Origin of the sequence: Bradyrhizobium barranii subsp. apii (assembly GCF_011516635.5) — a bacterium.
Lineage (GTDB): Bacteria > Pseudomonadota > Alphaproteobacteria > Rhizobiales > Xanthobacteraceae > Bradyrhizobium > Bradyrhizobium barranii.
On the sequence record NZ_CP096255.1, the window covers coordinates 1,312,028 to 1,368,665 of the forward strand.

Consider the following 56,638-nt stretch of genomic DNA (forward strand, 5'->3'; position numbering starts at 1 on the left):
TCGAATTCCGCACCGACCTGCCGAAGACCAATGTCGGCAAGATCCTGCGCCGGCAGCTCCGCGACGAGAAGAAGGCGGAGGCGGCGTAAGCCGCGCCTTGGTTCATGACTCTTGGGTTCATGACTGACGGCGGCGACATCACGCCATCAGGCATTCTCGCCTTCTGGCGCGAGGCCGGCCGCGAGCGCTGGTACAAGCGCAGCAACGCTTTCGACGCGGAGGTCAGGCGTCGCTTTCTTCCGCTATGGAAGCGGGCGACCGCCGGCGAGCTGGCCTCCTGGGAAGAAAGCGACAAGGGCGCGCTTGCGCTCGTCATCGCGCTCGACCAGTTTCCCCGCAACATGTTTCGCGGCACGCCGGAAGCCTTTGCCAGCGACGCGCCGGCGCGCGACGTCGCCCGACGCGCCATCGCGCGGGGCGTCGATCGCAGGATCGATCCCATCCTGCTCGAATTCATCTATTTGCCCTTCATGCATTCCGAGCACCTGCCCGACCAGCTGCATTGCGTCGCGCTGTTTCAGAACACCGACAATGCCGAGAACCTGAAATACGCGCGGGAGCACGCCGACATCATCCAGCGGTTCGGCCGCTTTCCCCACCGCAACCGCCTGCTCGACCGCGCCACCACCGAGGAAGAACAGGCCTTCCTCGACGGCGGCGGTTTTGCCGGCTGATGACATAACGGTGAAGGACCGCGACCCTCGCCGCTAATGTTGTGCAGCGCCGCCGCACGGTCTAAAAAGCGGGACCGATTTTCAGGGAGACTGACGATGGCGATCCAGACTGGCGACAAGCTGCCCGAGGCGAAATTCCGCGTGATGACGGCCGAAGGTCCGCAGGTGAAGACCACCGACGACATCTTCAAGGGCAAGAAGGTGGCGCTGTTCGCAGTGCCCGGCGCCTACACCGGCACCTGCCACAAGATGCATCTGCCGAGCATCTTCCTCAACGCCTATGCCATGAAGGACAAGGGCGTCGACACCATCGCCATCGTCTCCGTCAACGACGCTTTCGTCATGAACGCCTGGAAGCGCGATACCGACCAGCGCGACGAGGCGATCTTCCTCGCCGACGGCAATGCCGACTTCGCCAAGGCGATCGGCATGGAGCTGGACGCCTCCGGCAACGGCCTCGGCATCCGCTCCAAGCGCTATTCGATGCTGGTCGAGGACGGCGTGGTGAAGAAGCTGAACCTCGAAGCGATGCCCGGCAAGGTCGAGGTCTCCGGCGGCGATACGCTGCTGGGGCAGCTGTAGGCTTAGGCCAGAGCTCCTTCCAAGCGGGAAGTGCCGTAGGGTGGGCAAAGGCGCGTCAGTGCCGTGCCCACCATCTTTCCTTGATTGAGAAGAAGCCGTGGGCACGCTTCGCTTTGCCCACCCTACGAAACCGGGCGACGCCGATAGCGCGTCGCCTACTCCGCCACCCGCTGCTGCAACCGCGCCTTCACGATCCCGTCCCGCGCCAGCTGATCCGCGCGCTCGTTCTCCGGGTGCCCGGCGTGGCCCTTGACCCAGTGCCAGCGGACCTCGTGCTGCTTCAGCGCCGCATCGAGGCGCTGCCATAGCTCGACATTCTTCACCGGCTTCTTGTCGGCGGTGCGCCAGCCGTTGCGCTTCCAGCCGTGGATCCAGCCGGTGATGCCCTGCCGGACATACTGGCTGTCGGTGTAGAGATCGACGGTGCACGGCTTCTTCAGCGCTTCGAGCGCGGAGATCGCGGCCATCAATTCCATCTGGTTGTTGGTGGTGTGGCGTTCGCCGCCGTTCAGCTCTTTTTCCTTGTCGCCGAACTTCAGGATCGCGCCCCAGCCGCCCGGCCCGGGATTTCCCGAGCAGGCGCCGTCGGTATAGATCGTGACGAGGGGAAGCTCGCTCACGCGACCAGTCCTGACGGCATCAGCCCGTAGTCGCGCACGCTGGAAACGCTCTGGTGGAAGCGCAGCTTGCGAAAATATTCCAGCGGATCCTTGGGCTTGACCAGCGCTCCTGGAGGCACGTTGAGCCAGTCGACCAGCCGCGTCAGCAGGAAGCGGATCGCGGCGCCGCGCGCGAGCAGCGGCAGCGCGGCTTCTTCCGCCTCGGAGAGTTTTCGCACCCGGCCATAGGCATTGAGGAAGGCGCGCGCCTTGGTGACGTTGAACGAATGGTCCGGCTCGAAACACCAGGCATTCAGGCAGATCGCGACGTCATAGGCCAGCATGTCGTTGCAGGCGAAGGTGAAGTCGATGATGCCGGAGAGCTTGTCGCCGAGGAAGAAGACGTTGTCGTTGAAGAGATCGGCGTGGATCACGCCCTCCGGCAGATTGCTCGGCCAGACCCCGCTCGAGAGATAGTCGAGCTCGGCGGCGAGAAACGCATGCAGGCCCGGCTGGACCTCATCGGCGCGGCTTGCCGCCGCGTCGAACAGCGGCCGCCAGCCGGAGACCGACAGCGCATTGCCACGCTTGATCGCAAAATTGGCGCCGGCCAGATGCATCCTGGCCAGTCCCTCGCCGACGCCGGCGCAATGGGCCACGTTCGGCTTGCGCGGCCAGACGCCTTCGAGAAAGGTGATGATCGCGGCCGGCCGGCCCGACAGCTCGCGCAGCGCCTCGCCGTCCCTGGCCTTCACCGGCAGCGGGCAGGTGACGCCGTGCTCGGCGAGATGGGTCATCAGCGCGAGGAAGAACGGCAGGTCGTTCTTCGCCACGCGCTTCTCATAGAGCGTGAGGATGAACGAGCCCTTGCTGGTGTGCAGCAGGAAGTTGGTGTTTTCGACGCCCTCGGCGATGCCCTTGTAGGAGAGCAACTCGCCGAGATCGTATGGCTTCAGGAAATCCGCAAGCTCGTCGGCGGCAACGTCGGTGTAGACCGCCATAAAAGTCTACTCGGCGGCGGCTTCGGGACGCACCTGGCGCGGCAGCGGGAAGAACTCGTTCTCTTCCGCGGCCGAGACCGTCTCCACATGCAGCGTGTAGCGCTCGGCGAACGCATCCATGATCTCCTCGACGATCACTTCCGGCGCGGACGCGCCCGCGGTGATGCCGAGGCTCTTGATGTTGCCAAACCTGGTCCAGTCGATGTCGGTGGCGCGCTGCGCCAGTACCGCGATCCCGCAGCCTTCGCGCTCAGCGACCTCACGCAGGCGCTGCGAATTCGACGAGTTCGGCGCACCGACCACGATCAGGGCGTCAACCACCGGCGCCACCTTCTTCACCGCGAGCTGGCGGTTGGTGGTGGCGTAGCAGATGTCTTCCTTGTGCGGGCCGTTGATGTTCGGGAAACGCTCCTTGAGCAGCGCCACGATCTCCGCGGTGTCGTCGATCGACAGCGTGGTCTGCGTCACGAAGGCGATGTTGTCGGGGTTCTTCGGGACGATGGTCTTGGCGTCCTCGGCGGTCTCGATCAGGGTCACGGCGCCGACCGGAAGCTGGCCGAGCGTGCCGACCACTTCGGGGTGGTGGGAATGGCCGATCAGGAAGATCTCGCGGCCACGCTTGAAGTGGATCGCGGCCTCGCGGTGCACCTTGGTCACCAGCGGGCAGGTCGCATCCAGCGAGAACAAATTGCGGGAGGTGGCGTCGGCCGGGACCGATTTCGGCACGCCATGGGCCGAGAACACCACCGGCGCGGTGGTGTTTTCCGGGATTTCGGCGAGCTCTTCGACGAAGATCGCGCCCTTCTTCTTCAACCCGTCGACGACGTATTTGTTGTGCACAATCTCGTGGCGAACATAGACGGGGGCGCCGTATTTATCGAGCGCCCGTTCCACGGTGTCGATCGCCCGGACCACCCCGGCGCAGAAGCCGCGGGGAGAACAAAGCACGATCTTGAGGTCTGGTTTGGCTGGCATTGAGCGATCTCGGGACCGAATCACCCGTTTCGCCTTCTGGCGGGGGCGGTCAATGGATGGAATTGGGCTTTAATGGGTCTGCTAGGACTTTACAGGCGCTTCCAAGGGAATTGGGCCCCCTTTCGGGCTCTGTCAAGGCACTATCTATAGCAGAACCATTGCGTGGCTAGCCCCTCCGGGCTTATATAGCGCGAATTCCCTGTCATCGCTGATGACCACCGGTTTCGCCTCCAGAGGGGTGGGCGAAGCACAAAGGAGATTTGCCATGAGCAACGCACCTCTGATGCCCAAGGCGACCGCCGTCTGGCTGCTCGACAACACCGCGCTGACCTTCGATCAGGTCGCCGATTTCACCAAGATGCATCCCCTTGAGGTGCGTGCGATCGCCGACGGCGACGCTGCCCAGGGCATCAAGGGCATGGATCCCCTCTCCAACGGCCAGTTGACCCGCGAGGAGATCGAGAAGGGCGAGAGGAACCCGGACTACCGGCTCCGCCTCCAGGAGAGCAAGGTGATTCTGCCGCCCCAGCCCAAGCGCAAGGGCCCGCGCTACACCCCGGTCTCCCGCCGTCACGAGCGCCCGAGCGCCATCCTCTGGCTGCTGCGCAGCCATCCGGAGCTCAAGGACGCCCAGGTCATGCGCCTGGTCGGCACCACCAAGAGCACCATCGCCAGCGTTCGCGACCGTACCCACTGGAACACCTCCCAGCTGACCCCGATCGACCCGGTGACGCTTGGCCTTTGCTCGCAGATCGAGCTCGATTTCGAAGTGGCGCGCGCGGCGAAGGAAAAGCCGATCGACGCATCCTATGGCGGCGCCACCCTGCTGCCGGCCTCCGAGACCACCAAGAAGGACGAGTTCGAGCCGGCAGAGCGATCGAACGACGACCTCAACGTCGACGCCGTGTTCGCCAAGCTGAAGACGCTCGGCGGCAAGAAGCAGGACGAGGAGGAGGAGTAAGGCTCCGCTCCCGGTTACGATCGAACGCAATTCGAACGCGGCAGGGAAACCTGCCGCGTTTTTGTTTTGCGGAGACCCTCGCGATCGGCACAGATGCAGCCACACGCAAGCTGCAGTCCCCTCCCCCTTTGCGGGGGAGGGTTAGGGAGAGGGGTGCCCCACGGGGACTCTCTCCATCAACTCAAAGCGTCTCGCGCGACTCTCACGCACCGTTTGCTGGGCTACCCCTCTCCCCTGCCCTCCCCCGCAAGGGGGGAGGGAGCGCAGGGTTCGCCTAGGCGACAGCTCGAAAACGACAGCAACGACGTATCAAAACTTGTACGTCACACCGCCACCGACCAGCCACGGATCGATATGCGCGGTGCCTGTGACCGGCAGGCCGCTGACGGTCGCAGAGTAATCCGGCCGCAGCCAGAGCTTCTTGACGTCGACGTTGAGACCCCAGTGCCGGTCGAGCATGTAGTCAAAGCCGAACTGCACGGCGCCGCCCCAGGCGTTGCTGACGTGCACGCTGGTGGTGGTGGCAACGATCGCGGGCGGACCGACGATGGCGGCTGGCGTATTGGCAGCCGAATTGTTGAAGAACACGGTGTAGTTCACGCCGGCGCCGATATACGGCTTGAACGCGCCGAAATTGTCGAAGTGATATTGCAAGGTCAGCGTCGGCGGCAGCAGCGTGGTCTTGCCGATCGGCAGGTTCGCGAGCGAGCCGTTGCCGCTGATCGAGTGCCTGGTCACGCCGAGGATCAGCTCGGCCGCGATGTTCTTGGTGAAGAAATAGCTGATGTCGAGCTCGGGCACGACCTGGTCGCTGATCGAGAGCCCGGAATTCGGCGACGACAGCGACGGCACGCCTGCGACATTGACGGTTGAGCTACCGGCATCCGGCAACACGCCAAGCACGCGCAGACGCACCATCCACGGATTGAACGCTTCTACCGACGGCGGTGCCTTCTTGTAGACAGGCAGATCGGCCGCCTGCACCGAGCCAAAAGTCCCCACGAGCATCGCGCCAACCGTCGCAAGCCGCGCCAGGTTTTTTGTCGTTCCGTTCATTGCATTCCCCTTCAGCCATCTCTCGCGCGTCGTTGCGCGACGTCAGCGTCAGAGCAGAAAGGGGATGGTGATGGATTTGACGCCGATCAAATCAGGACTGACGCGACACGATTTGGTTGTGGCGTTGCCGATGTGTCACGAGAAACGCGAATGAATGCGCAGGATAATTCCGTAGCCGATGTCACGGCCGGTCGGGATGGTTCAGCATGTACTCGCCGAGATCGCGCTGACGGCGGTCGGACCGGGCGGTGGCAGCGTTGCGCTGGACGTCGCGGTCCTTGCGGCAGGCCACGTATTCGGGCGAGCCCTGCGCATAGCCGCGACTCTGACAGACCGCGTCGTCATCGTCACCGCCCACCGCCACCGGCGTCTGGTAGCGCGCGGAGCAGGCGGAGACAGCGATGGCGAGCAGCACGGCGACAAGCAGGCGCGGCGCGGTGGCGAGTGGCATACGAGGTCCCCTGTTGGCCGGCCCTGTTTAGCCCGGAATGAGGAGATTGTAAGTCCCTGGGCGTCGTTCCCCACGCGCTGTCATTCCCCGCGACCCGGCTACGCCAAGGCTTCGCCGGGGTTGAGGTCCAGGGGCGCCGAAGCTTTAGCGTAGGCGGCAGGCGGGGAATCCAGTACTCCGCGGCGGTCATTGGGTCACACAACTCCGGCCGCGGCGTACTGGATCACCCGCTTTCGCGGGTGATGACAGCGGAGATCGCCTCACACCCTGCCCTTCAGCGCCTCGCCGATCTCGTCCAGCACCTTGGGATCCTCGATCGTGGCCGGCATGGTCCAGGCTTCGCCATCGGCGATCTTCTTGATGGTGCCGCGCAGGATCCTCCCCGAGCGCGTCTTCGGCAGGCGGCCGACGGTGATGGCGAGCTTGAAGGCGGCGACGGGGCCGAGCCTGTCGCGCACCAGCGCGACGATCTCCTTTTCGATCTCCGCAGGCGCGCGCTTCACGCCGGCCTTGAGCACCAGGAAGCCGCAGGGCACCTCGCCCTTGATCGCGTCCTTGACGCCGAGCACGGCGCATTCGGCGACGTCCGGATGCGAGGCCAAAATCTCCTCCATGCCGCCGGTGGAGAGCCTGTGGCCGGCGACGTTGATAATGTCGTCGGTGCGGCCCATCACGAAGACATAGCCGTCCTCATCCTTGTAGCCGGCGTCCGAGGTTTTGTAGTAGCCGGGGAATTCAGTGAGGTAGGCTTCCTTGAAGCGCGCATCCTGATTCCACAGCGTCGGCAGGCAGGCCGGTGGCATCGGCAGCTTGATGACGATCGAGCCCATGGTATTGGGGCCGACGGGCTTTGCGGCTTCGTCGACGACGTCGACCTGGTAGCCCGGCATCGGCACCGTCGGCGAGCCATGCTTCACCGGCAGCATACCGAGACCGACCGGATTGCCGGCGATGCACCAGCCCGTCTCGGTCTGCCACCAATGGTCGATCACCGGCACCTTGAGCTGCTGCTCCGCCCATTCCACCGTCGGCGGATCGGCGCGCTCGCCGGCGAGGAACAGCGTGCGGAATTGCGACAGGTCGTATTGCCGGATGAATTTGCCTTCCGGATCCTCTTTGCGGATCGCGCGGAATGCCGTCGGTGCGGTGAAGAAGGCGACCGCCTTGTGCTCGCTGATGACGCGCCAGAACGCGCCGGCATCGGGCGTGCCGATTGGCTTGCCCTCGTACATGATCGAGGTCGCACCGTGCAGCAGCGGGCCATAGATGATGTAGCTGTGGCCGACCACCCAGCCGATGTCCGAGCCACACCACCAGACCTCGCCCGGCTTGACGCCATAGAGATTGAACATCGACCATTTCACCGCGACGAGATGGCCGCCATTGTCGCGCACGACACCCTTGGGAATCCCGGTCGTGCCTGAAGTGTAAAGGATGTAGAGCGGATCGGTAGCGGCGACAGGCACGCAGGGGGCTCTCTTGCCGTCGTTCATCGCCTTGCGGCGAAGGCTCGCCCAATCGTAGTCGCGGCCCGGCGTGAGGTCGCAGATGTGCTGGGGGCGCTGCAGCACGATGCAGGCCTTCGGCTTCGTGCCCGCAAGCTTGATCGCCTCGTCGAGCAGCGGCTTGTACTGCACGATCCGGCCGGGTTCGATACCGCAGCTTGCGGAGAGGATGAGCTTTGGCTGCGCGTCATCGATGCGGGTAGCGAGTTCCTTGGCGGCAAAGCCGCCGAACACGACCGAGTGCACCGCGCCGATGCGCGCGCAGGCGAGCATCGCGACGACGGCCTCCGGCACCATCGGCATATAGAGGATGACGCGATCGCCCTTGGTGACGCTAAAATCCTGCATGATGGCGGCGAGCGCCTGCACCTCACCCAATAGCTCGGCATAGGTGAACTTGGTGACCGAGCCCGTCAGCGGCGAATCATGGATCAGCGCAACCTGGTCGGCGCGGCCGCGTTCGACATGGCGGTCGAGCGCGTTGTAGCAGGTGTTGACGACGCCCCCCATAAACCAGCGGCCGTAGACGCCCTGCGAGGCATCGAAGATCGTCTTTGGCGGCTCGATCCAGTCGATGTCCGTGGCCGCCTCGGCCCAGAAGCCCTGGGGATCAGCCAGCGAGCGCGCATGGACCTCGTGATAGAGGCTCGTTCCCTTGACGTTCATTCCCGCGCTCCCGTTCCCTTTATTCGCCTTGCCTTGACCTGACCGACAGGACGAGCGTCCCGCCATGACAGGGATCAAGTGCCGGCGTTGTTTGAGAGGTATTTTCCCGGGAACGGGCCGCGGTTCAAGCTGAAAAGGATGGGTCGTTGGGAGGGAGGGAAGAAAGGCCATCGAGGCAAGCTGGAGCCACAGCCAAGGTGGGCCCTCTCCCCCTTGCGGGGGAGAGCGGGAGAGAGGGGTGGCCACGAACTCAGTCGGGAGTTTGTGGCTACCCCTCTCCCTAACCCTCCCCCGCAAGGGGGGAGGGAACGCAGTGTGCGCGTAGAGGCTCCTCAACTCTCCATCGCATTCAGCCGCTGCAACCGATCCTGCATGACCTTCCTCAGATCGTAGCCGGGCCGGCCGAAGCTCGCATTCCGCGTGGCGAGGAAATCGCGCTGGGTCTTGCGGAGGTCGCCGGCCGAGCGGCCTTTCGTAACCTTCAGCACCCGCTCATAAGTCTCGGCGATCTGGCGATCGAGCACGCCGAGTTGCGGATCGGCGCAGATCACCTTCTCGACCTCGCGCTTCGCCGTGGCGCAATCGAACGACGGGCCGTTGCCGGAATTCGCCGCGAGCGGACGCAGCGGCTCGGCGCCGAACTTTGCGATCTCCGCCATCATGGTTCGGCGGCCGTTGGCCGCGTTCTCGTTGCCGGGATCGAGCTTCAGCGCCGTCTCGTAATCGGCCAGCGCCTTCTTGCGCTCGCCCATCTTCTTGTAGAGCACCGCGCGGTTGTTGTAGGTCTGCGCGAAATTCGGATCGATCTTGAGCGCGGATTCGTAGTCGCTGAGCGCCGCGCCAAGCTCGCCCTTGAGCTGGTAGGAATCGCCGCGGTTGGTGAAGAAGTTCGGCCGCGGCGCCAGCCGCAGCGCCTGGTCGTAGTCCGCGATCGCCTTGTCGTACTCACCCATTGCGGCCAGTACCAGGCCACGATTGTCGTAATATTCGGGGACCTTCGGATCGAGCCTTATCGCCTCGCCGTCATCGGCGACCGCCTTGTCGAGCTGGCCGAGCTTCTTGTAGGCCGCGCCGCGATTGGTGTAGGCGCGCGGCCGATTCGGATCGAGCCGCAGCGCCTCGCTGAGATCGCGGATCGCCTTCTCGTTGTCGCCGCCGAGATAATAGTTCACGCCGCGGTCGGACCAGGCCTGCGCATCATCCGGCTTCAGCTTGATCGCCTGATCGTAATCGGCGAGCGCGCGGTCGAGCCGGCGCTGATTGGTGTAGACGACGCCGCGCAGCTCGTAGGCTTCCGCGTCCTGCGGATCGAGTTCGATGGCCTTGCTGAGATCAGCCGCGGCACGGTTGAGATCGCCGCCGGCCTCGCGCAGCAAATCGCCGCGCAGGCGCCAGGCGTTTGCATTCCTGCCGTCCAGCGCGATGGCGCGGTCAATATCCCGCAGCGCCTGCGTGAGGCCGCCTGAGGTTCGCGCATTGGCGTCGGCGCGCACCAGCAGCGCGGCGGCGCGGTCGGAACTCGAATTGGTGGTCTGGTCGATGATGGCGCCGCACGCCGTGATCAGTTCGGCAGGCGCAGTCTTGCTGCCCATCACGCAATCGACGGCAGCAGAGGCCGGAGCGGCGAGGACAAGGCTCATCGCGGCGTTGAGCAGGAAGGCGCGAAGCGGGAATTTGGCAAACGGGAACATTTGCGCGGAAGAACGCGTGCCGCACATCGGGAAGACTCCGTGACATCAGGTGTTCACCATTGTCGCGGCGGGCGAGGAATGGGTTCAATTCGGGCCTGTCAGGGACGCACGGGCGTATCGCTCCCTCTCCCCGCACGCGGGGAGAGGCGAAGGAAGCCCTCAATACCCGTCCACCCCGTTGATCCGCTGCAGCCGCTCCTGCATCGCCTTCTTGAGATCGTACCCGGCCCGCCCATAACCGGCATTGCGGCGGGCAATGAACTCGTCCTGCGCGCGCTGAAGCGCCCTGGCTTCCGCAGGATTGCGTGCCTCCCGGACCGCGCGGGCGTTCGACGCAAAAATCTCCCGATCGAGATCGGCGAGCTCGCGGTTGGCGCAGATGGCCTTCTCGACGGCCCGGGCCGCACTCCTGCAATTGAAGCTGGGCTTGCCGGCCACCGCCATCTGCGCGCCGATCCGCTCGAGCTCGCGCGCCATCGCCTTGTGATTGGCCTTGGCCTTCTCGTGGTTCGGATCGATCTTCAGCGCGGCGCCGAAATCCTGCACCGCCTTCGGCTTATCGCCCTTCTTCAGCCAGAGCTCGCCACGGGCGTTGAAGAGGTCGGCCAGGGTCGGATCGAGCTGAAGAGCGCGGCTGTCGTCGGCGATCGCACGGTCGACCTGGTCATGCCGCGCATAAAGCGCGCCGCGCGCGACCAGCGCCTTGACCAGGTCCGCCTTGGCCGTCTTCTCGTTGTCGATGACGGAGGCGCAGGCGGAGCCGGCCTTGTCCATGTCGTCGGCGGCAGCAGCAGCGAGGCACGGCGCGACATCGACCTGCACGACGGCGGCGGGCTCGCCGCCGGTCGCGGCATGGGCCGCCCCTAGCGAAAGCGCACAGAGCGCCACCGCGCCGGACAATCGAATGAGATTTTGAGAACGCATGCTAGCTGCAGTCGGAAAGTCTTGGCTTGAGTCTTGGCCTGGGTTTTGGCCTGGGTCTGGCTTGAGCCTTGCCTTGAGGGTGCACTATCCATCATACGGCCGGATTGGTGCTAGCTTGTGGCACGGCCAAAATCGGTTTCGGGGATCAACGTGTCGACATTCGAATGGATCATCGTGCTTCTGCTCGGCGCCGTTGCATTATCGGCGCTGGCGCGGCGGATCAAGGTCCCCTACCCGACCTTTCTCGCCATCGGCGGCGCGCTGATCGCCTTCGTGCCGAACAGCCCCTCCTGGACGCTCGAACCCGACCTCGCCTTGGCACTTTTTGTCGCACCGGTGCTGATGGATGCCGCCTTCGACACCTCGCTGCGCGATCTCCGCAACAACTGGGTTCCGGTCTCGACCCTGGTGGTCGCCGCGGTCGGCCTGACCACGGTCGGCGTGGCCTTCGTCGTGCACCGGCTGATGCCTGACATGCCCTGGGCCGCCGCCATTGCGCTCGGCGCCATCGTGGCCCCGCCGGATGCCGCGGCAGCGGTTGCAATCCTGAGCCAGGTCAAGCTGCCCTATCGCATGGTGAAGGTCCTGGAGGGCGAGAGCCTGCTCAACGACGCCAGCGCGCTCCTGATCTATCGCATCGCGGTCGGCGCTGTCGTCATGGAGCATCTGAAATGGAGCGAGGTCGCGCCGACGATCGCACTCGGGCTGGTCGGCAGCGTCCTCGCCGGTCTTTTGGCCGGGCGCATCATCCCGCTGTTCCTGGAACGCGTGAAGGAAGCGCCGAGCGCGATCATCGTGCAGTTCGCCACCACCTTCATGGTCTGGATCGCAGCCGAGCATCTCGGCCTCTCCGGCATCCTCACCATCGTCGTCTACGCCATCACCGTCGCGCGCACGGCGGGGGCGCGCATGCCGGCGCGGTTACGGGTGCCGTCCTATGCGGTCTGGGAAACGATGGTGTTCGTGCTCAACGTGCTCGCCTTCATGCTGATCGGCATGCAGATGCGGCCGATCTGGACGCGGCTCGACGCGGAGGTGCGCTGGGAATATTGCGTGGCCGCAGCCTGGATCCTGCTCACGGTGGTCCTGGTGCGGCTTGCCTGGATCACGTTCTACCGCGCGACGCTGCGCGTCCTGATCGCGCACGGGCTCTATCATCCGAAGGATCCCAAGCAGGTTGCCTCGCCGAAGGGTGGCCTCATCATCTCCTGGTGCGGCATGCGCGGTCTCGTCACGCTCGCCACCGCCTTCGCCTTGCCGGAAAACTTCCCCTACCGCGACTTCATCGTCTTCATCGCCTTTGCGGTGGTGCTGGGCTCGCTGGTCATCCAGGGCCTGACGCTGCGGCCGCTGATTCTCGCCTTCGGCCTCAAGGACGACGATCCCGTCGGTATCGAGGTCGCGCGCGCCCGCGCAGTCGCCTATCGCGCCGCGCTCGATGCGATCGAGGACGATCCGTCGGAGGAGGCGGAAATCCTGCGGCTCGAATACCGCGCCATCCTGATGCAGGCCGACGACGATCCGCACGGCGGCATCGCCAGCGGCGAATTGCCCGCCGATCCGCTGCGCCGCCGCGCCATCGAGGCCGCGCGCAAATCGATCCTCGGCCTTCGCGATACCGAAGTGATCGGCGACGACGCGTTTCACCGGATCGAGGAAGAGCACGCTCGCGCTGCTGGCGGTGAAGGTGCTGAACTGGCCGATCAGCGAGAGTGCGGCGTGGCATTCGTTTGCCGGCGGGATTCTGGCGCTGGCGCAGTAGTCACCGCTGTCGTCCCGGACAAGCGCAGCGCAGATCCGGGACCCATAACCACAGGCGGGCGTGGTTACGAAGACTCGGAGTTACAACTTAGCAAAACAACTCTGTGCTGTGGTTATGGGTCCCGGGTTCGCGCCTTGCGCGCCCCGGGACGACAGCCGAGTATGAGGCGCCTTAAGCCCCCGCCTTGCACGTGATCCCGCCGTCGACCACGAGCTCGATCCCCGTCACATATTTCGACTCGTCCGACGCCAGGAACAGCGCGGCATTGGCGACGTCCCAGGCCTCGCCCATGTGCCCCATCGGCACCTGCGCATCGCGGGCGCGCCACATCGCGTCGACGTCGCCATTGGCGTAGCTGTTCGCGAGACCCGCGGAATGCTCCACCATCGGCGTCTTCATCAGACCGGGCAGGATTGCATTCACCCGCACATGGTTCTTCGCGAACTCGATCGCGGTCGAGCGCGTCAGCTGGTTCATCGCGGCCTTGCTGGCGTTGTAGCTGACATAGGAAATCCCGACATGCCGGATCGAGGCGATCGAGGAGATGTTGATGATCGAGCCGCCGCCCTGCTTCACCATCACGGGGACGACGTGCTTCATGGCGAGATAGGCACTCTTGAGGTTGACAGTGAAGACGCGGTCCCAGCTCTCCTCGGCGACCTCGACCACGCTGCCCATCTCGGCGATGCCGACATTGTTGTCGAGCACGTCGATGCGGCCATAGGCCTTCAGGCACGCCGCCACCATCGCCTCGATCTCGCTCGCGCGCGAGACGTCCGCGGTGAAGGCAGTCGCATTGCCGCCCTCACCCGTGATGATCTTCGCTGTCTCCTCGGCTGCCGCACCGTTGCGGTCGACGCAAAACACCTGCGCGCCCTCGCGCGCAAAGGTCACCGCGGTCGCCTTGCCGTTGCCCCAGCCGGGCCCGATCGAGCCGGCGCCCACCACCATCGCAACCTTGCCCTTGAGCCGATCCATCGCATTTCTCCCTTGCTGTTCTTGTAGCCCGGATGGAGCGCAGCGCAATCCGGGGCGACTGTTCCCGGATTGCGCTTCGCTTCATCCGGGCTACGGATCGTTACAAATCTTCATCGTCGTGACGTTAGCACCGATCGGGTGCCCGACAATCTCCGACAACGTCCGGCACTTCCCGTCATGGCATAACCGCCATTCCCCGGCCGCACCCGAATTGCCGAGCACGACCTCCGGCATCGGTGCACGCTGCGGCTGCCATTGAAACCAGCCGTCGACGAGCCGCGCCTCGGGCGGCGGCTCCATGCCGGGCCCGGTGCCCTTGACGCGCGCCTGCACCAGTTCGAGGCCGGCAGGCGTCACGCGCCAGTCCTCCTGCCAGTCGACCTTCGCGATCGAGTGCGTCCACACCAGCGTGAAGGCGGAAAGCGCCAGCGCTTTCACGCCACCCGCTGTTGCGAAGCAGAGGCTCACGTCGCTTCGACGATGGCCGGCGGACGCTGCCGCCATTGCCACAGCACGAGCGCGGCGGAGAGCAGGAAGCCCACGGTGTCGCTGAAGGCGAAGTCACCGAGCAGGCAGAGCGCGGCTCCGAGCGCGAGCACGCGTTCGAGCAGCGTCATGCGCGTGAACAGAAAACCGATCGCGACCATGCCGAACAGGCCGATCGCCACCAGCGCCTTGAAGGTCGCGAGCGCCACCGCGCCGTAGAAGCCAAGCTTGGCCGCCATGGGATCGCCGGCCTGGAGCATCAGCGCCGGGGAATAGACGAAGATGAAGGGAATGACGTAGCCGGCGAGCGCGATGCGCATCGCCTCCCAGCCGATCTTGTCCGGGTTCTCCTTCGCGATCGGCGCCGCCGCAAGTGCTGCGAGCGCCACCGGCGGCGAGAGGTCGGCCATGATGCCGTAATAGAACGCAAACATATGGCTCGCGATCAAGGGCACGCCGAGCTTCGCCAGCGCGGGCGCAGCGAGCGCGGCGGTGATGATGTAGGTCGGGATGGTCGGAATGCCGGTGCCGAGCAGGATCGACAGTAGCATGGTCATGATCAACGCCAGGAACAGGCTCTTCTCGCCGAGACCGATCACCCAGCTGCCAAAAATGGTGCCGACGCCGGTCTGCGACATCATGCCGATGATGACGCCGACGATGGCGCAGGCCATACCCACCGTGATCGCCGACTTCGCACTCTCGGCCAGCGCATTGCGGCATTCGCGCAAGGCCGCGAACCCGCCGCGCACGAACGCCGTGATCACGATCAGCCCGACGACGACGCTCGCGACCGGCACGATCTGGAGACCGTCGCGCGACAGCGCGCCGACGACGAGCGCAAGTCCGATCCAGAAGATGGAGCGGACGACCATCGAGGAGGCGCCGGCGGTGATGCTGGCGCCCAGGATCAGCGTCACCGTGAGCGCAAGGCCCATGCTGCCGGCATAAAGCGGCGTAAAGCCCTCGAACAGCATGTAGACGAGCGCCGCGAGCGGCAGCACGAGATACCAACGCGTCACCAGCGCCTTCCAGGCGCTCGGGATCTCCGAGCGCTTCATGCCGACGAGACCGTGCTTGCCGGCTTCGAGATGGACCATCCAGAAGGCGGAGGCGAAATAGAGGATGGCGGGGATCGCCGCCGCCTTGACGATCTCCGAATATTGGACGCCGAGCGTCTCCGCCATGATGAAGGCGACCGCACCCATCACCGGCGGCATGATCTGGCCGCCCATCGAGGCCGTCGCCTCGACGCCGGCAGCAAAGGCGCGGCGATAGCCGAACTTGATCATCAGCGGAATCGTGAACTGGCCGACGGTGACGACGTTGGCGACGCCGGAGCCGGAGATGGTGCCCATCATGCCCGAGGCGAACACCGCAACCTTCGCAGGTCCGCCGCGCGTCCTGCCGAACAGGCCGAGCGAGACATCGGTGAACAGCTGGATCATGCCGGCGCGCTCCAGGAACGAGCCGAACAAGATGAACAGGAAGATGTAGGTCGCCGAGACGTAGATCGGCACGCCGTAAAAACCTTCGGTGCCGAACGACAGATGCGTGACGATCTGGTCGAAGTCGTAGCCGCGATGGTTGAGCGGCGACGGCAGATATTGCCCAAAGAACCAGTAGACGAGACACGCGCCGCACATCAGCGGCAGCGCCGCGCCCATCAGCCGCCGCGTGCCCTCGAAGATCAGCACCGCGAGCAGGGTGCCGACCGCGAGATCGAGCCGCGTCGGATCGCCGTCGCGCGCGATCAGGTCGGCATAGAAGATACATTGGTAGAGGCCGCAGAAGAAGCCGGCGCCGCCGATCACCCAGCCGAGCGTACGGCCGACATCGCTCTTCGCGGTAAAGTTGGCGATCAGGCCGAAGGTGAGGAGAACGAGGAAGCCGACATGGACGCCGCGCACCACCTGGCTCGGCAGATAGTTGAAGGCGGCGACATAGAGCTGGAAGGTGGCGAAGGCGATGCCGATCCAGTAGGCGAGAGTGCCCCACCAGCCCGGACCAAAACCTTCCGGAAAACCGTGCTCGAAATTGTCGAATTCAACCTTGATAGGCCCTGCGGAGCCCTCTGCCTGCAACATCGATATGTCCCCAACCGTCCAGCGCTTTTAACATTGCACAGCGTCTCGAGACCGTCATGCCCGGGCTTGTCCCGGGCATCCACGGACTTTCTCGCCTAGCCTTAGAACGTGGATGGCCGGGACATCTGCGCGAAAACGCGCGTCGCGCTTTTGCCCGGCCATGACGTCCGATAACGAAAGCTGACTACTTGATCAGCCCTTTTTCCTTGTAATAGCGGATCGCGCCGGGGTGCAGCGGAACCGGGCTGCCGGTGGCGGCCGTCTCGAGCTTGATCTCCTTGCCCGCGGCATGGGCGTTCTGCAATTCGGGCAGCGACTCGAAGATCAGCTTGGTCATCTGGTAGGCGAGGTCGTCCGACACCGCGGAGCTCGTCACGAGATAGTTGACTACGGCCGCGGTGGGCACGTCCTTGTCCTGGCCGGTATAGGTATTGGCCGGAATGATTGCCGAGATGAAGGGCGGGCCGATCTTGTCGATGGTCTCCTTCGGCACCGACACCACGGTGATCGAGGCCGAACTCGAGAGATCCTTCAGCGAGGCGACGCCAAGGCCGGCCGATTGAAGCGTCGCGCCCAACTGGCGGTTCTTCATGAGGTCGACGGATTCGGCGAACGGCAGATATTCGACCTTGCCGAGGTCCTTATAGGTCATACCTGCGGCCGCGAGGATCGCACGGGAATTGAGCTCGGTGCCCGACTTCGGCGCGCCGACCGAGAGGCTCTTGCCCTTGAGATCTGCGAGCGTCTTGATGCCCGATTCGGCGGTCGCGACAATCTGGATGTAGTTCGGATAGATCGCGCCGATGGTGCGCAGCTTGTCCAGCTTGGTCTTGAAGCCGGCTTCCTCGTCGCCCTCCCAGGCGGCTTTGAGCGAGTCACCCAGCGTGAACGCAATTTCGCCGCGGCCCTGCTGGAGCAGGATCAGGTTCTCGACCGACGCCTTGGTGGCCTGCACCTGCGTCTTCACATTCGGAATCTTGTCGCCGTAGATCTTTCCGATCGCGACCCCGAGCGGATAGTAGACGCCGGAGGTGCCGCCGGTCAGCACGTTGATGAAGGATTGCGCATGCGCGCAAGGTGCCGACGCCGCCAGGGCAAGAGCCGCGGCCGCGCCGAAAATCGTCCGTTTCATGGTTGTTGTACTCCCCAAACCGGCCGGGAAATTGGCCGGATGGGGGAAGCGGGTCAACCCATCCAAAAGTCACAACAGGACTGCGGTAAACGGCTGACCCGGCTCGATTTTTGGGGAACCCGCGGGTGCGGCGAGGTGGCGCAGTCAGGGTCTGGCGCGTGTCTCGCCGCGCTGGCAAGCCTTATTGGCAAGCTCTTGCTGGCAAGCCCTTATTGGAAGGTCATGTCCAGGCACTTGGAGATGTCGGAGCCGAGGCCGGACGAGATGATGATGCAGCCGCGCACCTTCTGCGCGGTGACGTCGGCGGCCCAGACCGAATAGCCGCCGGGACCGAAGAACGAGTTGGTGTTCGGCGGTTCGGTCTCGGTCGCGTCGAAATCGTATTTGCCGTCGGTCTCGAAGATGCGCGGCTTCTTGGTGCAGCCGCCGTCGGTCTGGACGTTGATGACTTCCTTGTTGTCGCGGGTCAGCGCGAGCGAGACCTGGCAGCGGAAATATTCCGAGGTCTTGGTATTGAACAGGTAGGTGTAGGACTTGCAGGTCGCGGTGTTCAGCTTGCCCGGGGCGAGGCCACGGCTGCACGAAATCCGCTGGTTGTGGCTGAGCTGGTAGTCATCCGCCCGGGCGGCGGGCGCCAGCGCCGTCACCAACAGCGCGGCGGCTGAGCAGGCTTTCACGACTTGGTTCATCCGAATCATCCCCCTACCAATATTTTTGTCGAATTGCGTTCTAGACTGAAAGCGGAACATAGTCGCGCGGGGACGAAGGGAAAATCACAAACTGCTGGGCAGGACGTGATGCGCTGCGGCGCTTTCGCAAATTGACCTGTAAACGCCGTTCGTGATTTGTTCAAGATGGCAACCCCAACGATGGGGAGGATGGGATGATGGCATTTTCAACGAAGACATTTGCACTTGCACTCACAGCAACGCTCGGCGCATTCAGCGCACCCGCAATGGCGCAGACCGCGGCAACGCCCTGGGAGCTCAAGCCCGACACCGGCTATGCCTATGACAAGGAAGGCAAGACCTTCTCCTACAAGATGGGCACCAACAATGCCGGTGAACTCCTGAAGGGCGCCAAGAAGGTGCCGAAAGGCACGCTGTTCTTCATCGGCCACAACGGCCAGCTCTACATGCGCAGCGGCCCGTATCTCGAAGGCGACGGCAAGTTCAAATTCGGGTCGGATCAGTAGGGGGCGACGGCCAACCCAAGCATTCGGTATCATCACCCGCCTTGTGCGCGCTTGCGCACTGGGGCGGGTGATCCAGTATTCCAGAGGCCGTTGTGCTTCAATCGAGAGGCTGCGGCGTACTGGATGCCCCGGTCAAGCCGGGGCATGACAGCGGAGGATGTGGCAGCGAGGACTAAAACGCCCCTGCCAGCTCCCGCGCGCCGGCATTGGTGCTGTTACTGTCCATCCGCGTATCCGTCACCGCCAGCAGCTTGGCCACCGTGTTGTGGCGGATCGCGACCGGGTTGCGCTCGTAGCCGCCGCGCTGGAAGAAGTTCGAGGTCGGCACCTGCTCGCGCATCGCCTGCGGCATCGTCACCATGTCGAGGCCGGTGCCGTCGCCGGTGAGGTTCATCATCTCGAGCTCGGCGGCGGTGAGCGGCCGGGTGTAGCCCTTGGCGCGCGCGAACAGCACCGAAGTCAAAAGCTTGTGGGTTTGCAGCATCGGGCCGATATCGATGTCCAGCACCATGGCATGCATGGCCCAGCCCTGCGCGGTGTTGCCGATCTTCTCGTGCTCCGACCAGGTGTCCGGCACCGACTTCGCCTGCGCCACCATCTTCTTCAGCACGGCAAGCTTGTGCTCGAGCGGCTGGCGCGCCGGCCCCGACGTCCGCGCCACCTTGTCGGAGAGCGCACGGATGAGTTCATGCCCCTGCTCGGCCAGCAGCTCGACGCTGTTGGTGGTCAGGAGCTGGTTGTAGCCCATCGCGGTCGAGATCGCGCGCTTGCCGCCGTGTTCGATTCCCGCCTGCACGTCGTAACTGCCGGTGCCGCCGGTCTCGAACGAATAGACCCGCACCGCCTGCTCGCGTGTCAGCCCGGAGGCGAGCGCGTAGCGCGCATAGGCGCGCTTGAACTCGGCCTCGCTGGACGGCCGCTGCGGCGTGAACTGATAGAGCTCGCGTGCCGCCTGCAGGAGATCGGCGACCACCGGTATCGCCTTTCTGGTCGGACGATCCGGCGTTTCCTCCGGCTCCGGATTCACCGGCCGCTTCGGCCCGTTGTAGAGTGGCGGATGCTGCAGCACATAATCGTCGAGCGTGACCTGCTGTCCGCTGCGCCGCTTGGCGTTGCGGCCTTTCCGCTTCTCGGAGATCTGGCTCCAATAGGCACCCGCCTCTTCGTCGAACGCCGCGCGCGCCGCCTGATATTCCTGCAGCTTGCGGCGATATTCGAGCACGGCCGGCGACGCCCCACCCTGCGCAAAGAACTGCGACAGCAACTGGGCGTTGGCATCGCGGACGGCCGGCGGCAGCGCGTCGGCCTCGCCGCCGCGCGCGGCGGGCGCGAGCAGGACGAGCGCGAATGGAACCAGCGCGAGATGTTTTCGAATCGAATGATGCATGCTGCCCTCTTAGCAGGCATCCGGTAACCGTCACGTTAACGCGCCGTTTACCATCGTCACTTCCAGGCGAACACCGGCTGTTCCAGCTCGCTGACGCGGGTGTGACGTCCCGCCAGCACCTCGCGGAACTGGTAGATCAGCGCCGCGGTCGGCGCGTGGATCAGGCTCGTCTCGTAATGGAAGCGGATCACGCGGCGGGAGCTTTCGGGAATCGCGATGAAGTCGAACGCGTCTTCGCGCTCGATCGTGGCGAGCGCGATGCGGTGGACCGAGGCGACCTCATCCGGGTTCGGCCGGAGCGGCACTGTCGGCCGTCCAGACCACCACAGGCGTGATCAGATAGCCGGAGCGGGTCGGATAATCGTCGAGCGTGCCGAGCACCTCCGCGTGCGTGAGGCGGAGGCCAAGCTCCTCATCAAGCTCGCGCAGCGCCGCCTCGACCGGCGTCTCGCCGGCATCGCAGCGACCGCCCGGCAGGGCCCATTGGCCGCGATGGGCGCGCAGGTGTGACGCGCGCAGCGTGAGCAGGAATGCGGTGTCATCGCCGTCACTCGCCGCGGTCAGCGCGACCGCCACCGCGGCGCGTTTCAATGCGGCCGGCGCATCATCCTCCGGCAGCCGCGTGAAGGCCGCGCAGGCAGCCGCGATATTCCGCCGTGTGGCATCGTCGAACGGTCTCATGATGCTTGACTACACCACGTCCGGCCCCGATGAAATGAGCTCGCAAGGCCCGCGCAGCAATGGACGACCACATGACCAACAAGGCCGCCGCAAGGCTCAAATCGGACGGCTGGAGGATCCTGGAGACCACGGGCTTCTTGCACCTGATCGGCCCGTTATGGGAGCGCAAGGTCGACGGCCATTACGAATTCGCGCTCGCCACCGAGGACAAGCACCACAATCGCCGCGGCATGGTCCAGGGCGGCGTGATGATGACGTTCGCGGACCGCACCTGCGGCATGACCGCCCGTTACGTTTCCGGCAAGGAATTCATGGCGACGGTGCAGCTCGATACCCATTTCGTCGAGGCCGGCCAGATCGGCGACATCCTGATCTCCCGCCCCCGCGTGGTGCGCTCGACGCGCAGCCTCATCTTCATGAGCACCGAAGTCAGCGTGGACGATCGTTGCGTCGTGATGGCGAATGGCGTGTTCAAGATCCTGAAGGGGCCGGGGTAGCGTCGCGCGGTCGGGCTGCCGCTCTAACTACACCCACCGCTGTCGTCGCCCGGCTTGACCGGGCGACCCAGTACGCCGCAGCCTCTCGGCTCAATCACAGCCGTCTCTGGAATACTGGATCGCCCGCCTTCGCGGGCGATGACAGCTGAGAGTGCGGCAAGCGCCCTCCCCAATCTCGTCATTGCGAGCGCAGCGAAGCAATCCAGACTCTCACCGCGGACGCATCTCTGGATTGCTTCGCTGCGCTCGCAATGACGGCGGTAGCTAGCTATGCTGCTCTCCATCGAAATATCGAGGACCCGCCCATGCAATACCGCCAGCTCGGCCGCACCGGCCTGAAAGTTTCGCCGATCTGTCTGGGCACCATGATGTTCGGCGGGCCGACCGATGAAGCCGCATCAAATCGGATCATCGCCAAGGCGCATGAGGCCGGGATCAATTTCATCGACACGGCGGATGCCTATTCGAAGGGCGCATCCGAGGAGGTCGTCGGCCGCGCGATCGGCAACAACCGGCACGCCTGGGTGCTCGCGACGAAACTCGCCAACCCCATGAACACTGGTATGGGCGACGATCCCAACCGTGTCGGCCTGTCGCGGCGCTGGGTGTTGCAGGCCGCCGACGAGAGCCTGAAGCGGCTCGGCACCGACCACATCGACATCTACTATCTGCACAAGGAAGACCATGCGACGCCGCCGGAGGAGACGGTGCGCGCGATGGGCGATCTGATCCGGGCCGGCAAGGTGCGCTATTTCGGCGTCTCGAACTACCGCGCCTGGCGCGTCGCCGAGATCTGCAACATCTGCGACCGGCTCGGCATCGACCGGCCCGCGGTGAGCCAGCCCTATTACAACGCCATGAACCGCATGCCCGAGGTCGAGCACTTCCCGGCGTGCTCCTATTATGGCCTCGGCATCGTGCCCTACAGCCCGCTGGCGCGTGGCGTGCTCACCGGCAAGTACAAGCCCGACGCCGCGCCGGACAAGGAGACACGCGCCGGCCGCAACGACACCCGCATGATGCAGACGGAATGGCGGCCGGAATCGCTCCAACTCGCGCAGGAGATCAAGACCCACGCCGAGACGAAAGGCATCACCGCCGGCCAGTTCGCGGTCGCCTGGGTGCTGAACTCCGCCTTTGTCAGCTCGATCGTCGCCGGCCCGCGCACCGAGGAGCAGTGGGACGGCTACATCCGCGCGCTCGACTACCGCTTCACGGCGGATGACGAGGCTCTAATCGACCGGCTGGTCGTGCCGGGCCATCCCTCGACGCCGGGCTACAACGACCCCGCCTATCCGATCGAGGGACGCCGCGCGCGGACGGCTTGAGAGCTGAAGACGATGACGGCGCACGAAGACCGCTACGGCCTTTCGCTCTCCACGTCCTCGCACGAGGCGGCAAGCGCCTATCGCGAAGGCGTCGATCTCATGCTGGCCGGTTGGACCGGCACGGCGGAGGCGCTGGAACGCGCGATTGCGGCCGATCCGGATTTCGCGCTTCCCCATATCGCCCGCGCCCGCGTGCATGCCTTCTATCAGCAGGGCGACCTCGCGCGGCAGAAGGCGGCACGCGCGCGCGAGCTCACAGCGAAACGCGGCACGGAGCGCGAACGCTCGCATGTCGAGACGCTGGCGCTTGCGATCGAGGGCCGGCTGCCCGAGGCCATCGCATCGACGCTGAAGCATGTCGAGAGCTGGCCGCGCGACGCCGTGGTGCTGTCGCTGCCGCTCGGCGCGTTCGGCCTGTTCGCGTTTTCCGGCATGCCCGATCACGACCGCGCCCGGCACGAGCTGTGCGAGCGCGTCGCGCAGCATTATGGCGAGGACTGGTGGTTTCTCACCATGTCCGGCTGGGCGATGACGGAGAATGGCGACGTCGCGCGCGGCCGCGGCGTCACCGAGCGTGGCTTCGACTTGCGCCGTCAGAACGCCCACGCCGCGCACGCCGTGCTGCACGCGATGTTCGAGGACGGCTCCATCGACGCGGCTGATCGTCTCGTCGACGCATGGATCCCCTCTTACGACCGCACCGGCATCCTGCACGGCCATATTCGCTGGCACCAGGCGCTCGGCGCGCTCGAGCATGGTGATGCGGCGCGCGCGCTTGCGATCTATGCCGACGTGCTTCAGCCCTCCGCCACGAAGGCGCCGCCGCTCAACGTCGTCACCGACGGCGCCTCGCTGCTCTGGCGCCTGTCGGCTTACGGCCACACCGTGCCGGAGGCGCTCTGGCTCGAGGCCGATGCCGCCGCGCAAAAACTGTTTCCGAAATCGAGCCTGCCCTTTGCCGACGTCCACATGGCGCTGTTCGCTGCGGCGACGCAGAACCAGGAGGCGCTCGCCGCGCGCCTTGAGGCGATCGAGCAGCGGCTCGGCGACGGCAAGCTGCCGGCCGGTCCCGTGGTGCCGGCGATCTGCCGTGCGCTCGTGGCCTTTGCCCGCGAGGATTACGCGTCATGCGTGCAAACGCTCGCGCCCGTCCTCGGCGAGGTCGTGCGCATCGGCGGCAGCCATGCCCAGCGCGAACTGATCGAGGATACCTACATCGTCGCGCTCATGCGCAGCGGCGAGCTGCCCCGCGCCCGCGCGCTGCTCGACGCCCGCCTGCACCGCCGGCCCTCGCTTCGCGATACGCGCTGGCAGGCGGCGACCGTTTAGCTCTGCCACGAAAAAAACATCGGTCTGGCAGCAAGTGGCCTGCTAGGACGGGATGGGGCGATCGGATGAATCGCCGATGGGTGGTGCGGTGGTATTCCAGTCGGGTTTAGCTGAACAAACGGGATCGCAACCAATTTGTGGTTCGCTCGTTGTTGAGCGGAACTTTTCCGCCGCCGTGGCCCCCTGGCATACGAGCCTGATGATGCGCCTCCGCCGACCGGTCCTCGCCGCGGCCCTCGCGACTCTCGCAAGCCCTTGTTTTGCCGAGTCTTCCGCGCCCATTCCCGTCAACAACCCGCCGGCGCAGAACGCCTTCATCGACCTGCTGGCGCTGATGTCGGGCCACTGCAAGACGCTGAAGGTCGCGGGGCGCACCTTCGCGTGCAAGACGGTGGCTTACGCCCATGGTGACAAGGGCCGGGTCAATTTCGCGGTCGCCGTCGACGATCCCTCCGACGCCAACCATGTCGTGTCGTTCTCCGGCGAGAACGGCCAGCGCGCGGACGACAATTCCTACGAGCTGCGAATCGACCGCATGCTGCTCAATTCCAAGGACCGCCCCAAGGTCGACGGCCTGCCGGTGCCGGCCGAGCAGACCTCGACCGGTGTCTGCCGCCAGACCGGCAATTTCGCCGCAAAGAAGGTCACGGACGTCACCTGCACGGCGACCGACAGCGAGGGCCGCCGATACGAGCTGCTGTTCGTCTCCGACGGCAAGCCGGTGAGCGTGCGCCGCATCCGGCAATCGTCGCCATCGATCCAGGATCCGTTCAAGTAACGGCATCATCAGCAACTGCCGGCATGTATGATCGCGCCATGCTTTGGAGCGATTCATGACGCGCGACCGCCTGTTTCTGCTGCGCCCTGGTTTCGAGGATCCCGCCTTTCCGGGCCAGCGCTTCTATTGCTGGCATTGCGCGCTGATCGAGGGCGTGCTCGCCTCGTTTCCGCAGCTCGCCGAAAAGCTCGACGTTGAGCGCATCGCATGGCCGCGGCCAAGGCTGCCGGTGATCGCTCTGGTCGGCGACGAGAACCAGTCGCTGCCGCTGCTCGTGCTGGCCGACGGGACGACGTCGCCGTACCAGACCGGCAGTCACCACGGCCGCGCCTTCATCGCCGACAAGGACGCGATCCTCGCCGCGCTCACCGAACGCCACGGGTTTCCCGATCCGCATCCGTGAAGGCCGAGCACTCGCGCAGCTCTCCGTGTCCGGGGCACGAGAGCTGTCGCGAAACGAGGGAAAATCGACATTGCCTGCCACGTCGGTCGCCCCGCATACTTCGCGCAGCAAGCAAGTCTGGAAGCCGCTCCTCATGATCAGCCCCCTCCCCGCCCTCGTCGTCGTCGACGTTCAGCGCGCATTCGACGAATGGGAGGCTGCGGGCAAGCGGCGCAACAATCCGGACGCGGTGGCGCGCATCGCCGATCTCCTCAAGGCATTCAGGACGCGCGGCGCGCCGATCTTCCACATCCGCCACGAGGGCACCAAGCCGAATTCGTCGTTCCTGCCGCAAAACTCCGGCTACGCGGTCAAGGACGAGGCGCGCGAAGCGCCGGGCGAGGCGGTGATCGTCAAGCGCGTCAACAGCGCGTTCATCGGCACCGATCTCGAGACGCGCCTGCGCGCAGGCAACATCACGACGCTCGTGATCTGCGGCGCCACCACCAATCATTGCGTCGAGACGACGACGCGGATGGCCGGCAATCTCGGTTTCGACGCGAGCCTCGTGCGCGATGCGACCTGGACCTTCGACCGGATCGGACCAGATGGCGACAAGCATTCGGCTGAAGAGATTCATGCGATGACGTTGTTGAATCTCAACGGCGAATTTGCGCGCATCGTCAGCGCCGCCGACGTGATCGCTTCGCTCGAAGCGATGCGACAATAGATCGCGCCACATCATTCACACGTCGATCGGAACTCCGTCTGCGTCGTTTCGACGCCCGCACTGGCCGGAACGCAGCGGACAGCCATCTGTTATCACGCGACTTCTCAACTGGAGTGATGACATGAAGTATCTCTTTGTCGCGATGGCTGTGGGTGCAGCGGCGCTCGCCGGCGGATCCACGGCCAACGCGGCGGGCAAGGCCGGCGCGAAGCAGAACGCGCCAGCCGGCCAGTCCACCGACATCAGCGCGCAGCACAGGCACCACCACGGCCATCGCCATCACCAATGGCGCCATCACCACCACGGCTACTATCGTCCGCACTACCGGAACTATGGCTATTACCCGCGGCACCACGGCTATTACGGCGGCGGACCGTACGGCTACTATGGTGGCGGAGGTCCCGGCGTGACGTTCAGCTTCGGCGGCGGCCGCTGGTGAGAGTTAAGGCCCGCCTTGTGCGGGCCTTTTTTCATCCCCGCAAAATCATCTCCGCAATCTCCAGCCCGCTCGCCAGCGCCGCCTCGACCGTCCCCATGTCGCGGCCGCGATAGAGCGCTTCGCCGGAGAACAGCACCGGGCCGTCGGCGCGCGCGAGGATCGCCTGGGCCTCGCGCGTCCGCGGCGTCGCCCAGGAATAGGCGCCGCGGGCGAAGGGATCGTGCAGCCAGTTGGTCGCCGCAGTCGCCACGAGATCGCGCGCGATGTCGTCGCGCGACACGCCGAAGATGGCCGCAAGCGAATCGACCCCGGCATCGATCAGCCCTTGCCGATCGAGCTTCGCGAGCTCGGCCGTCCGCGGCCCGCCGAACCAGCCGGTGAGCACGGGATGCTGGTCCGGATGCCGCGTCCACCACACCGGAATCGACTGGTCCGACAGCAGGAAGGTCATGTCCGCGAGATCTTCGTTTCGCTCGCGCCACCACGGCCGCGCGAACCGCAGCAGGATTTTTATCACGCTGCCGAAGCCGATATCGTCAGCTGCCGCAGCCTTCGCGCGTGCGCGCTCCGGAAGCGCGATCTCGCGCAACAACGGCAGCGGAACGGTGAGGACCGCGCGATCGCAGCCATGCACGTCGCCGCTGGCACAGCGGACGGCCAGCGCGCCGCCCGTCTGCTCGAACGCCGACACCGCGCGGCCGAAGCGAAACGTCACGCCAAGCCCGCGGCACTCGCTCGCCAGAAAATCGATCAGCGCACCGTAGCCGCCGACGATGCGCGCCTGGGTGTGATGCCCGCCGTCCATCCATTCCTCGCGCAGCGCCAGCGTCGAGGCGCGCTCGGGGTCGGCGGCGTCGTAGCCCTCGACCACGCGCTCGATCGAATGGCGCAGCCGGTCATACCCAGGCCCGGCGAAGTGGCCGCGGAGGAAATCGGCAACCGTGAGGTCATCCTTCAACGCCCCCAGCGCGGCGTACAGCTCTGCCTCGTGCGGATCGTGACGGTGTTCGTGCGAGAGCCTCGTGCCGTCAAAACTCCACTGGGTGCCTTCGATCTCCTGCAGCGACAGTCCCGCCTCGCGCACCAGCTTGCGCGTGACCGGCGCCTCACCATGGACGAATTCGGCGCCGCCATCGGCGGGGTAGCCGAACTCCGACGCCGGCAGCGGATCGATGCGCCCGCCGCAGCGCTCGCGCGCCTCCAGGATCGTGACCGTCCTGCCCGCACGTGCCAGCTCGCGCGCCGCCATCAGCCCGGCCGCGCCGGCACCGACGATGACGATGTGCTCCAATTGTCCCATGCCGATGCCTTACTTGGGCATCGCTTGCGGGTCGTTCTTGATCAGATACCGCAGCAGCAGAACGCCACCGCCGAGGTCGCGCGTGCTCTCCAGCGTCATTGCGGCGAGCGGCGCGCGCTTGTCGCTGTCCGCGTCCGTCGAATCGAACACGAAGGGTGCGCCCTTGGCGCCATCGATCGCGGGGCTGAGGATCAGGTTGAATTCGTCGATGAGGCCGGCGCGCAGGAAGGCGCCATTGGCGACGCCGCCGCCCTCCACCAGCAGGCGCTTCACCCCTAACTCGCGATTGAGGATGTCCAGCGTCAGCGCCAGGTCGATCTCGGACTTGCCGGCGAAGATATAGGACACACCCTCGCCGCGCAGCCCGGCCAGATGCGAATCCGGCACGTTCTCGGTCAGCACCACCACGATCGGATCGCCGCCGATGTCGGACCGGCCCCAGCCGATCTTGCCCTGTGCATCGAGCACCACGCCGTAGGTTTTGGCATCGCGCCGCGCGAACCAGCTTTGGCGGGGAAATGTCTCGCCCGCCGTTGCGGGATAGGGCTTGCCCTTGGCGAACTCGGAGCCGGTGACGCGGCCGATCACCCAGGCGTCGCCGCCGAGTTCGTCATGGATCTTCTCGAACCAGTCTGTGCCCGCCCCCTTCGGCCGCCAGCGGCTGGGATGCGTGCGGCCGTCCAGGCTGGAGTGCATCAGGCAAATGACGTAGGGCTTCATGCAATTCTCCGGGTACGCTTCAGGCCGCCGATCCATCGCGCCCGGCGCGATCCTTCACGATCACCGCGAGCGGATTGAGTTTTGGCGGCGCGACGAGCTTCAGCGTGTTGCTGTCGTGATGGTTGAACGGCGCGCCGCGCACGAACAACTCGGTCTGGATCAGATAGCTCCAGCTTCCGTCATCGTTGAAGGTGATGTCGCAGCGATAGGAGTCGGTGCGGAAGGCCTGTTCCAGGAAATCGGTCGAGCAGATTCCGTAAGCGGTGTCGCCGCGCTTCGCCGTGACCGATATCTTCCTGTCATCCGGCCCGGCCTTGCCCGAGGCGAGCAAGACCTGTCCGCGCGGAATCGCGAGCGTCTGCATGATCAGCCCGGTCGCGGGCTCCCACAGCCAATAGCCGACCTGGTCGTGGAAGGTGATGTCTTCCTCGGGCGTGTTGATGTGGATGTGATAGCGCAGCCCGTAAAACAGCTGCGGCCCGTTGGCCTGCGGGTCGATCGGGTCCATGCGGATGCGCTCGATGAAGGTCCGCCGCTCCGGCCCCTCCGCCTTCGGATTGATGTCGATGCCCTTGTCCGCCTGCCAGCTCCCTGCGAGACGGCGGAGCGGGCCGAGATTGGCAAGGCCGTCGGGCGAGACGTCCTCGGGCTCGGTGAAGATGTCTGCGGGAATGGGGAGCATGGGAACCTCGCGTCAAGTTGCGGAGAGCAGCAATAGCACAAGGACGGCGGGAATCGACTGGAATGGAACCAGAGCGCGCGCCGGGTGTTATCTGCGCTTGAGTACGAGCCCTCGAAAGCTGGCTCGAATGGGCAAGGACGCCCGTGTCACGCGTAGCGGGGGATCCGGTGCTGTCTGAAAAGGCTGCTCGGCGGTCGATTGAAATGGGCTTCCTCGCTGACGGAGGCAAGCTGGGCGCGATGATGAGCGCCCGCGACTGGTCGGATTCACCGCTCGGTCATCCCCGCGATTGGTCTCAGGCGCTGAAAACGACGGTCAGCATGCTGCTGGCCGCGCAAGCCCAGATCGTCCTGTTCTGGGGGCCCGACTTCGTCGCGCTCTACAATGACGCCTACGCCCCGGGCATCGGCGCCAATCACCCCCGCGCCCTCGGCCGCCCCGCGATCGAAAACTGGGGCGAGCTGTGGGACGATCTCGAACCGCTGCTATCAGGCGTGCGCCGAACCAGAAAAACGTTCGCCGCCAAGGATCGTCCGTTTTACGTCGAGCGCCACGGCTACGGCGAAACCAGCTACTGGGACGTCTCCTACTCGGCCGTGCGGGACGATGACGGCTCGGTCGGCGGAGTGCTTTGCATCGTGTCCGAGACGACGGAGCGCGTGCTGGGCGAGACGCGGCTGCGGGCGAGCGAAGCGCGATACAGGGAGCTGACCACGACCCTCGAGCAGCGCGTCGCCGAACGCACCGCCGAACGTCATTTGCTGGCGACGATCGTGGAAACCACCGACGGACAGATCCAGGCGCTCGATCTCGATTATCGCTGGCTGGCGATCAACACGTCCTGCGCCGATGCCTATCAGCGCATCTACGGCAGGCGGCCGCAGATCGGCGGTTCCCTGCACGAATTTCTGGCCGACCGGCCCGAGCATCTCGCTGCGGCGACCGCGATCTGGAGCCGCGCGCTGGCCGGCGAAGCCTTCACCAACATCGATGAGTTCGGCGATCCCCGGTTCGACCGCCGCGTCTACGAGATGAAGTTCGAGGCGCTGCGCGCTCCGGACGGCACGCGGATCGGCGCGTTCCTGACCGGGGTCGACGTGACGGATCGCCTGGAGGAGCAGGCGCGACTCGCGCAGGCCGAGGAAGCGCTCCGCCAGGCCCAGAAGATGGAGGCCATGGGCCAGCTCACGGGCGGCGTTGCGCACGACTTCAACAATCTGCTCACGCCGATCGTCGGCCTGCTCGACCTGTTTCAGCGCAAGGGCATCGGCGGCGAGCGCGAGCATCGCCTCATCGCCGGCGCGGCGCAAGCGGCCGAGCGCGCCAAGACGCTGGTTCAGCGCCTGCTCGCTTTCGCGCGCCGGCAGCCGCTTCAGGCCATTCCCGTCAACATCGGCCTCCTCGTTGCCGAGATGGGCGACCTGATCTCGAGCACGACTGGGCCGCAGATCCAGGTGACGGTGGACACGCCGGAAGACCTTCCCGCGGCCATGGCCGATCCCAACCAGATCGAGATGGCGATCCTGAACCTCAGCGTGAACGCCAGGGATGCCATGCCAAACGGCGGCAAGTTGCGCATCTCGGCGAAGGCCCGCACGGTTGGAGACTCTCACAATTCGGAATTGGCACCGGGCGCCTATGTCTGCATCTCCGTCGCCGACACCGGCATCGGCATGGACGAGTTCACGCTGGCCCACGCCGTCGAACCGTTCTTCTCGACCAAGGGCGTCGGGCGAGGCACCGGTCTTGGCCTCTCGATGGTCCACGGCCTTGCGTCACAGCTCGGCGGCGCGCTGACGATCAGGAGCGCCGTGGGCGCGGGCACGACGGTCGAGCTGTGGCTGCCGGTCAGCCACGCCGTTGCGGGCGCCATTGATGCCGTCCCGCAATCAAAACTGCTGCCACAGCCCGTCGGCACGGCCCTGCTGGTGGATGACGAACCGCTGGTGCGCATGAGCACCGCCGAGATGCTGGGCGAGCTCGGCTACAACGTCGTCGAAGCCGGCTCGGCGGAGGATGCGCTTCAGCGCGTCAGGGAAGGCCTGCGGCCGAACCTGCTCGTCACCGACCATTTGATGCCCGGCATGAGCGGAACAGACCTCGGCCTCGCGCTGCGCAATCAATATCCCGAGCTCCAGATCCTCGTCGTGTCAGGCTACGCCAACAACGAAGGCATCACGCCGGACCTGTCGCGGCTGACGAAGCCGTTCCGAAGCGATGAGCTGGCGGCGAGCCTGGCCGGCTTGGCGAAGGCGGGGCGGTAGGCGACGCAAGCGGGCGAGCAGCTCGCATGAGCGAAAGCGACATGCCGGTGCGATGACATGTATCGGCGATCACGCCGTGATTATCGATGCGCGGGCGACTGTGCCCAGTCCGATCGGAGGAGGCTGGCCTAGCCGACGAACCTCCTGCCCAGCGGACAAACCTCCTCAACCCCAGCCGCATCTACTTCAACGCCAGACTCTGGGCGTGAACTGAGAAGACCGAGGTGGAGGCCCGCCGGTTCACGCTGGCGGGCTCACTACGTTCTGAGAGCGTCAACCGCGTGGGCGACGAGAACGCCGATGCTGAGTACGATCAGGCAAATAATCGCCGCTTGAAATAACATCGGAGTAAATTCCGTGGGCCAGGGTCGGCTTTTATAAGCCCTCACATTCCGCCAGCATTTGGCCACCCAGAAGGCGCTTCGGTGTCCGCCTCGTTACAAGTATGCAAGGTTCATTGGCCTTGCGCGACGACGTCTCACTCCTTCAAAGCGGTGCGAGAATCTACCAGACGATCAACAGCACAACGATTACTGACATGGCGTAGATAGTCCTGCGGCCGATCCGGTTCATTCAAGAACCTCATATTCAAACGCCACGCCCTCGGGATCGTTCTCCCCGAACCATGTCTCTGCGGCTCCATCTGGCGCGACATCGGCGCCCGCCTGCCGCAGGCGGCGCAGATGAAACGGGGCTCGCTATCCGAAAGCCGTACGTCATCCGGCCAGCAGTCCGCATTCAAGGACACGCAATGGCAATTGTTACGTTTACCTACAAGCGGTTCCGAGCCTGAATAGCATGAGCGCTTTTCGCGCCAGGTAGCATCAATAAACGCCCCAGCGTCTGGCAAGGGCTTTTACTGGCGGTATTCCCCTCGCGCCGCCAGTATATTCGCCTCCATCCATCCACGGAGATCGATATGCATCGTGTCGCTCCGATGCTGACGTTACTCACTGCCGCTGTATTCCTTGCTTTTTTGGAGCCAGTCCGAGCTGCCGAGGCGGATCGATACTGCCTGCGAGGTCGCAATTGGGGCTTTCCGGGCAATTGTCAGTTCGCCACCCGCTCGCAATGCCTGGCTGCTGCTTCTGGCACGAACGCATATTGCGGCATCAACCCGCGCTATGCCGCTCCGCGGCGGCGCTAATCAGCGCTCGGAGCTATTCGGCGGCACGGCATGGCAGAAGCGGTCAATCAAGGGATGCCCCCCGATGCGAAAGCTTGCACTGTTCGTCATCCTGCTCTCGTTCGCAGGAATGGTCCCTTCCAGCGAATCATTTGCTCAGAGTGCGCTTCGAGGTGCCGTCATCGGTGGTGCTGTTGGTGGTCGCCGCGGCGCTGCCATAGGGGCGACGGCCGGAGCCATCGCGGGCGCCCACCGGCGACATCAACATTGGCATCGATATTATTGGAGGAACGGCAACTGCTGGTACCGCTCGACCAGCGGAAGGTCGCACCGCGTGTCGCATCGGTACTGCCGTTGAGCCTTCGCGTAGCGGGCCGTGCGACTGGCCTACAGGAAAGATCGAGAACGGCAACTCAATAAGGGGATCGCAATGTTCTTCGCTCAGGAAGGATTCACATATCGAAATTTTCTGATGGATATAATTGCTGTATTCGCATTTGTCGTTTGGTTCTGGCTGCTCATTGTCATCTATGGCGACCTGTTCAGGCGCCACGACATTTCCGGATGGGGTAAGGCACTGTGGGTGCTTGCACTTGTTCTGACCTCCTACCTCGGCATCTTTGCTTACCTCATCACCCAAGGCAGGGGGATGGCGGAACGCAGCGCTGAGCAGGCTCAGCGGGCGCGCGAGGAATTACGGCACATCGTCGGCTTTAGTGTCGCCGACGAGCTTTCCAAGCTCGATCAGCTCAAAAAATCGGGATCCATAACCGACACCGAGTACGGGCGCCTTCGCACCAAACTGGTCTCCTAACCATCGGTGAGGGAAGCGGGGAGGCCCATGATGTTCGCAAAGCCTTTTGGCACCGTTGGAGCTCTTATTGCCGGCTTTGCAATTGCGTGGACTGAAAGCGCGCATGCGGAAATATTCATAACAACCGCCACCATATCGCAGGGCGAGTTGGTCATCGTCGGAAGAGTAAGACGGCCCCGCGAGCCCAGCGTGGAAATCAAGATCAGTCCGAGCAAAACCGTGAAAGTCGAGAGCACTTCGACCGGAGGATTTCGGTGGATTGGACCGGAGTTTCCATCGACTTGCATCATAAAGATCACGTCCGGACCAGATACGAGAGACGTGGTGATACAGAATTGCGGCCTCCCCGGGCCAGCGGGTCCTCCAGGGCCGGCCGGACCTGCAGGCCCGATCGGACCGCCCGGGCCCAAAGGGAATTAGAAGGCAGACTTCGTCTTGCGGGTTTGCAGGTTGCCCACCGGAGCGCTCTCGCATCAACAATCGACGATGCGCGGGCGACTGTGCCCAGTCCGATCGGAGGAGGCTGGCCTAGCCGACGAGCCTCCTCAACCCCCAGCCGTCCCTACTTCAACGCCAGGCTGCTGCAATACGCCGAGGTCTCGCCCGATCGCCAGCCGGTGACCCGTCCGGCTTCCTTGCACTCGTCGTAAGTCTTGAAGTTGCCGACGTTCCGGCACGTGAAGGAGTACACGCCGCCCGAAGCGTTGCAGCCGACCCAAGGCTGATTTCCCGTCTTGAAGCTCGATTGGCAACCGCCGGCACAGCTGCTCGTTTCGCGTTCGAGCTTGGCGAGCCTCGCGGCATCCGACATCGGCGCCGCCGCGGCCGTCGATATGGCTGGCGATGTCCGATACCCGGTGCTGCGGGTGGCCACGTGATGCGTTGGCTTGTGCGGCCTTGCCACCTGTCTCGGCGCGTCGACCGTGATGCTGGGAAGCTGGGTCTCGGTGGGCGTCGGTTGAGACATTGCCGTGCCGCTCAGGCCGCACAGCAACAGTGCAATCGACGGGAATGTGACAGCGGGACGCGCAACGAAGCGTGACGACAACGTCATGGCCATGTCCTTCCAGATGCGGAGGGACAGTCCATTCCATCCCCCGAGACGAGGATATCACGCGCCGATTGAAGTTGCATCGCCGAACCCTGCAACTTGATTCGGCCGCTCTCGTCATCCGCCCGTGGTGATCAACCACTGGAAGAACGTCATCAGAACGGCGACCGCGATGGCGACGACGATGAGGTTTGGCTCCTGGAGCGGGCGGAAATCATCGTTGCATTCCGCCTTGAAGCGGGCGCAGCCATGAATGAGCATCGTCAGCAGCACCGCGCCCGCTAAACCAAGGTTCGCGCTCAGCCACGATGCGTGGCATTCCTGGAATAGGCCGGAGAAATTGGCGTCAGCGGATGCCGGAGAACGAGGGCAAACACCAGGATGGTGCCCAGGGGCGGCTTTTCATTCGACCGGCAACGTATTGAATTGTAACGATTTCCGTCACTGAACGAACTTGTCGTACCAACTTTGATACCAACATAGGCGTCAGAACTCTCGATGCTTACCCACCCGGCCGTACGCCGGGCTTCAGCACCACGGGACCGGCTCCTTCGCTAAGCCAGTATCCTACCATCATATCGCTGCTCGCATCTTTCGCCCCGCGCCGGCGAGATGAGCTTGGCGCGAAAACAACCGCCATTAGCAACGGCGAGCAATATCTGATGGCCGCCGACGCAGCCTTGCAGCATCCGGTTTCGCGGCAATGGAAGGAAGGGGTATTGGAAGCTCGTTGAAATCAGGAGGCGGCCCAGAAAGGCTGTTCGGCCCAGTCCGCTGGAAACCCCATGTGGCTGATATCGACTGGTGCTACCGCTATGGTCTGCTTGAGACGTTCGGACCATTGGGACCCGTCCGCAATACGCTCCATCATGTGATGGATGATTGCACACAGCACATAAAGTTTGTCTTGGGACGCAGCAGGCCAGATGGCGCGGTACGATTTTGGTATTTTTGGCCAAATCGTAAATGCTCGATTCCAAACCCTACCGTGATGGGCGCAAACATTCCGGCCCGTTGATAGTGCATGCAGCCAACTTTCCAGCACATCGTGCTGGACCCTAAAGGCTTCCGCAACTTTTTGGCGGAGGTGCCCCTTCGCGAGTTTGTAGATTTTGGAGACTGCTCCAAACGAAAGTGCCTCCATCAACATCCAGCACGGCGGATATGGATCTGAATGCTCGGTACAAAACTTAGCAATAAACGAATGTTGATGGTTCTCAGGATCGCCGCCCAAGCACTCGTTAAGAACGGTCGCGATTTGACCGTGTCTTCCATGATCGAAATTCGCGGCATTACAAAGCCACATCGCCCCATCATTGATGGAACCAACGTTGGTCATCGTAGACTTAATCGCGATCTCTATGCGCTCTAGCACATCAAGCAGCAGCACTCTCAACTTACGATCAAACACATACAGGTCTAGCGCATCCTGGAACTTCGTATCTTTTAGGAAAAGCTTGTCGCCGGGATCGGCTGGATCGATATAGAATCGAAGATAGCCGCTCAGCCGAAAGTAGCCGATGAAATTGAGGTAATGCTCGACATGAGCCGTGTCTCCAACCACCAAGCCTCGCTCAGCCAAAAGCTCACGCTGTGCGGGTATTAGAAGTGGTGGCTTGTCGAACTTGCGCTTCAATGGCGAACTGGAATCTGCTCAAAAAAAACCCCCCTGAGGCGCTTCTTCGAGAGGCGTGGGAGGCGTTGTTGGTTCGCATAATGGGGATCGCTTGCTACTTTGCAACAAACAAGCGGCCCGAAGGTTGCTTTAATTTTTAGCAATCCGCTGTTGCGGTTGCTAACTTATAAAACGGCTGTTGTCAAGCCCTCGCAATTCCTATACTATTCGGTCCAATCTTGTTGCAAAAAAAAGTTCTGAAACAGATGCCTTCGGACGAAAAGGGTAATTTGATACCAAAACTAGAGGCCGAAATTCGTGCTATCGACCTCAAGATTTCAGACTTGAATGCTGAACGGCACGCCCTTGTCCGCATCTTGCAACGCACGAAAAGCGAAGTTTTCACCGCAGGCGCGACCACTCGGAAAAACAGCTTCAGTAAAATCGTCGTCGAGCAGGAAATTTTGCAAACATTGCGGAGGAAGGAGGTTCCTGTTTCTTCGGCTGATCTGCTCGCGGCAGCGCGAACCGTGAGATACAATTTGAAGCCCGTGACATTCCGGACGCATCTTCACAGGCTTAAGGCCAAAGGTCTTATCGTGAATTCTGATGAGAAAGGGCGCGGGTATTGGTCACTCACGCCGAAGGCCGATCGTTAACGTTCGATCTCGCAAAGCATGTACTGCCCCGGCACCTGATCACTCCGGACTAGACCGTTTTCCCGCTGCTTCCGCGCAATCCCTCGAAATGCTCTTGCTCATAGTCGGCTGCCCGATCCTGATTCGTCTGCCTGGCGCGGCGGGAAGTGGCTGGCACCGATTCATTCTCGGGGCGATTACTTTCGTTGCCTTGTTCGTGGTGGCGACGCCGGCGTCATCAGACCCTCTGCGGTGGCCTTGACCGTCATCGGGTTCTTTTTGCTAATGGTTCGCTCATGGCGAAAACGGCGCGGCTAGAGCGAAGTTTGCGCTTCCATTCGCGTCGATTGTCTGCGTCGCCGGTTTGGTGGCGGCCCGCCCATAGCGCGATGAAGCCGCTGGAAACGCCGGGTTTGTCGCGGCGGAATATCCTGCCAATTGGTGCCGTCGGCATCCGTAAAAAGCCCGGCGCGGGGCCGGGCTCGTGCTTCCTATGGCCGCGCTTACTGCGTTATTTCTTTGGCACAGTCTGCACCGGATCCTCGAGCTTCGTCGTGCGCGCCAGGATGTCGTGCAGACAGAACGACAGCACTTCGGAGGCCTCTCCATAGGCTTGATGGAAAGTCTCACCCAAGCCATCCAGCACTCGAATGCCGACGATTGTCATTTGACGGAGCTCGAACAGTGCATTGTCGATCTCGTCGGCCGGTGGGGGCTGATGTTCATGCCGCCCTCCCGATCTGTTCAGCGAGCACCATTCGAAAGACCCCCAGCAACTCATGCCGGGCATCACCGAAGAGTGCAGCGCCCCGATCTGAAGAAGAAATGACCGACGACCTACGAACCGACAAAGCCGCGCGGGTCCCAAAGCCCTTCCCCAGCTTCGAACCTCAAATAACAAAAGGCGGCCGCTGGTTTGTCGCCGTGGCAACCGGTGTTGGTCCGATTTCCCACATTGGAGACTTCGCGACGGAGGTGGAGGCGAAGCACTGGATTCTGACAACGTCGAAATATTGGCCCGGCAAACCGATCTAAACGCGACAGTCGGGAGCCTGGCCCGCACCACAGTGTTGGAGACGGCGATGGAAGCGCTCTGGATCGGCGGCGCGACATTCTTCGGACTCGGCACCCTGATCCTCGAAGACCAATTGGGGGCCATCCGCCGCCTAGTCGCGCTCGGGCTCAGAAGCAAATAAGCCATGTCTGCGGCGCCCCCAGGAACCTGAACATCCAACATTTATGTTGCTTCAGCCCCTACCCTGAAGGCATCCCGACAGCGACCCATGATCGAGAGCCTGAGAGTGACCTTCGCGATAGCCGCGACCGCTGCCGTGGCCGCAGGGGCGTTTTTTGCCATTCGGTTCGTTGTAGGATTTTACGGATGAGGCTCCCGTCGCTGCCCTATTGACCAATCCGTTGTGATCGACCGGGGCGTCCTTGCAAAATCCAGCGGCTGGCTCCGCACCTGATTCACCCCTACCCTCTAGCCATGACCAAGGCAGAGAACAGAGCGGCCGCGAAGGCCTACCATCAAGAGCGAATGCGCCAGCGTGCGGAAGAAGCGCGGGCCGAAGCCGTCAAGGCAGATCTGGCCGAACTCGATCGGCTACGAAAGTATCTCATCTCCGGCAAGAATGCAGGTGAGCCCGCCGACGAGTTGGTCTCCGCGATCGATGACTACGTGGAGAAGCTGACCGGCAACCGCACCACGCTCCACACCCACAACCACCGCGGCGGGTGAGTTTTTCCCGCAAGCAAGCTCGTCGAGCTCGCCGACAACATCCCGCCCGGTCCAGGACCGCATTCATATCGAGAAGATCAACGCCCTTTTCCTCTACAAGCTGAAGGCCACCGGACCGGAGTTCGCCGCAGGCATCAGCTTCGCGGTCGAGCGCGGTTGGCTCGAGCTGCACCTATGGCGCGCTCAAGGCGACGGGTCAAAATTTGCTGGCGGACGGCTAGGAGCCGCGGGGGCGGTCGCCGTTTTAAAGTTCGCTAGCTCGCCCCGAGCTGGCAAGCGGCCCGGCCCGTCCCCTCACCTGCCCCCAGCCGGGGCCCTCTTCGGCGGCGTGACGATCTGGGGTGTCTCCGATAAACGAACCCCGCCGAAGCGGGGTCGATTGCTCACCAAGTCTGACGACCGTACCAATCATCGACCTCTTTCTTCGTCTGGTCTTTCTGATAGCCGTATCGCTCCTGAATTTTGCCTTCGAGTTGATCTCGCTTCCCATTGATCACGTCGAGATCATCATCAGTGAGCTTTCCCCATTGCTCTTTGATCTTGCCTTTGACCTGTTTCCAGTTTCCCTCGACCTGGTTCCAATCCATGACGCTGCCTCTTGTTAATCGGTTTACTCGGTGCAGCACCAACGAATAATCGTGAAAGCCGTTCCTGCTCATCACTAGGAACGAATGCCGAGCGCTTCTGTTTTTAAGGTTCCAGCTAGGGAGGATATCGTGAGAACATTGGCCACCGTCGCTGCTCTGCTCTTTGCTTCCGCGGCGTTCGCGCAGACTCCTGCTCACACGGCGTCCGAAGCAGCCGCACCAATCGCCGCTGCGGGAGACTGGAGCGCAGCAAAAATGAAGGGCGTCAACGTTTACAATGAAGCCAACGACAAAGTCGGCGACGTCTATGACATCATCATCGACTCTCAGGGCCGGGTGAGGGGTCTTGTCATCGAGGCTGGCGGCTTTTTGGGAATGGGCACGCATTATGTGCTGGTCGCGATGAACAGCCTCAAATTCGCTAATAAGGCTGGGAAAACGACCGAAGGAATGACGTCCGAGACTGCGCGCGAATGGTTTCCCGATCGCGCCGTTATCAACGTCACGAAAGACCAACTCAAGTCGATGCCAGAGTTCAAGTACTAGGTAACTCTGTCGAAAGGGCCTGTGGCGACAGTCGCCAGCTAGGCAGCGAGGCTGCTCGCTGCTCTAGCGCTTCCCACGCTCAACCAGCAATTCCGCCGAGGTTGAACGCGCCATCGCCGCCGCGGGACGTGAGCCGAAACGGAGGGAATGACCTAACGAGGCTGGGGTCGGCGTTTCGAGGATCCAATCGGATTGGTGATCTCGTACTGGTGACGTTGCTCAACGCCGGGAATACGTGAAGGCGGCGGCTCCATGGCCGCATCGGGTTGATTTCCTTGAATCTTCGCATCGTCGTTCTACACCAATGAGCATCCGAGATTTTTGTCCCTCCACCTCGGGGCTGGTCCGAGCATTGCGGCCGGGACAGCGTATTTTCGAGCCGGCGGCGCATTGCCTGGGATCTTCCACTTCGGCACGAATCAGATTCCTATGCGCAAAGGCGCAGGGGGGACTGATAATGAAGCTGATTCTCAGCGATGGCGGCCGCGCTATTCCCGTCCATCGGTGTGAGCTTTGCTTGCAGCCAATGAGGCACGTAGGCGATCAAGCCGAATGCCGGCTGTTCAGGTGCGACGACTGCGCTCTTGTCAGCACGGAGGTGTTGATGCTCGGCAACCCAGGCCGCAAGTAGTCGCGGCATGTGATGCTCAGGGGGCGGCCCGCCAGCCGCTGCCCGTCACTGTTCGGTGCAATCGGCGCCAACGCATTACCGCCGCGCAGGCGGCCAATGGGACACGCCGATGAAGCGAGCCGAAGAACGACCCTATGCGAACCCGGAAGCGGCTGCACGCAAGTTGGTAGAGCTCGCAGTCACCGTCGAGGCTGTCCAAGACGGCCGCATCTACATCGAGCGGATCAACGCGCCGTTCCTGTTCACGCTGAAGCCGGCATCAGGCACGCGGTCGAGCGCGGTTGGCTCGAGCTGCACGAGAGCGGGACTTACGTCCGGTTGCTCGGCTCTGAAGCTATATTGGCGTAGGAACCAAAGGTTCCCCGCGCCGCTTTCCTCTCGCCGGCGTCTCCGCCGATCGCCGGCTGGAAGTGGCGGCCCCGGCCCATGCCCCCGTCGCGCCGGGGCCGTTCTCCTATTTGCAATCGGACTGATCCGGGCGATCCTACTGACGTGACCGGGATGCCGGAGCGCAATGTTGTCGAGGTGAAGCGCAAAGAATGACCGAACGAGGCTGGGGGCGGCCTTTCGAGGATCCGATCAAGATTGGCGATCGCGTACTGCTGACGCTGCTCGACGCCGGCGAGTACATCACGGCGTTACCGAAGAAGGAGCATGCCGCGCCAGAATGGCAAGCCGCGAAAGCTCACCCTGGGACTTCCTTGGTGCTTCCGTGGGTATACTTGCAGACGTGTTTGTGGGTGGCGTGCTATGCACGCTGTCAGCCTGGGTCATGGGGAGAGTGGTCCTTTTGGCTCGCTACGGCATACTACGGCGGATACGCATCGAGCTATTATGCTCCCGCATATTACCGGCAGGTTGTTCGCCCCGCATACGCGCACTATGTCCGTAGATACTATCGCGGGTGGTGATCGCCGCGGGCGTTCCGGATAACAAGAGGTCGCAGAGATGTCTGCGGCCTTCCATATGCGCAAATGTGGCCCGCCTGCTCAACGAGCCAACGCTAGCCACTCTCGCGCCGAAAGGCGGTTGGCGTAACTCCAACCAACTTTCGAAACACGCGGTTCAGTTGGGATGCATCGCTAAACCCCGCCGCGAGCGCCACGTCGGCCATCGATAGATCGCTTTTCGACAAAATCTCTTTTGCAACATTGATCCGCTCGGAAAGGACGTACTGATAGGGCGAAAGCCCAACTGAGTGTTTAAACGCCCGAATAAAGTGGAACTGGCTCAGTCCTAGCAAGTTCGCTAGATCGGATACCCCGATTACTTTCGAAATGTGAGCATCAACAAAATCCTTGATGCGTCTCAATTGAAGTACAGTTAAACCTCCGCGAACTGGGTTCAGTTGCGAGTACTTTGAGTCAGCAGCGTGCCGTAGTTCCCACAAAAGCAATAGTCCGAGCGTCTCCGCATATGCATGGTCATCTATGCCTGAGCCATCCAAGGCGCTTTGGAGTTTTTGGAGCGTAGCTTTAAGATTGCTATGCTCGAAGTACAAAGATGGAGGAATATTTGAGATGTCGCTTGCGGATTGGTCTGATGTGGGAGGGGCGAGATGAACCGCAAAGACCGACGACATCCGGCCTTTGAAGCAATTCCAACCTTCCACGGAAGATCCGATCGGCGCGAACGTTAATTTATCTCGAAGGTCAGTAAGCGTCGAACGGCTCCCCCCGTTTATAGTCGTCTCCCCATCAGAGCGAACAAAATCATGCAGCGCTAAATAAGCTGCATCTCCCTTCACTCGGTATTTCAATTCCGTTGGTTGAAGGCGAACAAGCTCGGCAGACAACCACGCCCAAGACATCCGTTTAACCAAAAATGGAAGATGTGCATCAGGGCGTCGCTGATGCCACTCGATTTTAGCGACTGGCCCCAAACTAACCCGCCCTATTCGTGAGAGCGCGGTATTTTGGTCCGACTGGTGCATCCGCACACCTCCGCTGACGAGGCGCACAGGATTGCCTTCGGCTTTTCACCGCCTGACGACCGGTACTTTGCAACGCGCTTGAGGGATGGGTTGGGTGAACGCGGGCGGACGCCCCACCGGTCAAGGACCGAGCGGCAGCAGCGCGCCGGGCAAGCTGCGGATCAGGTCGGCTTCGGGACATGCCGCGGCGAACGCAAGGCGAATGCGGCTCTTGGTCTCGACAACCCGGGCGGCGATTTTCAAGAGCCGAAGACGCAGCGTCGCGAACTCGGCAGTGGCCAATTCCCGGACTTTGGGAATGGCGTCGCGCACGGTCAGCATCAGCCAATAAGCGGCGGTATGGAGAACGAGGCGGACTTGATTGGCGAGCGCCGAACGGCAACTGGTGCGATCGGAGGCGAGCTGCGTCTTATGCAGCTTGATCAGATTCTCGGCTTGGCCGCGCGCGCAATACAGGCTGTCGTAGATCCACTCGGCCGAGCCGACATCGAGGCTGGTGACGACGAAGCGGATGTCGAGGCCGAGCATCGTCGCCTCAATACGGGCGACGGTGCGTCGTTCGCGATCCCAGGACTTTGCCTTGTGGCGCGTCTCGGTATAGCCGCGCAGAACCGGCAGGTTCTCGATGGCGCGTCGCGTGCGGATGTCGTCGGCGACCGCGTCGACTTTTCTGGCGAGCGGCTTGGTGCCGGACAGACCGAAGATGTAGTCGATGCCGTTGGTCTCGCACCACGCCATTGCCTCCGGCCGGGCATAGTGCCCGTCGCCACGGAACGTAATTCGCGTGTTGTGCCACCGCGTCCGGATATGCCGTACCAGGCGGCGCAGATGGGCACGCACCTCGACGCCGCCCGGCGTCTTGCCGGGCCGCAGCACGACCGCCACGGGCCGGCTCTTCTCCGTGTCGTAGACGTGGATCGGCAGGAAGCAGCGTTCGTCATAATGAGCGTTGAACAGCGAGAGCTGCTGATGGCCGTGGACGACATCGCAGGTATCATCGATGTCGAGCGTGACGGATGCCGGCTCGCGCGGGTAGCTATCCATCCATGCGTCGACCAAAGTGTAGGTCAGTCGGATCACGTCGCGCAGGCGCGGAGCATTCTCCAGACGCGACAGCGTCGGTTGGGAACACAGATCGCGACCCGTGTCCGGCAGCCGTCCGCAGGCCAGCTTGAATGCCGGATCGGACCGCAGATGATCGAGGTCGTCGGCGTCCTCGTAGCCGCAGCAGATCGCGAACATGCGCGCGCGGAACATATCGACAAGGCTGTGCACGACCCGCGTCGGATCGCGCCGATCCGGGAACACCCGGGCCAAATTGTCGGCCAAGCCGAGACGCCGCTCGGCCATCGCCAGAAGCATCACGCCCCCGTTCGAGGTCAGCCGACCGCCATCGAAGGCAGCTGTGACTTTCTTGGCGTGAACGGCTGGAAACGAGAAGGGCAGAATCGTATCATCGGTCATGGCGGGCCTGGTGTTCGCGGCTGAAGGTGATGGGGTTGGCTTTGCAACCGAATCCTACGCCGCATCAGCGCTTTACACCACGCTCGCCAGCCTCTCAGGCGCCCTCTGACGAATAAGACGGGCTAATTCCCCTTAAAGATGCGGTCTTTGTCACAATGCACTAACGATAATTGCTTCGAAAATATCAATAATTGCTCGTATTGTTAAAAGTTGCTGCGGGACGCGTTAAGAACGTACCTTACGTTTCTTACAACTTGCGCAAAGTAGCCTTTCTTGCGCCGAAATCATTTCAAGCGCTAGTGCTCCTATTGCCGATTAGGGGGGCATCAAATATTGCTTCGGCGGTCCGTGACGCGCTGCTGAGGCATGCTTCAATCTTACGATTGCAGGTCGATGCCTAACGGCAAACAGTCCCGCGCCTGTTGCTGGTAAAACTTAAGTCCTGCTGGGGCGGGTGCACCTCTTGAATTCCGCCACGAATGATTGGGAAACTGCAGGCGAGGGGGATGTCCCGATCGCTGTTGAACTACGTCGGGTCGACGTTGCCGGAATGAATATTACGCAGCCCTCGTGACGTGGGCAACGGACTTGATTGTCATGCGATCGTGGTGAGCTTGAAGGGCCGCACGCAGAACCGACAATTGCTTATGCGCCTTCAATCGTCGGAAGCCCTTGTTGGCCTCGATCATACCGGCCGCGACCCATCGCAAGGCCATACCGGCATCCCGCCAGCGTTTAACGTTGCGCGTGACGCGGCGAATGGTGCCCATCATGTTCTCGGCGATATTGGTACAGGCGAGCGATCGGCGAAGCTCCTTCGGCAACTTCAACCGGACGACAGTCAGGATTTCGTCGAGGCCTTCGAGGATACTGGCCGCAACGCCGGGCCATTGCTGGTCGAGTCGACGCGCGAGATTGCGGATCAATTTTTCAGCCTTGTCGGCGTCATCGAGCTCCCAGGCCTGGCGCAGCACCCGGCGGGTGGCCGCATGATGCTCTTTCGGCAGGCGTTCCATGATGTTGCGCGCCTTGTGGATCTGGCAGCGCTGGATCGCAGCGGCCGAACCGAAGGTGCGGCGGATCGCCTTCGACAACGCCTTCGCGCCGTCGGCGATGAACAGTCTTGGCACCGTCGGGTCGAGCCCGCGCGAGACCAGGTTGTCCAGCAGGGCCTGAACCGTTGCTGCATTCTCGGTCGCCCCTTCCACCAGCGCCAGCGGATGCTTGTTGCCTTCGCCGTCAACCCCGATCGCGGCCACCAGCACGAGATCGTCGTCGAGATGCAGCCCGTCGATTTGGACCACCAGAAGGTCGAGCGCGGACAGATCGGCAGCCATGAAGTCGGCCAGCCGCGCCGCCGACAGAGCCACGAACCTCCGCGAGGCCGCCGACTTCGAAATCCCCGATCCGGGCGGTGCCGGCACGTCACCCTCGGGCAGCCGGACGGCGCGGCCGAACCGGCGCGTCGACACATTGATCAGCATCAGGTTCATCGCCCAGCGACCGAGCCAGTCCTCCTGCGCCGCCGTTTCCCAGCTCGGGATCGTGACCTCGCGGCCGTCCATGCCCCGGACCCGCGGGCGATCGACCTCGATCTTGCCGCCGTGGAAACCGATCCGCCCCCGCGTTCGGCCCCAACGGTGCGCCCGCCGCGCCGCATCACGACCGTGGCGCGGCCCGCAGGCCGCTGTCACATCCGCCTCCATCATCGTGCCGAGCGCCTCGATTCCTGCCGCAAGGCAGAACCGATCGAAGCTCGCTCGCACTTCCGCAAATGATTTCTCCACAGCCCCGGTCGCCGGCCAACCAGCCGGTGTGATATCTCTCGTCATGGCGTTGCTCTCCTTTGTGGAATCAGCACCCCGAGCCTACCGGCTCAAGGTGGGCAACGCCGACCTCTTCAGAAATTCAACAGAACCCGGGACATCCCCAGTGATTTACCTGATGTGCTGCCGAGCGATCCAGGCGACTTGCGTGTCTTTGCCGCGGCTCTGCTGGATCGCTGCGCCAGGCTCGAGCGGTTGCTCAAGCTTGCAAAAGATGCGCAGTTCGGTCGATCGTCGGAAAAGCTGGACGCTGATCAGCTACAGCTTGTTTTGGAGGACATCGAAGAGGCCGTCGCGGCTCTCGAAGCAGCCGAGAATCACGCCAATCCAAGAACCTGCGAGAAGAGAACTTCCAAGCGCGGGGCCAATCGTGGCAAGCTGCCGGAGCATTTGCCACGCATCGTCGAGACCCTGATGCCCGCTGCAACCTGCTGCCCGTGCTGCGCAGGCGACCTTTTTGAGATCGGTCACGATGAGAGCCAGATGCTGGACGTCGTACCGGCGCAGTATCGCGTCATCGTCACCCGCAGCCCCAAACTGGCCTGCCGCGTCTGTCACGGCGTCGTCCTCCAGCATGCTGCTCCCGAGCGATTGATCAGGGGAGGACTGCCGACCGAGCGGCTGGTCGCGCATGTGATCGACGCCAAGTATCATTGGCATTTGCCGCTCTACCGCCAGGCGCAGATGCTGACGACGCACGGTATCGCCATCGACCGTTCTGCGCTCGCCTTCTGGGTCGGCTATGCCGCCCAGGAATTGAAGCCCTTGTGGCATCGTCTGCGCCAGCTTCTGCTCGGCTCTTCGAAGCTCTGTGTCGACGAGACCCCCGCACCGGTGTTGGATCCGGGGCGCGGCAGGACCAAAACCGGCTACTTCTGGGCGCTGTCACGCGATGACAGGCTCCGGGCCGGACCTGACCCACCTGGCGTGGTTTACGCCTATGCACCGGGCCGTGGGGCCGTTCATGGCTTGCAGCTGCCTGAGGGCTTTCGCGGCATCATCCACTGCGACGGCTATCAGGCTTACAAGACTAAGACCCGAGAGACGCGTGCGGACGCCTTGTCCGGGACGCTTGCCTTCCGCTGGTCGCATGTGAGGCGCCAGTTTGTGAAGATCGAGCGCGAGGCCGCTCCGGCGCCAGCTCCGGTTGCCCGCGAGGCTCTTGAGTGCATCGCCCAACTTTACGCAGTCGAAAAAGCGCTCCGCGGCCGATCAGATGTCGAGCGCCGTGCTGGCAGGCAGGCGCATGCCTGACCTCTGGCGACAGCCTTGAAGCAGTGGTTTGAGGCCAAGCTTGATCACCTTGCACAGAAGAGCGACACGGCGAAGGCCCTGCGTTACGCGCTGCGTCATTGGGACGGCTTGACGCTCCATCTTTATGACGGGTGCATCGAGATGGACACGAATGCTGTCGAGCGTGCGATGCGGCCGATCAAGCTCAACGCCAAGAACTCCCTTTTTGCCGGTTGCGACGAGGGCGCCGAGAATTGGGCAGTTCTCGCTTCGTTAATCGAGACCTGTAAGCTCAATGGCGTCAGTGCCGAGCACTGGCTCGCTGACGTTCTCGCGAAGCTCGTCAATGGCTGGCCAGCGGCGCGACTGGACGAGCTGCTTCCCTGGGCGTCGACATATACGATGCATGCACACGATCCGAGGCTGGCGGCATGAGCCTGAACACGACCGCGGTCCGGATCAAGGTTACTCTCAAGGATGTGAAGCCGGAGGTGATGCGTCGCCTTGTCGTACCCGTTACCCTGCGCCTTGATCGGTTGCATCTGACGCTTCAGGAGGCATTCGGCTGGACGAACAGTCACCTCTTCGAGTTCTTCGCTGGTGAGGCACATTGGGGGATTCCCGACCCCGACAATGATTACGGCCACCAGCCCATTGATGCCCGTAAAGCGCGGCTTTGCGATATCGTTCGAGAGACCGGCGCCAAGACGATCCACTATCTCTATGACTTCGGCGACAGCTGGGATCACGTGATCAAGCTCGAAAAGTGGTTCGACAACACCGACGGAGGGCATGCCCTTCCTGCTCGAGGCCGCCGGTCGTTGTCCTCCGGAAGACGTCGGCGGTGCGCCAGGCTATGCCGAATACCTCGATGCCATCGGTGACCCCACCCATCCGGAGCACGAACATATGCGCCGCTGGGGCCCCGGAGCGGTTCAATCCCAACGAGATCGACCGGAAGGCCCTCGAGGCCGCCGTCAACGCATTGTCCGGAATTTGGAAGCCACGTCGGCAAAAGCTACGATCAAAATAGGGCGTCAAGAGCCAATCAAAAGGGCCGAAGAGCTAGGGTTACGATCCAATGCCTGGCCGGCAAAGTACGTATCAGCCGCGCTCGCGTTGTCTCCGCAACCCTGACCAACTCCGACGGCGCGAGCACTACCACCGTGCCATGGGCGAATTCAGAAATGTAAAGCTTGACAACAAACCGCAATTAAAGGGCCGAATGACAGGCAGAGCTTCTGTGTGGGCGGCTCGCTGCCACTCAAAGTCAGCTTGGCCTCACCCGCAGCTTTCTTGGCGGCGGTGGTAAGCCCAGAAATCAAGTCATCTGCAGGAACCTCTTCGAGCACGCGTATGCGCCGGTCCGTGTCGTTAAGGTTGGTGAGATTCCAATCCGAGGTTGGTACGACCGTCATCGTTAGGCTGCCACGCCGGAAAAAGGCACTCGATGTCCGAACACTACCATTCGAGGCGCCCGCGAGATTGTTGAGGCGGCTCATGGCAAGTTTCAGATACTCTGGCTGTCCTCTCGCGAAGTCGGCCTTCGTCAGTTCATCGGCCGCTTACGGACGCGCCCATCCTTCCATGATGCGCCTGCGCGTCTGCCCGTCCCATGAGACCCGTCCCATCGGACACCAGGCAAAGCTTCTGCCTGTGGCGCCGCTGGTTGCTTGCTGCAGGTCCTCTGCTGGTTCCGATCGAGATATACGCCAGGGAGCAGAGCAGCTCGCAATCTTCGAAAAGAGTGGTGTAACCATTCGGCGAAAACAGATAGTCGCCGGTCCAGGATTGGAAGACATCGTGCAGATGATCGCTGAGGGGCGTCTTGCGCTTTTCAAGCCCCGGCAAGAATTTCCAGGCGTTGTTTTCGCCACCCGCACATGACGTGAGAAATAAGTGACTCACCACGGTTGTAGTGAAATGGACCCGCGGAGCGGGGCCGCTTGAGCCGGTTTGTTAGTTGGAAACTGACCGCTCCTGATTACTTCCTATCACGCTGCCAGAGACACTGTCTGCTGCTGTTGCTGTGGGCATGTGGTCAACGCGTCAGCGTTGTCCACCATTCCACAGCCTTCGCGGCCTGCATCCGTTCGCGCCAGACCGCCATCGGCGTGCGATAGCCGAGCGCCTGATGAAGGCGACGATCGTTGTAGAAGGCGATCAGCTCGCGATCCCTGCCTTGGCCTCGCGGCCGTCGGCATAGCCCTTGAGATAGATGTCCTCATGCTTTTAGCGACCGCCACAGCCGCTCGATGAAGACGTTGTCCATCCAACGACCGCGGCCATCCATGGAGATCTTGATCCCTGCGCCCGCCAACGCGCCGGTGAAGGCCGCGCTGGTGAACTGGCTGCCTTGGTCGGTATTGAAAATCTCCGGCCTGCCGTACTTCGCCAGCGCCCCTTCCAGAGCCGCCACGCAGTACGAGACGTCGATCGTGTTCGATAATCGCCACGCCAGAACCGCACGGCTCGCCCAGTCGATGATGGCGACGAGATAAAGAAAAGCCACGGCCGATGGGCAGATACGTGATGTCGGCGGCCCACACCTGGTTCGGCCGGTCGATCGTCATGTTGCGCAGCAGATAAGGATAGATCTTGTGGCCCGGCGCCGGCTTCGTCGTGTTCGGCTTCGGTCCCAGCGCCGCGATGCCCATCTTGCGCATCAACCGCTGCACGCGCTTGCGATTGACCTGAAGCCCCTCAGCCTTCAGCATTGCGGTCATTCGCCGCGAGCCCAGGAACGGCCAGGCGATGAACAGCTCGTCGATCCGCCGCATCAGGGCAAGGTCGTTGTCGTTGGCCGGCCGGGGCGGCCGGTAGACCCCGGAGCGCGCGATGCCAAGCAACAGGCATTGCCGACGGGATCGACAGCGCCTTGTCCGCGCGATCGAGCATTCCTCGACGGTCCGGCGTGCTCATCTTCCGGACCTCCGCGCTAAAAAATCGCGCTCGACCGTCAGTTGTCCAATCTTGGCGTGCAGCTTCTCGATCTCGCGTTCGCGCGTTTCCTCGCTCTCGCGCCCGACACCCGCATCAAAGGCCCGCGCCGCCTGGTCCAGCAGTTGCTTCTTCCAGGCATAGATCTGGTTCGGGTGAACCTCATAGCGCTGGGCCAGATCGGCCACCGTCGCCTGCTCCCGCACGGCTTCCAGCGCAATCTTTGCCTTCAGTGCCGCGTCGATCTTGCGTCTCGTCTTCGTCGTCATCATGCCCTCCGTCTATCAAACGGAGCGGCCCTTTTCCAACTAACCTCTGGTCCCAAAATCGGGGTCCATTTCAGTAGTGTTGTCGCGCTCGGTCACGATGGTAACGCTGAGGAATTTGAGAAGATCAGTATATCGCCGGGCAGCAATGCGAGGCCATACGCGTAAAGGAGGAGAACGGCCGGGTAGGTGCGCAGATCAAGGTGCCCAACCAGCCGATACTTTCCCTGACGCCGAATTCGATCCGCAAGTCGAGCACTTAGCGAAACTCTGATCCGGTGCCCCAACGCCCGAGAACACCCACAATGCGCGCGACCGACTCCATTGCACTCTCTGCTCGCGCCACCTTCTGCATGATCAGGTCATTGGAGAAAGGCGCCGATCAGTGCGAAATCCGGGCCGTTTAGCGTCCTTTCCAGCTTTCGCGCTTCTTCACTAATAAGATCACCCAGCTGAATGCGGAATTCAGGCTTTGCCAAAAAGCGCTTGTCGCTGGCCACCATCAACCAACGCTCTGTGGGTTTTGCCTTTTGATGTCAGCCTGGCTGCTCACCAAGCGTTCCAAGCTTTCGTGTCCGCGCTATCAATGCGAATGTTCCTGCCGGCCCGCTGTCTAATCAGGTCCGTGGCGATCTTGGAAGGTTCACCTCGCGCCGCCCAGTACACTGGATATCCCCGCGTCGGGGCCCGCGTGAGTGCCGCTCTCAACGCGGGGTCCCAATCGGCGGACCAGCCGCTCACGATCAGCCCGTGCTCATCGATGATGCGGTCGAGAACCTTGTTCAGATGCGTCACGTCACCCCCCGACAGCGTGACGACACGCACACCGCCGAAAGCCATATGCTTGAACAGTCCAGCGATATCATCCTGATCGCGGCTCAGGCGATCCATCGCCTCTGCGAGCACGGCGACGAATTTGCCGCGCGTCGCATCGCCGATCAGTTCCTGATGCCGCGACGCAACAGCGACGCACCGGAGATTGCGCGATCGGTATAGCTGTCGACGACTGTCCAGCCTTGTTTCTCGGCGTGCAGAGCCGCAACTGATCCTCGATTGAAGCGTCTCGCTGATTGTCTGATGAGTAGCGGGCGCAGGCGCGACCTTCAGGAGGCGACTCCTTACATCGCAAGGCAGTCTCGTATCCCCCTATCTGTTTCGGCTCGAACGAAGTCCCGTGCGGCCTGTCGCGCCAGCAGTCGGACCAGATTGACGAGGCGCGGATTTGAAAATCCATGGCTTGCCTCGGGTACCGACGTGGTGGCGAGGCAGGGTCGAGCGTCGTCGCAGCAATAATTTTGTTGTGATCGCTCCTCTTGGAAGACGGGCGTCTTGTCATCGGCACACGTCCGATCGACGACGAGCTGGACGAGCGCACCGTCATTCAATGCGTCAATCGTGGCAAGCGAAGACGGAGAAGGGATCTGGCCGCGGCGGGGAACGCGGTGATCGGCAAACCTGACGCCTTCAAGTTCGTATGCCGCGGCAGTGTCTCGGCCCAACGTCGCGACCAGGTTCGATCGGCCGCCGTGAAACGGGGCGTCCCTACCGTGGTGATCTGGTCCGGCGCGGGTTCGAGGAGCATCTCCGGCTTCGGGCCGAATTTCTGCTGCGGCGCCTCGTCGACAGAGTTCCGTTCCCCGACAGTGAAGTCGACCTGCGCAATTTCGTCGATACGTTTCAGGACGTTGATGAGGGGCAGGCCCTTGCAATGTTCGCCCGGGCATTCGATGGCCCAGCGCTTCGGACGCCATTTCAGCAGGAGAGCAATCTCCACGCGTTCCAACAGGCCATCGACGACACTATCAGAGTGCTCAGCACAGGCATATCTCGCAACGCGAGAAGGTGTCGAAATCCACCGACTTCCCTCGTTACGCCACATCCGCGATGCGAGCATCCGCAGCGCTCTGGAGCTGACGGCCGTGAATTGGATCAGCTTCGCCGCCGATTGCGCTGCTGTCCTCCGGAGAAATCAGGCCCTGCGGCTGCGGCAATCCCACTTGCCCCACCTTCTTGCTTTCCGACGACCGTTCCTTCCTTCAATGTCGTCCTGGAATGACGCCGCCCAGCGCAAAGATAGCACGTCGTTTGGCGACCAGATAACAACCTCGCGGAGGCGATCGCGGAACAGATTGCCGAGCAGCGCCAGGCCGTCACGAAACAGGGAATACCGATGGTCGCCCGCTTCGCAGCTCACTGTGAGGCCCTCACTGACGGACAGCCGAACCCGATCGGTTAAAGGTCGGTAGTTGAAGCGTTGGCGGTATTGCCCGCTCACCGCCGCGAATGATTCCGGTGAGCGCACTCAGGAATTCGGCGCCAGCCTCACCGCTACTATCCTGGCAAACAGCGTTGCGGAGGAATTGTCCGTCCCCACGATAGCGCTGCTCAAGGCCACCTACCGGATATGCGCGGGAGGATCTAACACAGCGCTACGCCGCACCGTATCTGACATTGTCAGAACTTCGCCAAAGGAACGATTCTAAGCTGGACAACAGCTGCCCGTCAGCTTGGCTGGGTATCCTCGCAGCAGGGCCTAAGCATCCCGAATCGATCCGTGGAAACTAGCGCAGCACAGAAAGGTGAATCGTCATGTACGATCGAATCAGTAGCTCATCGACACGCACTAGCCAAGCTGACGAACTGAGTCAGTCGGTGGATAGCGGCAGCTTTACGGAAACACTAGCACATCTCTCGCCTCAGTGGAACTCACAACCGGGGGAGTTGCCCGACAAGAGGGGGGCCTGCTGCAGCAAGCCACATACCTCGGATGAAAACGACGTTCGAACTTCCAGTGCCTCCGACCCCAGTACATCCGCTCCAGAGAGTCCGGCCACCTCCTTGTTTGATTACAGAACGGCCGATCTGCGTGATGCGAATGTGGACGGCATCTGCGTTGGGCTGACTGCGGAGTGGTTCCGCAATCTTAACAACAGCCCACCAACCCGAATGCGTGCGCTCACACCTGGGTCGCAAACGCACGCCTCAGCGGCTGAACGGCAGCAGCAATATCAAAATCTCAAGGATCAGTTGCGAAGCAGGGGAGCAGACTCTTCTCACGCCGACCTTCGGGCACAGAATGCCATTTTGGAGGAAGCTGGCTTGGAACCGGCTGGAGAGGAGAAGAGATTCGCATTCGGCAAGTCTTCGAACGTCGAGCGCATGGTGAACGAAATCAACAAAGACCGATCGAACCATTTGCTCAGCTTGTATTTCGCCGAAGGCGGCGCACACACAGTGGCGACGTCGGCCTCCAATGGAACGACCACGCTTTTCGACCCTAACTTTGGAGAATTTACTGTTCGATCAGATCCGAACCAGATGGCTTCATTGTTACAAAGCCTCGCCGATCGTTACAGGAATCCCAACGGGCAACATTTGTCGACAATCACGACGCAAAGGATGCAGTGAGTTGGGCCTGCAGGCCGGTGGTGATTGACGCCTTCTGTGAAGGCGCGGATGCGTCGGCCAGCGCTTGCGTCGGCCGCGGCGTCGGGAGCCAGCTCTGCGGCAGATGGAGGAATTTCCTTCCAAGAGCTTGGCAGCGGTGAATGAGGCCGCAATGGCAATGATCGTCGCGTATAAGAGCGCCACGACGAGAACAGTCACCCAGTTGGATTGTGAACCTTGAGCAACGTGTCGCTCCGGCGAACTCTGACTTGACGATGTCGCAGCAGAAGGCCAATGCATTGATTTCATCGGGGCGCTGGAGCATTAAGGCGTGAACGAAAGGCAGATTTATCTGTGCTCTTCCATAGCAAGCCTCAGACCTTGGGATGCGCTGCGCTTTTCCGCCTGAGATAAACGCGACCCGTCCCCGCGCCGAGACCAAGAGATCGTCCCCGCGCCTGCACTCCTGCGGCAAGCCAACCGAAGTGCCTCTCACCTCTTGCGGGACCGTGACAATGTCATGAAGGCCGTCCAAGAACGCCGGTTTTAGAGAATCGATTGTCGTCGAACGGACAACGAAGGCGAAGCCCGGCGCATCGTTCCGCGTTTCCTCGAGCCGCCCTTGCTGATTGGTGCCGAGCGGGCGCAAGTAATTCGTTCTGCCGCGCTCTATGAAACGGAGAAAATTCGTGTGATAAACAATCTGGCAGGGCGTCGATATCTTAAAGTAGACTCGCACCTGCATGTACCGCCGTCCGTCTCGAATTTCGCCGTCAAGAGAGACTGTCACAGCGCGGTTCCCCTTATTGCGCGTATAGGGACCAATTGTCTTGCACCGAGGGGGCTGGGCGAGCGCTAGAATCCTTTGCTTGGCTCCTCCTGACGCCGGCGGCATCGACGCGGTCGTCGATTGGAAGAGCGACGTGGCTCCGGATGCCTCGAGCACCCGCCACTACGGGCAGCAGATCGCCGGCTATAGAAGCAGAGCAACGCCAATCCACCGGTCAGGTCGGCGAACTCGCTTAGCAAGCAACGCTGCTGATGGTGAGGCGCTTCGAAGCGACGACAGAGCTTAGTCGCGGCTGAGACTTAATCTCGAAGCCAGCCTTAGAGTCTGTCCGGAAAGATTACCTTGGATTGCATAGCTTTCGCAGCATGAGTCGGATGGAGGCCAGCTTGAGAAAGGCGAGCGCCCTGTGATTGAAGCATTCCCAATCTTTGGACAGTCTTCGGCATCGCCCGAGCCAGGCAAAGGTACGCTCGACGATCCAGCGTTTGGGCAAGACGACGAAACGGTGAGCCTGATCGGAGCGTTTGACGATTTCGAGGTTCACGCGCTTCAGAGCGCTACGCAGCCCCTTCTGGAAATGTGGCCCTTGATATCCGCCGTCGGCGTAGAGCTTCAGAAGAAAGGGATAGAGGCCGAACAACGTTGCCATCAGGAGCACGCCGCCGTCGCGATCCTGGATGTCCGCCGCATGCACGATGGCGTGCATCAAGAGGCCTTGCGTGTCGACGAGAATGTGCCGCTTCTTGCCCTTGATCTTCTTGCCCGCGTCGTAGCCATGGAGATCATGAGGCCCCCTTTTTCAGCGCTTTTCACGCTCTGGCTATCGATGATGGCGGCGGTGGGAGAAGCCTCGCGCTCGGCCCTTTCGCGACATTCGACATAGAGGGCGTGATGAATTTTATCGAGCGTGCCGTTCCAGCTCCACAGATCGAAGTAGCCATACAGCGTCGAGCGCGGCGGCAGGTCCTTGGGGATCGCGCGCCACTGGCAACCTGTGCTCAGGATGTACATCAGCCCGTTGGCAATCTCGCGCAGGTCCACCGTACGCTTGTTGCCGCCGCGCTTGGCCGGCGGGATGCGAGGCGCGATCAGCGCCCACTCCTCGTCGGTCAAGTCGCTCGGATAGCGCAGGCGGCTGCGGTCGTAGCGTGCACGGTTCTCGGTAGTCCACATTGGCGGCGCGTCCCCATCGAATCAGGCCGCTCACCTTGAATCACAACCGATTCATTCGACTCAACATGTTTTGGAACAGACACTTAGCGCGGCGAAGCGCTCAAGCACCGCCGGATGAAGGACTGCCTAGCTCTGCACTTGACGTAACCCTTCGGTCCACTTGACTTGCCCCCGCAAGTGACCCGGGTTCGCGCTCGTCGTGCTACGGACCAAGCGGATCCGGATTCAGCTTCAGGACTCTATCGTCTACCTTGATGCCGGAGCCGTCGGGCGTCTTGCCGTCGGGAAGGTCTCGGCCGCATGCGCCATTCAACCCAGCGAGGGAGAGGCGGGCTTCGTTTTCCGGATAGCTACCGCCGACATCGGAGTGGCTTCCGGCGAACCACACCTGCTGCAGCCAATTCGAATGCTTAAAATATCGCGCAAGGGCTGCCCCGCACATTCAGCGCGAGAGCAGGCCTTTGTCGGGCACTTGCCGCGCCGGTTGTCGGCATTGAGGCTCAATGCCGACAACCTGACACTACGCGCCGCTACGAAGTGCCTGTTGAGCCTGCGAATTCAGTTCGGCACGCGATTTGCTCTGTTCGCGGCATCATCACCAATCGCAGTGCGATGGTCTTCGGGGCGGACACGGCGCGCGTCGCTGTTCGCGTCTGGTTCGTTCCGACGGTTTGCTGTGGCAATGAGTTGGCGTTCGATTGCGGACCGAGAAAATGCAGGAAAGGGGAATGTTGGATGCGATCTAGAGTTCTTCTTTTGGGAGCCACAACAATTGCGCTCGTCGCGAGAAGCGGCAGACCTTGAGCCAGGAGTCAAGCTTGCCGCCGGCGGTGTCGGACTGGGCCGGAGGCTATGTTGGCGGACACGTCGGTGGCGGGTGCGGTCGAGCCTCCTTCACCAATCCCTGCGGTCAGTCGATCTTTGGCGATGCGGACAGGTTCGATGTCACCCGGCGGGACAACCCGCGCTGTCGGCCCGGGGGGGGGGCATTTCTGCCTGGGTGCTGCGCTGGTGCACCTGGAATTGCGATGCGCCTTCCCCGGGTTGTTCGTGCGGCTGGGGGGTCTGCCGCTGACCGTCGCCGCGGAGGAGGTCGTCGACGTGCCATCTTACGTCATTCGCTGCCCGCAGCGCCTGCCGGTCACCTTCCGCCCTTCCATCGCTTAGAGAGTGAAGTGCCACCATGTCCGAACACCCCTTGCCGACGCTACCGATGTGGCGCGTCGATCACATCGAGCCCTCGCCCGAGATGTTGGCGCTACGCGCCAACGGTCCGATCCACCGCGTGCGCTTCCCGTCCGGGCACGAAGGCTGGTGGGTGACGGGCTACGACGAAGCCAAGGCGGTGTTGTCCGACACGGCGTTCCGGCCTGCGGGAATGCCGCCGGCGGCATTCACCCCGGATTCGGTGATTCTCGGTTCGCCGGGGGGGCTGGTCTCGCACGAGGGGGCCGAACATGCCCGGTTACGCACGATCGTGGCGCCGGCGTTCAGCGACCACAGGGTGAAGCTGCTCGCGCAGCGGGTAGAGGCGATCGCCGCGCAGTTGTTCGAGACGCTGGCGGCCCAGCCCCAGCCCGCTGACCTGCGGCGCCACCTCTCCTTTCCGCTTCCGGCTATGGTCATCAGCGCGCT

General features: G+C 62.8%; 50 protein-coding genes and 7 pseudogenes (2 of these 57 cut by a window edge). 24 read left to right on the plus strand and 33 right to left on the minus strand.

Annotation, left to right across the window (positions count from 1 at the left end; genetic code table 11):
• The 3 genes from HAP41_RS06280 to HAP41_RS06290 form a co-directional block, all read left to right on the plus strand.
• A protein-coding gene (locus HAP41_RS06280) for a long-chain fatty acid--CoA ligase (protein WP_166104233.1) crosses the window boundary here: on the plus strand, positions 1–89 show its end. The gene continues 1,597 nt to the left of window position 1, outside the view; only the last 89 of its 1,686 coding nucleotides appear in the window; its start codon lies beyond the left edge, outside the window; its stop codon occupies positions 87–89.
• 30 nt (positions 90–119) lie between these two features.
• On the plus strand, positions 120–674 hold the full coding sequence (locus HAP41_RS06285) for a DUF924 family protein (RefSeq protein WP_166104230.1): 555 nt from the start codon (positions 120–122) through the stop codon (positions 672–674).
• Positions 675–770: 96 nt separating this feature from the next.
• A complete protein-coding gene (locus tag HAP41_RS06290) occupies positions 771–1,256 on the plus strand; it encodes a peroxiredoxin (protein WP_007597501.1) in 486 nt (161 codons plus the stop codon).
• 155 nt (positions 1,257–1,411) lie between these two features.
• Here HAP41_RS06290 and rnhA read toward each other — a convergent pair whose 3' ends face one another.
• From rnhA to ispH, 3 genes are read right to left on the minus strand one after another with little or no spacing between them, the layout of a single operon-like run.
• Positions 1,412–1,876, minus strand: a complete 465-nt coding sequence (gene rnhA, locus HAP41_RS06295; protein ID WP_135215750.1) for a ribonuclease HI — start codon at positions 1,874–1,876, stop codon at positions 1,412–1,414.
• Positions 1,873–2,856, minus strand: a complete 984-nt coding sequence (locus HAP41_RS06300; protein ID WP_166104226.1) for a homoserine kinase — start codon at positions 2,854–2,856, stop codon at positions 1,873–1,875. The genes rnhA and HAP41_RS06300 overlap by 4 nt, the downstream gene beginning before the upstream one ends.
• A 6-nt stretch (positions 2,857–2,862) precedes the next feature.
• Positions 2,863–3,831: a 4-hydroxy-3-methylbut-2-enyl diphosphate reductase gene (gene ispH / locus HAP41_RS06305; RefSeq protein ID WP_166104222.1), complete on the minus strand. Its 969-nt coding sequence runs from the start codon at positions 3,829–3,831 to the stop codon at positions 2,863–2,865.
• Between the two features lie 265 nt (positions 3,832–4,096).
• Here ispH and HAP41_RS06310 point away from each other — a divergent pair, with 265 nt between their 5' ends.
• Positions 4,097–4,792, plus strand: a complete 696-nt coding sequence (locus tag HAP41_RS06310; RefSeq protein ID WP_166104219.1) for a DUF1013 domain-containing protein — start codon at positions 4,097–4,099, stop codon at positions 4,790–4,792.
• 309 nt (positions 4,793–5,101) lie between these two features.
• Here HAP41_RS06310 and HAP41_RS06315 read toward each other — a convergent pair whose 3' ends face one another.
• The 5 genes from HAP41_RS06315 to HAP41_RS06335 form a co-directional block, all read right to left on the minus strand.
• Positions 5,102–5,848 (minus strand): OmpW/AlkL family protein, encoded by a 747-nt coding sequence (locus tag HAP41_RS06315; RefSeq protein ID WP_063985852.1) that lies wholly within the window; start codon positions 5,846–5,848, stop codon positions 5,102–5,104.
• A 181-nt stretch (positions 5,849–6,029) separates the two neighbouring features.
• Positions 6,030–6,299, minus strand: coding sequence for a hypothetical protein (locus HAP41_RS06320; RefSeq protein ID WP_063985853.1), 270 nt, complete (start codon positions 6,297–6,299; stop codon positions 6,030–6,032).
• A gap of 260 nt (positions 6,300–6,559) precedes the next feature.
• Positions 6,560–8,470 (minus strand): propionyl-CoA synthetase, encoded by a 1,911-nt coding sequence (locus HAP41_RS06325; RefSeq protein WP_166104216.1) that lies wholly within the window; start codon positions 8,468–8,470, stop codon positions 6,560–6,562.
• 332 nt (positions 8,471–8,802) lie between these two features.
• Positions 8,803–10,188, minus strand: a complete 1,386-nt coding sequence (locus tag HAP41_RS06330; RefSeq protein ID WP_166104212.1) for a tetratricopeptide repeat protein — start codon at positions 10,186–10,188, stop codon at positions 8,803–8,805.
• A gap of 132 nt (positions 10,189–10,320) precedes the next feature.
• Positions 10,321–11,085, minus strand: a complete 765-nt coding sequence (locus HAP41_RS06335) for a tetratricopeptide repeat protein (RefSeq protein WP_166104208.1) — start codon at positions 11,083–11,085, stop codon at positions 10,321–10,323.
• 117 nt (positions 11,086–11,202) lie between these two features.
• Here HAP41_RS06335 and HAP41_RS06340 point away from each other — a divergent pair.
• Positions 11,203–12,768: pseudogene (locus HAP41_RS06340) on the plus strand (cation:proton antiporter); the annotation flags it as partial.
• A gap of 250 nt (positions 12,769–13,018) precedes the next feature.
• On the opposite strand, the gene HAP41_RS06345 reads toward HAP41_RS06340, so the two are convergent.
• The 5 genes from HAP41_RS06345 to HAP41_RS06365 all read right to left on the minus strand — a co-directional run bounded on the left by HAP41_RS06345 (position 13,019) and on the right by HAP41_RS06365 (position 18,219).
• The gene (locus tag HAP41_RS06345; protein WP_166104205.1) at positions 13,019–13,825 is read right to left on the minus strand and encodes an SDR family NAD(P)-dependent oxidoreductase; all 807 of its coding nucleotides are present in this window, start codon (positions 13,823–13,825) and stop codon (positions 13,019–13,021) included.
• Positions 13,826–13,915: 90 nt separating this feature from the next.
• On the minus strand, positions 13,916–14,329 hold the full coding sequence (locus HAP41_RS06350) for a DUF1850 domain-containing protein (RefSeq protein ID WP_166104202.1): 414 nt from the start codon (positions 14,327–14,329) through the stop codon (positions 13,916–13,918).
• Positions 14,290–16,398 carry a TRAP transporter permease gene (locus HAP41_RS06355; protein WP_166104199.1) on the minus strand — a complete coding sequence of 703 codons (2,109 nt, stop codon included), beginning with the start codon at positions 16,396–16,398 and terminating at the stop codon, positions 14,290–14,292. The genes HAP41_RS06350 and HAP41_RS06355 overlap by 40 nt, the downstream gene beginning before the upstream one ends.
• A gap of 184 nt (positions 16,399–16,582) precedes the next feature.
• Complete coding sequence (locus HAP41_RS06360) at positions 16,583–17,530, minus strand: TAXI family TRAP transporter solute-binding subunit (RefSeq protein WP_166104196.1); 948 nt, start codon at positions 17,528–17,530, stop codon at positions 16,583–16,585.
• 209 nt (positions 17,531–17,739) lie between these two features.
• Positions 17,740–18,219 carry a hypothetical protein gene (locus HAP41_RS06365; RefSeq protein ID WP_063985862.1) on the minus strand — a complete coding sequence of 160 codons (480 nt, stop codon included), beginning with the start codon at positions 18,217–18,219 and terminating at the stop codon, positions 17,740–17,742.
• Positions 18,220–18,416: 197 nt separating this feature from the next.
• On the opposite strand from HAP41_RS06365, the gene HAP41_RS06370 reads away from it, so the two are divergent.
• Positions 18,417–18,725 (plus strand): hypothetical protein, encoded by a 309-nt coding sequence (locus tag HAP41_RS06370; protein ID WP_166104193.1) that lies wholly within the window; start codon positions 18,417–18,419, stop codon positions 18,723–18,725.
• Between the two features lie 172 nt (positions 18,726–18,897).
• Here HAP41_RS06370 and HAP41_RS06375 read toward each other — a convergent pair whose 3' ends face one another.
• Positions 18,898–20,112 (minus strand): hypothetical protein, encoded by a 1,215-nt coding sequence (locus HAP41_RS06375; protein ID WP_166104190.1) that lies wholly within the window; start codon positions 20,110–20,112, stop codon positions 18,898–18,900.
• A 56-nt stretch (positions 20,113–20,168) separates the two neighbouring features.
• Positions 20,169–20,793, minus strand: a pseudogene (locus tag HAP41_RS06380) (NUDIX hydrolase).
• A gap of 71 nt (positions 20,794–20,864) precedes the next feature.
• Between HAP41_RS06380 and HAP41_RS06385 the strand changes: the two are divergent.
• The 7 genes from HAP41_RS06385 (at position 20,865) to HAP41_RS06415 (ending at position 26,276) form a co-directional block, all read left to right on the plus strand.
• Positions 20,865–21,290 (plus strand): PaaI family thioesterase, encoded by a 426-nt coding sequence (locus tag HAP41_RS06385; protein ID WP_166104187.1) that lies wholly within the window; start codon positions 20,865–20,867, stop codon positions 21,288–21,290.
• 305 nt (positions 21,291–21,595) lie between these two features.
• Positions 21,596–22,618, plus strand: coding sequence for an aldo/keto reductase (locus tag HAP41_RS06390; RefSeq protein WP_166104184.1), 1,023 nt, complete (start codon positions 21,596–21,598; stop codon positions 22,616–22,618).
• A gap of 12 nt (positions 22,619–22,630) precedes the next feature.
• A complete protein-coding gene (locus HAP41_RS06395; protein ID WP_166104181.1) occupies positions 22,631–23,947 on the plus strand; it encodes a tetratricopeptide repeat protein in 1,317 nt (438 codons plus the stop codon).
• Positions 23,948–24,149: 202 nt separating this feature from the next.
• On the plus strand, positions 24,150–24,725 hold the full coding sequence (locus tag HAP41_RS06400; protein WP_166104179.1) for a hypothetical protein: 576 nt from the start codon (positions 24,150–24,152) through the stop codon (positions 24,723–24,725).
• Positions 24,726–24,780: 55 nt separating this feature from the next.
• Positions 24,781–25,128 (plus strand): DUF3088 domain-containing protein, encoded by a 348-nt coding sequence (locus HAP41_RS06405; protein ID WP_166104176.1) that lies wholly within the window; start codon positions 24,781–24,783, stop codon positions 25,126–25,128.
• Between the two features lie 133 nt (positions 25,129–25,261).
• Positions 25,262–25,837 (plus strand): cysteine hydrolase family protein, encoded by a 576-nt coding sequence (locus HAP41_RS06410; RefSeq protein ID WP_166104173.1) that lies wholly within the window; start codon positions 25,262–25,264, stop codon positions 25,835–25,837.
• Between the two features lie 121 nt (positions 25,838–25,958).
• Positions 25,959–26,276 (plus strand): hypothetical protein, encoded by a 318-nt coding sequence (locus tag HAP41_RS06415; protein WP_166104168.1) that lies wholly within the window; start codon positions 25,959–25,961, stop codon positions 26,274–26,276.
• 31 nt (positions 26,277–26,307) lie between these two features.
• On the opposite strand, the gene HAP41_RS06420 is transcribed toward HAP41_RS06415, so the two are convergent.
• Genes HAP41_RS06420 through HAP41_RS06430 form a run of 3 tightly spaced genes read right to left on the minus strand, consistent with a single transcriptional unit; the run spans position 26,308 to position 28,978 of the window.
• Entirely contained in the window at positions 26,308–27,576 is a 1,269-nt protein-coding gene (locus HAP41_RS06420) for a flavin monoamine oxidase family protein (RefSeq protein WP_166104165.1), read from the minus strand.
• Between the two features lie 9 nt (positions 27,577–27,585).
• A complete protein-coding gene (locus HAP41_RS06425) occupies positions 27,586–28,296 on the minus strand; it encodes a RibD family protein (protein WP_166104162.1) in 711 nt (236 codons plus the stop codon).
• Between the two features lie 19 nt (positions 28,297–28,315).
• A complete protein-coding gene (locus tag HAP41_RS06430; protein WP_063985871.1) occupies positions 28,316–28,978 on the minus strand; it encodes an FABP family protein in 663 nt (220 codons plus the stop codon).
• A 203-nt stretch (positions 28,979–29,181) separates the two neighbouring features.
• Between HAP41_RS06430 and HAP41_RS06435 the strand changes: the two genes are divergently transcribed.
• From HAP41_RS06435 to HAP41_RS06445, 3 genes are all read left to right on the plus strand, one after another.
• Complete coding sequence (locus tag HAP41_RS06435) at positions 29,182–31,242, plus strand: ATP-binding protein (protein WP_166104158.1); 2,061 nt, start codon at positions 29,182–29,184, stop codon at positions 31,240–31,242.
• 919 nt (positions 31,243–32,161) lie between these two features.
• Entirely contained in the window at positions 32,162–32,389 is a 228-nt protein-coding gene (locus HAP41_RS06440; protein WP_084795314.1) for a DUF3551 domain-containing protein, read from the plus strand.
• 409 nt (positions 32,390–32,798) lie between these two features.
• Positions 32,799–33,182 carry a PLDc N-terminal domain-containing protein gene (locus HAP41_RS06445; protein ID WP_028147401.1) on the plus strand — a complete coding sequence of 128 codons (384 nt, stop codon included), beginning with the start codon at positions 32,799–32,801 and terminating at the stop codon, positions 33,180–33,182.
• A 562-nt stretch (positions 33,183–33,744) separates the two neighbouring features.
• On the opposite strand, the gene HAP41_RS06450 is transcribed toward HAP41_RS06445, so the two are convergent.
• The 3 genes from HAP41_RS06450 to HAP41_RS06460 form a co-directional block, all read right to left on the minus strand.
• Positions 33,745–34,242 (minus strand): hypothetical protein, encoded by a 498-nt coding sequence (locus HAP41_RS06450; RefSeq protein ID WP_224580945.1) that lies wholly within the window; start codon positions 34,240–34,242, stop codon positions 33,745–33,747.
• A gap of 108 nt (positions 34,243–34,350) precedes the next feature.
• Positions 34,351–34,494, minus strand: a complete 144-nt coding sequence (locus tag HAP41_RS06455) for a hypothetical protein (RefSeq protein WP_166104153.1) — start codon at positions 34,492–34,494, stop codon at positions 34,351–34,353.
• Positions 34,495–34,969: 475 nt separating this feature from the next.
• Positions 34,970–35,869: an Abi family protein gene (locus HAP41_RS06460; protein WP_166104150.1), complete on the minus strand. Its 900-nt coding sequence runs from the start codon at positions 35,867–35,869 to the stop codon at positions 34,970–34,972.
• 218 nt (positions 35,870–36,087) lie between these two features.
• Between HAP41_RS06460 and HAP41_RS06465 the strand changes: the two genes are divergently transcribed.
• Positions 36,088–36,507 (plus strand): helix-turn-helix domain-containing protein, encoded by a 420-nt coding sequence (locus tag HAP41_RS06465; protein ID WP_166104147.1) that lies wholly within the window; start codon positions 36,088–36,090, stop codon positions 36,505–36,507.
• Between the two features lie 490 nt (positions 36,508–36,997).
• On the opposite strand, the gene HAP41_RS06470 is transcribed toward HAP41_RS06465, so the two are convergent.
• Positions 36,998–37,153, minus strand: coding sequence for a hypothetical protein (locus tag HAP41_RS06470; RefSeq protein ID WP_166104144.1), 156 nt, complete (start codon positions 37,151–37,153; stop codon positions 36,998–37,000).
• 822 nt (positions 37,154–37,975) lie between these two features.
• On the opposite strand from HAP41_RS06470, the gene HAP41_RS06475 reads away from it, so the two are divergent.
• Complete coding sequence (locus HAP41_RS06475) at positions 37,976–38,227, plus strand: hypothetical protein (RefSeq protein WP_166104141.1); 252 nt, start codon at positions 37,976–37,978, stop codon at positions 38,225–38,227.
• Between the two features lie 383 nt (positions 38,228–38,610).
• On the opposite strand, the gene HAP41_RS06480 is transcribed toward HAP41_RS06475, so the two are convergent.
• Positions 38,611–38,814, minus strand: a complete 204-nt coding sequence (locus HAP41_RS06480; RefSeq protein WP_166104138.1) for a CsbD family protein — start codon at positions 38,812–38,814, stop codon at positions 38,611–38,613.
• 129 nt (positions 38,815–38,943) lie between these two features.
• Between HAP41_RS06480 and HAP41_RS06485 the strand changes: the two genes are divergently transcribed.
• Entirely contained in the window at positions 38,944–39,360 is a 417-nt protein-coding gene (locus HAP41_RS06485) for a PRC-barrel domain-containing protein (protein WP_166104134.1), read from the plus strand.
• 1,634 nt (positions 39,361–40,994) lie between these two features.
• On the opposite strand, the gene HAP41_RS06495 is transcribed toward HAP41_RS06485, so the two are convergent.
• The 3 genes from HAP41_RS06495 to HAP41_RS06505 form a co-directional block, all read right to left on the minus strand.
• Positions 40,995–41,924, minus strand: a complete 930-nt coding sequence (locus HAP41_RS06495; RefSeq protein WP_224580944.1) for a helix-turn-helix domain-containing protein — start codon at positions 41,922–41,924, stop codon at positions 40,995–40,997.
• A gap of 120 nt (positions 41,925–42,044) precedes the next feature.
• On the minus strand, positions 42,045–43,388 hold the full coding sequence (locus HAP41_RS06500; RefSeq protein WP_166053720.1) for an IS1380 family transposase: 1,344 nt from the start codon (positions 43,386–43,388) through the stop codon (positions 42,045–42,047).
• Positions 43,389–43,945: 557 nt separating this feature from the next.
• Positions 43,946–45,220: an IS256 family transposase gene (locus tag HAP41_RS06505; RefSeq protein WP_166064748.1), complete on the minus strand. Its 1,275-nt coding sequence runs from the start codon at positions 45,218–45,220 to the stop codon at positions 43,946–43,948.
• Positions 45,221–45,313: 93 nt separating this feature from the next.
• Here HAP41_RS06505 and tnpC point away from each other — a divergent pair.
• Positions 45,314–46,882: pseudogene (gene tnpC / locus HAP41_RS06510) on the plus strand (IS66 family transposase).
• Between the two features lie 59 nt (positions 46,883–46,941).
• Positions 46,942–47,584 (plus strand): annotated as a pseudogene (locus HAP41_RS06515) (plasmid pRiA4b ORF-3 family protein).
• 44 nt (positions 47,585–47,628) lie between these two features.
• On the opposite strand, the gene HAP41_RS06520 reads toward HAP41_RS06515, so the two are convergent.
• The 3 genes and pseudogenes from HAP41_RS06520 to HAP41_RS06530 form a co-directional block, all read right to left on the minus strand.
• The gene (locus HAP41_RS06520) at positions 47,629–47,949 is read right to left on the minus strand and encodes a hypothetical protein (protein WP_166104130.1); all 321 of its coding nucleotides are present in this window, start codon (positions 47,947–47,949) and stop codon (positions 47,629–47,631) included.
• Between the two features lie 539 nt (positions 47,950–48,488).
• A pseudogene (locus HAP41_RS06525) lies at positions 48,489–49,656 on the minus strand (IS3 family transposase).
• Between the two features lie 359 nt (positions 49,657–50,015).
• Positions 50,016–50,156, minus strand: coding sequence for a hypothetical protein (locus tag HAP41_RS06530; protein WP_166104127.1), 141 nt, complete (start codon positions 50,154–50,156; stop codon positions 50,016–50,018).
• A 247-nt stretch (positions 50,157–50,403) separates the two neighbouring features.
• Between HAP41_RS06530 and HAP41_RS50280 the strand changes: the two genes are divergently transcribed.
• Positions 50,404–50,649 carry a hypothetical protein gene (locus HAP41_RS50280; protein WP_321576392.1) on the plus strand — a complete coding sequence of 82 codons (246 nt, stop codon included), beginning with the start codon at positions 50,404–50,406 and terminating at the stop codon, positions 50,647–50,649.
• Between the two features lie 385 nt (positions 50,650–51,034).
• Here HAP41_RS50280 and HAP41_RS06540 read toward each other — a convergent pair whose 3' ends face one another.
• Positions 51,035–51,436 carry a hypothetical protein gene (locus HAP41_RS06540; protein WP_166104124.1) on the minus strand — a complete coding sequence of 134 codons (402 nt, stop codon included), beginning with the start codon at positions 51,434–51,436 and terminating at the stop codon, positions 51,035–51,037.
• A gap of 1,055 nt (positions 51,437–52,491) precedes the next feature.
• On the opposite strand from HAP41_RS06540, the gene HAP41_RS06545 reads away from it, so the two are divergent.
• The gene (locus HAP41_RS06545) at positions 52,492–53,061 is read left to right on the plus strand and encodes a YopT-type cysteine protease domain-containing protein (RefSeq protein WP_248577182.1); all 570 of its coding nucleotides are present in this window, start codon (positions 52,492–52,494) and stop codon (positions 53,059–53,061) included.
• Here HAP41_RS06545 and HAP41_RS50285 read toward each other — a convergent pair.
• The 3 genes and pseudogenes from HAP41_RS50285 to HAP41_RS50660 all read right to left on the minus strand — a co-directional run bounded on the left by HAP41_RS50285 (position 53,039) and on the right by HAP41_RS50660 (position 55,445).
• The gene (locus tag HAP41_RS50285) at positions 53,039–53,785 is read right to left on the minus strand and encodes a thioesterase family protein (protein WP_321576391.1); all 747 of its coding nucleotides are present in this window, start codon (positions 53,783–53,785) and stop codon (positions 53,039–53,041) included. The two genes, HAP41_RS06545 and HAP41_RS50285, sit on opposite strands and share 23 nt — an antisense overlap.
• A gap of 382 nt (positions 53,786–54,167) precedes the next feature.
• A pseudogene (locus tag HAP41_RS06555) lies at positions 54,168–55,003 on the minus strand (IS5 family transposase).
• Between the two features lie 202 nt (positions 55,004–55,205).
• On the minus strand, positions 55,206–55,445 hold the full coding sequence (locus tag HAP41_RS50660; protein WP_166104115.1) for a phospholipase effector Tle1 domain-containing protein: 240 nt from the start codon (positions 55,443–55,445) through the stop codon (positions 55,206–55,208).
• Positions 55,446–56,186: 741 nt separating this feature from the next.
• Between HAP41_RS50660 and HAP41_RS06565 the strand changes: the two are divergent.
• Positions 56,187–56,638: pseudogene (locus HAP41_RS06565) on the plus strand (cytochrome P450); it runs 746 nt beyond the window's last position.

Bases quoted from the DNA above. Each gene is read 5' to 3' on its own strand.
- HAP41_RS06285 (WP_166104230.1), top strand. From the start codon at position 120: ATGACTGACGGCGGCGACATCACGCCATCAGGCATTCTCGCCTTCTGG.
- HAP41_RS06290 (WP_007597501.1), top strand. From the start codon at position 771: ATGGCGATCCAGACTGGCGACAAGCTGCCCGAGGCGAAATTCCGCGTG.
- HAP41_RS06300 (WP_166104226.1), bottom strand. From the start codon at position 2,856: ATGGCGGTCTACACCGACGTTGCCGCCGACGAGCTTGCGGATTTCCTG.
- ispH (WP_166104222.1), bottom strand. From the start codon at position 3,831: ATGCCAGCCAAACCAGACCTCAAGATCGTGCTTTGTTCTCCCCGCGGC.
- HAP41_RS06310 (WP_166104219.1), top strand. From the start codon at position 4,097: ATGAGCAACGCACCTCTGATGCCCAAGGCGACCGCCGTCTGGCTGCTC.
- HAP41_RS06315 (WP_063985852.1), bottom strand. From the start codon at position 5,848: ATGAACGGAACGACAAAAAACCTGGCGCGGCTTGCGACGGTTGGCGCG.
- HAP41_RS06320 (WP_063985853.1), bottom strand. From the start codon at position 6,299: ATGCCACTCGCCACCGCGCCGCGCCTGCTTGTCGCCGTGCTGCTCGCC.
- HAP41_RS06325 (WP_166104216.1), bottom strand. From the start codon at position 8,470: ATGAACGTCAAGGGAACGAGCCTCTATCACGAGGTCCATGCGCGCTCG.
- HAP41_RS06330 (WP_166104212.1), bottom strand. From the start codon at position 10,188: ATGTGCGGCACGCGTTCTTCCGCGCAAATGTTCCCGTTTGCCAAATTC.
- HAP41_RS06335 (WP_166104208.1), bottom strand. From the start codon at position 11,085: ATGCGTTCTCAAAATCTCATTCGATTGTCCGGCGCGGTGGCGCTCTGT.
- HAP41_RS06345 (WP_166104205.1), bottom strand. From the start codon at position 13,825: ATGGATCGGCTCAAGGGCAAGGTTGCGATGGTGGTGGGCGCCGGCTCG.
- HAP41_RS06350 (WP_166104202.1), bottom strand. From the start codon at position 14,329: ATGGCGGCAGCGTCCGCCGGCCATCGTCGAAGCGACGTGAGCCTCTGC.
- HAP41_RS06355 (WP_166104199.1), bottom strand. From the start codon at position 16,398: ATGTTGCAGGCAGAGGGCTCCGCAGGGCCTATCAAGGTTGAATTCGAC.
- HAP41_RS06360 (WP_166104196.1), bottom strand. From the start codon at position 17,530: ATGAAACGGACGATTTTCGGCGCGGCCGCGGCTCTTGCCCTGGCGGCG.
- HAP41_RS06365 (WP_063985862.1), bottom strand. From the start codon at position 18,219: ATGAACCAAGTCGTGAAAGCCTGCTCAGCCGCCGCGCTGTTGGTGACG.
- HAP41_RS06370 (WP_166104193.1), top strand. From the start codon at position 18,417: ATGGCATTTTCAACGAAGACATTTGCACTTGCACTCACAGCAACGCTC.
- HAP41_RS06375 (WP_166104190.1), bottom strand. From the start codon at position 20,112: ATGCATCATTCGATTCGAAAACATCTCGCGCTGGTTCCATTCGCGCTC.
- HAP41_RS06385 (WP_166104187.1), top strand. From the start codon at position 20,865: ATGACCAACAAGGCCGCCGCAAGGCTCAAATCGGACGGCTGGAGGATC.
- HAP41_RS06390 (WP_166104184.1), top strand. From the start codon at position 21,596: ATGCAATACCGCCAGCTCGGCCGCACCGGCCTGAAAGTTTCGCCGATC.
- HAP41_RS06395 (WP_166104181.1), top strand. From the start codon at position 22,631: ATGACGGCGCACGAAGACCGCTACGGCCTTTCGCTCTCCACGTCCTCG.
- HAP41_RS06400 (WP_166104179.1), top strand. From the start codon at position 24,150: ATGCGCCTCCGCCGACCGGTCCTCGCCGCGGCCCTCGCGACTCTCGCA.
- HAP41_RS06405 (WP_166104176.1), top strand. From the start codon at position 24,781: ATGACGCGCGACCGCCTGTTTCTGCTGCGCCCTGGTTTCGAGGATCCC.
- HAP41_RS06410 (WP_166104173.1), top strand. From the start codon at position 25,262: ATGATCAGCCCCCTCCCCGCCCTCGTCGTCGTCGACGTTCAGCGCGCA.
- HAP41_RS06415 (WP_166104168.1), top strand. From the start codon at position 25,959: ATGAAGTATCTCTTTGTCGCGATGGCTGTGGGTGCAGCGGCGCTCGCC.
- HAP41_RS06420 (WP_166104165.1), bottom strand. From the start codon at position 27,576: ATGGGACAATTGGAGCACATCGTCATCGTCGGTGCCGGCGCGGCCGGG.
- HAP41_RS06425 (WP_166104162.1), bottom strand. From the start codon at position 28,296: ATGAAGCCCTACGTCATTTGCCTGATGCACTCCAGCCTGGACGGCCGC.
- HAP41_RS06430 (WP_063985871.1), bottom strand. From the start codon at position 28,978: ATGCTCCCCATTCCCGCAGACATCTTCACCGAGCCCGAGGACGTCTCG.
- HAP41_RS06435 (WP_166104158.1), top strand. From the start codon at position 29,182: ATGGGCTTCCTCGCTGACGGAGGCAAGCTGGGCGCGATGATGAGCGCC.
- HAP41_RS06440 (WP_084795314.1), top strand. From the start codon at position 32,162: ATGCATCGTGTCGCTCCGATGCTGACGTTACTCACTGCCGCTGTATTC.
- HAP41_RS06445 (WP_028147401.1), top strand. From the start codon at position 32,799: ATGTTCTTCGCTCAGGAAGGATTCACATATCGAAATTTTCTGATGGAT.
- HAP41_RS06450 (WP_224580945.1), bottom strand. From the start codon at position 34,242: ATGGCCATGACGTTGTCGTCACGCTTCGTTGCGCGTCCCGCTGTCACA.
- HAP41_RS06455 (WP_166104153.1), bottom strand. From the start codon at position 34,494: ATGCTCATTCATGGCTGCGCCCGCTTCAAGGCGGAATGCAACGATGAT.
- HAP41_RS06470 (WP_166104144.1), bottom strand. From the start codon at position 37,153: ATGACAATCGTCGGCATTCGAGTGCTGGATGGCTTGGGTGAGACTTTC.
- HAP41_RS06475 (WP_166104141.1), top strand. From the start codon at position 37,976: ATGACCAAGGCAGAGAACAGAGCGGCCGCGAAGGCCTACCATCAAGAG.
- HAP41_RS06480 (WP_166104138.1), bottom strand. From the start codon at position 38,814: ATGGATTGGAACCAGGTCGAGGGAAACTGGAAACAGGTCAAAGGCAAG.
- HAP41_RS06495 (WP_224580944.1), bottom strand. From the start codon at position 41,924: ATGCACCAGTCGGACCAAAATACCGCGCTCTCACGAATAGGGCGGGTT.
- HAP41_RS06500 (WP_166053720.1), bottom strand. From the start codon at position 43,388: ATGACCGATGATACGATTCTGCCCTTCTCGTTTCCAGCCGTTCACGCC.
- HAP41_RS06505 (WP_166064748.1), bottom strand. From the start codon at position 45,220: ATGACGAGAGATATCACACCGGCTGGTTGGCCGGCGACCGGGGCTGTG.
- HAP41_RS06520 (WP_166104130.1), bottom strand. From the start codon at position 47,949: ATGAGCCGCCTCAACAATCTCGCGGGCGCCTCGAATGGTAGTGTTCGG.
- HAP41_RS06530 (WP_166104127.1), bottom strand. From the start codon at position 50,156: ATGGTGGCCAGCGACAAGCGCTTTTTGGCAAAGCCTGAATTCCGCATT.
- HAP41_RS50285 (WP_321576391.1), bottom strand. From the start codon at position 53,785: ATGCAGGTGCGAGTCTACTTTAAGATATCGACGCCCTGCCAGATTGTT.
- HAP41_RS50660 (WP_166104115.1), bottom strand. From the start codon at position 55,445: ATGTGCGGGGCAGCCCTTGCGCGATATTTTAAGCATTCGAATTGGCTG.